The following is a 49,096-nucleotide window of genomic DNA, read 5'->3' on the forward strand; positions in this document are numbered from 1 at the left end:
GTTGATTGACCGGATCCGTGAGGAGCATCAGCAGGATTTCTCCGGGTTTCACATCCGCTTCGATAATTATTACACCACGCATTCGGAAGAGAACCGGTATTTCTCTGAGTACATCTACCGTCAATTGCAGAAAAACGGCAAGATCGCGACGCGCAATATCACCCAGTTCTTCGATCCTGAGAAAAACATGTTTCTTGCGGACCGCTTTATCAAGGGCACGTGTCCGAAGTGTAAAACTGACGATCAGTATGGCGATAACTGCGAGGCTTGCGGCGCAACCTATACGCCTGCAGAACTGATTAACCCGCGTTCAGCGGTCTCCGGCGCAACACCCATTGAGAAAGAGTCGGAGCACTACTTCTTCAAACTGCCGGAGTTTACCGAATTCCTTACCCAATGGACCCGCAGCGGTGCCTTGCAGCCTCAAGTGGCCAACAAGCTCGCTGAGTGGCTTGATGCCGGGTTACAGGAGTGGGATATAAGCCGTGATGCGCCTTACTTCGGTTTTGAGATTCCCGATGCCCCCGGCAAGTTTTTCTATGTTTGGATGGATGCTCCTATTGGCTATCTCGCAAGCTTCAAGGACTTCTGCAACCGGGAAGATGTCGATTTCGAACACTTCTGGAAAGTGGATTCCACCGCCGAGGTTTATCACTTTATCGGCAAGGACATCATTAATTTCCACGCGCTATTCTGGCCGGCAATGCTGCACGATGCAGGCTTCCGTACGCCAACTGCAGTCTGGGCCCACGGGTTTGTAACGGTTAATGGCAAGAAGATGTCCAAGTCCCGGGGCACCTTCATTATGGCCCGCACGTATCTGGACCACTTGAACCCGGAATATCTGCGCTATTACTTCGCGGCCAAGCTGACCGGCGGCGTGGATGATATGGACCTGAACCTTGAGGATTTCGCGGCCAGAGTGAATTCCGACCTGGTGGGCAAGGTGGTCAACATTGCCAGCCGCAGTGCCGGTTTTATTACCAAGCGTTTTGATGGAAAGCTTGGTGAAGTGACTGAGCACGAAAAGCTGAAGGACTTCATCGAAGCCGGCAGGGAATTGGAAACCTTCTACGAGGCCCGGGAGTTTGGCCGTGCCATGCGCCGCATCATGGAACTGGCCGACATTGCCAACCAATACGTGAACGATGAGCAACCCTGGGTCATTGCCAAACAGGAAGGTCAGGATGAAAAGCTGCAGGCCATCTGCACCAATGCCCTGAACATGTTCCATCTGCTGATGACCTACCTGGCTCCGGTACTGCCAGAGACAGCAAAAGCGTCTGAGCAGTTCCTGAACGCAAAGCTGGATTGGAACAGCCGCAGTGAGCGGCTGGAAAACCACGGCATCAATAAGTTCAAACCCTTAATGAGCCGGGTAGACATGGCGCAAATCGAAAAAATGCTGGATGCATCAAAAGAAGAGATGCCAGCAGCCATTGGCAAGCCTGCCGCGCCTGCCAAGCAGGACAATAATGACGCCATCGCCGATGAGATCGAGTTTGACGATTTTGCCAAAGTGGATCTGCGGGTCGTTAAGATTGTCAAAGCGGAGCATGTGGAAGGTGCAGACAAGCTACTTCGCCTGACGCTTGATTTGGGGCAAGGCGAGCGCAACGTGTTTGCTGGTATCAAGTCTGCTTATAACCCCGAAGATCTTGAGGGTCGCCTTACGGTCATGGTTGCCAACCTCAAACCCCGAAAAATGAAGTTCGGTATGTCTGAAGGTATGGTTCTGGCAGCAGGCCCGGGCGGCAAGGATATCTTCATCCTGTCTCCGGATTCCGGCGCAGTGCCCGGCATGCGGGTAATGTAAACAGAAATCGAGGCAGAGCAGAGCGCCACGGCGAAATAATGATGACGCAACCATGACAGAGTATTTACTGATATTGGTCAGCACCATTCTGGTGAACAATTTCGTGCTGGTTCAGTTTCTGGGCCTGTGCCCGTTCATGGGGGTTTCCGGCAAGCTGGAAACCGCCATGGGTATGTCACTGGCCACCACGTTTGTACTGACCTTGTCGTCAGTGTGCAGCTACCTTGCCTATACTTACCTGCTGGCACCTCTGGACCTGGTATTTCTGAAGACCATCACGTTCATTTTAGTGATTGCAGTGGTGGTTCAGTTCACTGAAATGGTGGTGCGCAAAACCAGCCCCCTGCTCTATCGCGTGCTGGGCATTTTCCTGCCGCTGATTACCACCAACTGCGCTGTGTTGGGCGTAGCGCTTCTGAACCTGAACAAGAACAACAACTTCGTTGAATCAGTCCTCTACGGTTTCGGCGCTGCCGCCGGTTTTTCGCTGGTGCTGGTGCTTTTCGCCGCAATGCGCGAGCGTATTGCCGTGGCCGATGTGCCCGTATCCTTTCGGGGTGCGGCCATCGGTATGGTTACCGCAGGTTTGATGTCACTGGCGTTTCTGGGCTTCACCGGCCTGGTCAGCGTTTAACGGAGACACGTTTGTATGTGGACAGGCATCCTTATCGCTGTTCTGGTTTTGCTTGGCCTTGCTGTGGCATTTGGCGCTTTGCTGGGTTTCGCGTCAGAGCGCTTCAAAGTTGAAGGTAACCCGCTGGTGGACCAGGTTGATGCATTACTGCCACAAACCCAGTGCGGACAATGCGGCTTTCCTGGTTGCCGCCCTTATGCCGAATCCATCGTTGACGGCGGAGCCATCAACAAATGCCCCCCCGGCGGCGAATCCACCATCAACGCACTTGCCGATCTCCTGGATGTGGAACCCCAGCCCCTGGATGCCGAACACGGAATAGAACAAGCCAGAACGGTGGCAGTTATCCGGGAAGATGAATGCATAGGCTGCACCAAGTGTATTCAGGCCTGCCCGGTGGACGCCATTCTCGGGGCTGCCAAACACATGCACACAGTTATTGAAAGTGAATGTACCGGCTGCGACCTGTGTGTGGAGCCCTGCCCCGTTGACTGTATTGACATGATCACCATTGAACCGGATATACGGGGCTGGACATGGTCTCAACCTCGTATTATCGCAACAGACCAGCAGGAGATTAACTCCTGATGACCAAGCTTTGGGATTTTAACGGCGGCATCCACCCCGCAGAGAACAAAGAGATTTCGACCGGCCGCTCTATTCAGGTTGCCGGCATTCCCGCACAATTGGTTCTGCCCCTGCAACAGCATCTTGGTGCACCGGCAGAGCCCAGCGTGAACGTTGGCGACAGAGTACTGAAAGGCCAAAAAATAGCCGATGTAAGCCATGGTAAGTGTGTTCCTGTGCATGCACCGACATCCGGCGTCATTGAAAGCATCGGCGACTATCCTGTACCTCACCCATCCGGCATGGCAGACCGATGCATCGTTCTAAAGCCTGATGGCAAGGATGAATGGTGCGAGCGTTTCCCGATCAGCGACTACCGCAGCCTTGAGCGGGACCAGGTACTTGGCATTATTCACTCAGCAGGCATCGCCGGCATGGGCGGCGCCGGCTTCCCCACAGATATAAAACTGAAACCGCCCCGGGATCGCAAAGTCGATACGCTGATCCTGAATGGGGCTGAATGCGAGCCCTACATAACCGCCGACGACATGACCATGCGTGAGCGCGCTGACAAAGTTGTGGCCGGATTAAAGATAATGGCGTGGATCCTGCGACCCGAGCGTTGCGTAATTGGCATTGAAGACAACAAGCCCGAAGCCGCCGTAGCACTGCGCGAGGCGATTCAGGGCACGCAAATTGAAATCGCTGTTATCCCCACCAAATACCCCTCCGGTGGTGAAAAACAGCTGATCCAGATCCTCACCGGCATGGAAGTGCCCAGCGGCGGCATTCCAGCCGATATAGGTGTTATCTGCCAAAACATTGGAACCGCCGTAGCCGTGGCTCAGGCGGTCTTTGAAGGTTCGCCACTTATCAGTCGCGTTGTAACCGTTACTGGCGAGGCTTTGGAAAGGCCAGGCAACTTTGATGTTTTGCTGGGCACACCCATGACCTACTTATTAGAGCAGGCAGGTTTGCAGCCAGATCGTGTTAGCCGCTTGGTACTCGGCGGGCCCATGATGGGATACACCCTGAACACCACAGCGGTGCCTGTGATCAAAACGAGCAACTGCATTATTGCGGCAACCGCCAGCGAACTGCCTGCACCACCGCCGGAACAAGCCTGCATTCGCTGTGGCCAATGTGCAGAAGTGTGCCCTATGGAATTGCTGCCACAACAGTTGTTCTGGCACGCCAAGGCCACCGAGTTTGAGAAAGCAGAGCATCTGAACCTGTTCGACTGCATTGAGTGCGGAGCCTGCTCCTACGTTTGCCCCAGCTCCATCCCGCTGGTGCAGTACTACCGCTACGCCAAGGGTGAAATCCGCGTGCAGCGGGCGGAACAACTCAAGGCAGACCGGGCACGGGAACGTTTTGAAGCGCGCCAGGAAAGGCTTGAGCGCGAGCAACAAGAGAAAGAACTACGCCGCAAAGAGCGCGCCAAAGCAGCTGCAGAAGCCCAAGCCAAAAAGAAAGCGGAAGCTGAAAAGGCTGCAGACAGCGGAGAAGCGGTGGACGAGCGGGCAGCCAAGTCGGCATTGGTAGAGCAAGCCCTGGCTCGAAAGAAAGCCAGCACCGAAGCCAGCACTGCAAAAGCAACCGCGACCGCTGAGCCAGAGCTGGAGTTGCCCGATCTAGAGACGCTGGAAAAGCAGTTCACCCAGGCCCAGTCCAAACTGGAATCCATGCAGGCCATGCTTGAAGATGCAAAAGCACAGCAAGCAGATAACGTGGATAAGCTCGAACGTGCGGTCGCCAAGAACCACGACCGGGTTAAGCGGGCGGAAGAAGCCCTTGCGGATGCACGCAAAACGCTGGCAGCCCAAACCGAACCACAATCTATTAAATAATCCGAATCAGGCCCGATTTTCATGGCGTTTGTTCAACAGTCTTCACCTCATGCTCACAAGGCTCGCCCAACTTCAAAGGTGATGCTTTGGGTCATACTCGCGGCATTGCCCGGATTGCTGGCACAAACCCTGTTTTTTGGTTGGGGCAATCTCATCAACGTTGTCTGGTGCATCGCTATCGCCTTGGCTTCGGAAGCAGCTGTTCTCAAATTGCGCAGCAAACCGATTGCATTTGTTCTCAAGGACAACACCGCCGCAGTAACCGGGCTGCTACTTGGCCTGTCCATGCCACAGTTTGCACCCTGGTGGGTATCCGCAGTGGCGGTCATTTCCGCAATAGTGATTGCCAAACAGCTTTATGGCGGGCTAGGCTCCAACCCCTTCAACCCCGCCATGGTGGGCTACGCGCTGGTGCTGATCTCTTTCCCGGTAGCCATGACCACCAACTGGGCAGAGCCGGCGCTGCTTTGGGAAGGCGCACCAAGCTTTGGGGATACATTGGCCGCCATTGCCTCAGGACAACAAACAGCGGTTGATGGCTGGACCATGGCCACCCCCCTGGATGAATACAAACACAAGATTGGATCCCATACCGCATCTGAAGTCCTTGCTCACCCTACGTTCGGCGAGGGGGTTGCCAGGGGCTGGGAATGGGTCAACGCAGCCTTCCTGCTGGGCGGGCTTGTACTGATAGGCCTGCGAATTATCACCTGGCACATCCCCGCCGCATTTCTGGGCGCACTGATTGTCATGAGCCTGGCCTTTGGCAGCAACGCGGATCAGTTCGCACCACTGTCACTGCATCTCCTGGCCGGGGGAACCATGCTGGGTGCGTTTTTCATCGCCACCGACCCGGTATCTGCAGCAACCAGCCATCAGGGCAAACTGATTTATGGCGCGGGTATTGGCGTGCTCATTTACCTGATAAGGAGCTGGGGTAACTATCCCGATGCCGTTGCATTCAGCGTGCTGCTTATGAACTTTGCGGTGCCCTTTATCGACCATTACACGCCGCCACGTACCTACGGCCATCACAAACCTCGCCGGGGCTTTTCTGGCGGGGGCAGGAGCTGATCATGGCAACCATGATTCAATCCATTCGACGCAGCGCCATTGGCCTTGGTATCTTTGCGGTAGTGACTGGCGGCACCATTGCGTTTACGCAAGCACTGACCAACGATCGCATCATGGAACAGGCGGCCAGAGCAGAAGCCAAAGCACTGTTCGAGATTATTCCAGAGAAGGATCACAACAACGATCTGCTCAGGGATACTCTGGTACTGCCTGCCAGTGATCGTTTGGCAACCGAGGGGCCGGTCACAGTGTGGGTGGCCCGGCAAGACGGTGAGCCAGTTGGCATGATCATGCCAGCGGTTGCACCAGACGGTTATTCAGGCACGATCAAGCTGCTGGTAGGCATTGATCCTGAGGGGACGGTTCTGGGTGTTCGTGTGATCGCACACAAGGAAACCCCGGGGCTGGGTGATCGGATAGAAACCCGGAAATCCGACTGGGTTAAAGACTTCGAGGGACGCTCTATCGGGAACCCTGCACCAAAGCAATGGAACGTAAAAAAGAACGGCGGTGTTTTTGACCAGTTCACCGGTGCTACCATCACGCCCAGAGCCGTGGTGAAAGCGGTACAAAAATCATTGATCTATTTCCGACAGAACCAACAGACTATTCGGGCCCAACTGAACAGCACTCCGTCAGGGCAAGGCCCTGTTGTTACACCCGGCGACCTGACAGACGAATCCCTGAATGTGGAGCAGCCCTGACCATGACAACCAAAACCTCTGCTGAAATCATTCGTGACGGGCTCTGGGACAACAACCCGGCTCTGGTTCAGGTGCTGGGGCTATGCCCTCTTCTGGCGGTTACCAGCACGGTGGTCAATGCGATTGGCTTGGGCCTGGCCACCCTGATGGTTCTTATGGGCTCCAACCTCGCCGTCTCATTGATTCGGAACTTCGTTGGTGAATCTGTACGGCTACCCGCGTTCGTGATGATAATTGCATCATTCGTAACCTGTGCCGAATTGCTGATGCAGGCCTATACCTATGAGTTGTATCAGATTCTGGGTATTTTTATCCCCCTCATCGTCACCAACTGCGCCATTCTGGGCCGGGCTGATGCCTTTGCCTCACGAAACGCCCCGGGCCCCGCCCTGCTGGACGGCGCCATGATGGGCGCAGGCTTTCTTGCAGTTCTCATCATTCTTGGCGGCATGCGAGAACTGATCGGCCAGGGCACGCTGTTTGTGGACATGCATCTTCTGTTCGGCCCCATGGCTTCAGACTGGGTTATCGAGCCCTTTGCAAACTACCCGGATATGCTGTTCATGGTATTGCCCCCCGGCGCTTTCGTCGGTCTCGGCTTGTTAATAGCGCTGAAAAACGGAATTGACCACCATCTCAAGGAGCGTAAGAAGACGCTCCAGCCAGTAACAACTCCCGGTAGCAAACGCGTGCGCGTGACCGGCAACGTCTCATGATTTTCCATCGGAGTCGTAACGACACACCATGAACAAAGAAAAACGTATAGAAATCTTCTCCCGCTTTCGGGAGGCCAATCCCAAGCCGGAAACCGAGCTTAACTACAGCAACCCCTTTGAATTACTCATTGCCGTTATTCTCTCCGCCCAGGCGACGGATGTAGGGGTCAATAAAGCCACCGACAAACTCTACCCGGTCGCGAATACCCCTGAAGCCATACTTGCGCTTGGCGTGGATGGCCTGAAGGAATACATAAAGACCATAGGGTTGTTCAACACAAAAGCGGAAAACGTGATCAAGACGTGCCGCATGCTGGTGGAAAAGCACGACAGCGTGGTACCTGATAACCGGGAGGATCTTGAAGCCCTCCCCGGGGTTGGCCGGAAAACCGCAAATGTGGTTCTCAATACAGCCTTCGGAAAGCCAGCCATGGCTGTGGATACCCATATTTTCCGGGTATCCAATCGCACGGGCATTGCTCCGGGGAAAAACGTGCTGGAAGTAGAAAAGCGCCTGATGCGCCTGGTACCCAAAGAGTTTCTATTGGATGCCCACCACTGGCTTATTCTGCACGGGCGCTACACCTGCGTCGCCCGAAAGCCCAGGTGCGGAGCCTGTATTATTGAGGATCTTTGCGAGTTCAAGGATAAAAACGATTATCAGTAAATAAACCGTTCTCCACTAAAAAGCCGGCGATTGCCGGCTTTTTAGTGGAATGCTGAAGTGGCTCCTTTATTACTTGCCCAGCATGCCTTTCTTCAGGCTCTTCTGGGCAGGATCATCCGATAGCCAGATACCAAACAGCGCCTTTTTGAATGCAAGGTCACCCACCGTATCCTTTTTCTCGCCGTTTTTCAGCACGTTTACACCTTCGCCGGGCACATAAACAAGATCAAACACATCGCCTTCTTTGATCTCTTCTTTGAACACAGACATAAACTGGTCGATATCAGCCTTAACCGAAGACATATCACCATCTGTTGAGGCCTCAAAGCCTTCCATGGTGGCTTCAGTCATGCGATCACTGGTGATCATGCCAGAGGTAATATGCAGCGTGATCGCCTGGGGCTCATCAGCCTCAACAACGGCAGTGCCATTGTTTTGTGCTTGGGGCACATAAAGACTGCCAACATACAGATCCATGAAAAACTTGGACCGGGTACCCGCACCGTTCAACTGAAGCTCTGTGCTGCCCGCAGTATAAGTATCCGGAACATCAACACCACCAACCGTCAGGGCCGAAGCAGGCGTTGAGAGTGTGGCTGCTAACATAAGAGATGCAAAGCCCGTCAAAAATGCTTTCTTCATAGTCCTTTCCTTTTCAGTCATTATTATGAGAATTCATTCGTCACCAAGTACAGATCCATAGCCCCCGGCGCTGCTATTCTAACAACGTCTTGGCCATAGGAATCGCCACTTGGTTCTCATTTGCGGATTACATTGCAGACTAACTTTTGCAGGGTTACTTTTTCAGGACCAGTAAAACACAAAACGCCGACCATGAGGTATGGTCGGCGTTCAGGGTGCTGCGTCAGAAAAGCTATTTAAATAACAGGTTTCCTGTGAGCCCTTCTTTTTCCAGGATTTCACGCAGGCGTCGCAACGCCTCTACCTGGATCTGGCGAACCCGCTCACGGGTCAGGCCAATCTCCTGCCCAACCTCTTCGAGGGTACTAACCGGATAGCCGCGAAGTCCAAACCGTCGGGACAAAACTTCCTGCTGTTTTTCACTGAGCTGATCTATCCATTTTCCAATACAGGCGCTCATATTGTTCTCCTGCAACACATCAGCAGGATCTGCCGCGCCTTCATCTGCCACTGTATCAAGCAGCGATTTCTCGCCGCCGGGGCCAATGGGCGTATCCATGGACGCAACACGCTCATTCAGCCCAAGCATTCGTTTTACATCATTGACCGGTTTGCCGACCAACTGTGCAATTTCTTCAGCCGAAGGTTCATGATCGAGCTTTTGAGTCAGTTCACGAGCCGCCCGAAGGTATAAATTAAGCTCTTTAACTACGTGAATTGGAAGCCGAATGGTACGGGTCTGGTTCATAATAGCCCGCTCTATTGTCTGGCGGATCCACCATGTCGCATAGGTAGAAAAGCGAAAGCCACGCTCCGGGTCGAACTTCTCAACAGCACGGATCAGGCCCAGATTCCCTTCCTCGATCAAATCCAGAAGGGTAAGCCCGCGATTCACATAGCGTCGTGCTATCTTCACGACTAGCCGAAGGTTACTTTCAATCATCCGCTTGCGGCCTGACTCCTCACCCTTGCGCGCAAGGCGTGCAAAATAGACCTCTTCTTCCGGCGTCAGGAGTGGAGAAAAACCAATTTCGTTAAGGTATAGCTGTGTAGGATCCAACTGCTTGGACGCACTGCTATAATAGCGCCCCTTGGTAGAAAACTTTCCCTCGACTTCAGTAGCTTCTGGAGCAGCCTTGTCGGATTTTTCTTCTGCGAGGAGTTGCTCCTCAGAGTCTTCAACGTTTGTAGAGCCATCAACATCTGCTATGCGATCAACAATCATATCTTCTTGTTCTGCTGACATTTCTCTTACCCCGCCTTTCAATAATCCTGGTTTTTCGCCCGATACTTCTTTTTATTGCGGGCATTGGATACTTCGCTTTTTATTCAGGACTTCTTCAATGGCCTGCACTAGCGCTTCGGCCACCCTTTCTTCTTATTTTTCAGCACCGAGCTCATCATTAACGAGGCGGCAAATAGTGCGTTGGATCAACCGGATTTCCATTTTTTCGAATCTCAAAATGTAACTTCGGCTTCTCCGTCCCACTATTGCCAAGCTCTGCTATGACCTGCCCGGCTTTTACGCCTTCTCCTTCTCTGACCAGAATCTTTCGGTTATGAGCGTAGGCGCTCAGATAACGTTCAGTATGATTCACAATAATCAGGTTACCGTAACCGAGCAACCCATTGCCTGCGTAGACTACATTTCCGTCTGCAGCTGCTCTTACAGCATCCCCGGGTTTTCCGGCAATATCAACGCCTTTATTGACTTTTCCGGATGCTGAATAGCCTGCAATTACAGTGCCAGAATGCGGCCATCGCCATGAGACACTTGCTACCGTTTGGGTACGCGAAGCCAAAGGCGCAGAGGTATCAGGTTTACGTGTAACAGCAGGCCTCTTGGTATTTGCAGGAGATGGCGCCGGAGGCTTTACACGTGGCGCTCGGGCAGCTGTGTTCGCAGCCGGCGTGGATTTTTGCGTTGGTGCACGCGCTTTGCCGCCTGCCTGAACCGTTCCGCGAACATCCAAGCGAAGCACCTGCCCCGCACGAATAGTCCATGGAGGACCCATTCCATTAGCACTGCCTAACTCCCGGTAATCGCGACCATAAGACCAGGCAATGCCGTACAGGGTCTCGCCTGGACGCACAACGTGACGCCCCCAGTACACCGGCGGATTATAAATATCATCCTGATGAAGCGCCTGAGTATTACAACCACTCATGGCACCGGAGAGAAAGGTAAATACGAGCAGGAAAAGCCAGGTCTTTCTATTTTCAGAAACCCATAAGGGGAACCGGGCACCCAAGAGGAACCGCGGGGAAGCCGACTGCGCGGCTAAAGCTGACCCACGAAATAATCTCACAAGAATAGCACCGGCCCGGTTATGAGCAATCAGTAAAGGCTCTCATTTTGACCAAAGGAGATCCTGAAGTTTCAAAAGTAACTCGCTAATTTATTACACATTTTAAAATAAAATCCAAGTTACTCACCGCCCGTTTCTGTTACCCGAGCGACCCTTTGTTACGGGCGGGAACAGCCGCTTGCCTAAAAAGGTAACACGGCCTTCTGGGCCTTATCGGCGACCTGCTACCTCTTTTCGGAGGCTCGCATCCCAAACCACTCAACCAGCAATACAAGCACAATGCCTGCCACAGCCATAGCTACAGCCATAGGAATCTGCGGGTCTGCCGCGGTGTGATTGGCAAAGGCCCAAGGGCTGATACTAACTTCAGTCAGGGGCACTTGCTCTCCTGAGCTGTTGATTCGCCAACTAAGCGCTTCCTTCCATGGCCACACCTTGTTAAGTGCACCAATCATGAAACCGGTAAGCAATGCCAAAACATGGTCATGGTACTTATGGAAAGCCCAGGTAATAAGCCTTGCAACAGACAAGAGCCCCACCAGGCAGCCGACCATAAACAACAACAGCACAGTGACATCCAGGGTTTTAATGGCCCCCAAAACCGGAGCGTACATGCCAATAATAACCAGAATAAAACTTCCGGATATACCGGGCAGGATCATTGCACATATTGCCACTGCACCGGCCGCAAAAAACGCAACAGCCGAGGGCTCAACCTGGTTTACAGACAGGGTTGTGATCCACCAGGCAACACCGACACCAAAAACAAGAGGAACAAGCAGGGCCGAACGATAGTGTCTTGCCTGTCGCCCTACATGCCAAACAGACGCAAGAATCAACCCAAAGAAAAAGCTCCAGATCAGGATCGGATACTCAGCCAACAGATAGGTGATCCCGGAGGCCAGGGTCAGGATACTAACGAGAATGCCCAGCAGGAGTGTACCGAGAAAAGTGCCATCACAGGCCTGCCAGAAAGCTTTAAGGTTGCCTCGGAACAGCTCTTTGAACAAAGCCCCCGGGACTGCATTGATGGCCTGCAGCAACCGAAAGTAAATGCCCGTAATAAAAGCAATGGTGCCCCCGGAAACGCCAGGAACAATATCCGCCGCGCCCATGGCCATCCCCCTCAAAAACACCGATGCGGGATGTTGTGTGCGGGCCGAGCTGTCCATCGCGACTTCCTGCTGCTCACTGCTCAACGGACAACCCCGCCCAGCAGAGGCACAAAGCGAACGGGCTCAAGCTCTGCCCATTCAAACTGGTCACCGTTGCGTATGACCTCAACCAGTACCTGGTTCTCTTCACCAACCGGTGCCACCAACACACCTCCGTCAGCCAGCTGATCCAAGAGTTCCGTTGGGACTTCCATAGGGGCTGCAGTAACAATGATGCCATCAAACGGACCTCTCTCTGGCCAGCCCATGCCTCCGTCTGCATGCTTGAGCATCACATTCCTGATGTTGAGTTGCCGCAAGCGATCGCGGGCACGGTCTTGCAGCGGCTTAATCCGCTCAACGCTGTATATCTGCTCAAACAGCTGTGACAGCACCGCCGTCTGATAACCGGACCCAGTCCCCAGCTCCAGCACCCTGGCAGGCTCGTACTTGAGAAGCAGCTCGGTCATTCGGGCCACAATGTATGGCTGTGACAGGGTCTGCCCATAACCGATAGGTAAGGCGGTATCTTCGTAAGCCCGGTGGGATAAAGCCTCATCCAGAAAAATATGGCGCGGAACCTGGCCCATTACCTCCAGTACACGATCAGATTCAATTCCGGACTCTTTCAGGCGCTGTACAAGACGCAAGCGTGTGCGGCGGGATGTCATCCCTATACCCTGAAGCTCACCACTCACACACCATCCCCCACGGAAACCTGAAGAGAGTCAACCCAGGTTCTGAGAGACACCAGCGCTTCATGGCGGGTCATATCAATGTGCACCGGCGTAAGGGATACGTAACCTTGGGCAATCGCATAAAAGTCGGTTCCCGGGCCGGCATCACCACCTTTGCCCGCTGCACCAATCCAGTAACGTTCTTTGCCGCGCGGGCAGGTCATAGGCACGGCGCCTTCGGCTCGCTCACGATCGCCCAGCCGGGTGACGCGAAAGCCTGCAATTTCGTCCCAGGGCAAATCCGGCACATTCACATTCAGGATAGAGCGTGGCCCTAAGACAAATGGACGTTCGCTTTCGAGCAGCATACGCACCACTCTGGCAGCTGTTTCGAAATGATTGCGCCCTTCACCCACCAGAGAGACAGCAATGGCTGGCAGCCCAAGATGGCGGCCTTCTGTTGCAGCAGCCACGGTGCCGGAGTAGATAATATCGTCACCCAGGTTGGCATGGGTATTAATTCCTGAAACCACTCGATCGAAGGGCTCATCAAACAGCCCATTGACGGCCAGATGCACGCAATCGGTAGGTGTACCATCAACAGAACGGAATCCATTTGGGTGTTGCTCAACCGTGAGGGGGCGGTTAAGTGTCAGGGCATTGCTCGCCCCACTGTGATCCCTGTCCGGTGCTACTACCGCAAGGTCACCCAAGCCTTTCAGTCCCTCATGCAGGGCGACAAGCCCCGGTGAATGAACACCGTCATCGTTTGACAACAGAATGCGCACATTAGTCTCCAGACATTAATAACCAGCCACACAATGACACTCCAACGTAGCTAGCCATGTTGTTATTTATGTTTGCCGAGGCTCATGTCCTCAAGCTCAAAAATATCACCCAAAACCGTGGTGGCGTACTGGCCGGGCTCAAGGAAAAATTCCAACTCCAACACATCACTATTCAACCACAACCAATTCAGGCCCTTTGGCATGGAAACCAGGGGGCGGCGCTCAGGCTTCATTCGAGTTGCCCGAAACAATGAAGCCAGCATCGGAGCCTGATCCACAATGCCACGCTCGCGTTGCGCCACTTCACCGCTGGCACAGGTCCCGCCATCACCCCATAAAGGGCCCGTCGTAATCTCACCCGGCTCACCTGGCAGCAGCGCACACCAGCTACCGTCCACTACCCGCGACGCAAGCACTTCATTAAATAGCCAAGAGCGGGCAGCCGAAAAGTACAATACGTTTTTCCGATCATCTCTGCCACCGCCAGACCTACCGCGGCCCCTGCGGCCCCCCTTCCCACCCCGACGGTTCAATGTGGAAGGATCAATACGAATTGCCTTGTCCAGATTGCCACCGGCAAAGCCAAAACGCTGGGGGCCAAAGTAATTGGGAGCACCTTGTGTTTTCAAGCGCTCAAGCGCACGATCAACAAACTCGCGCTCGGCGCTCACCTGCCGTAGCCTGATCAAAAATTGGTTGCCCTGATGATCACCTCTACGCAATTTGCGCGCACTACGACGGGCTGACTTAACCGGCCAGCGTTCGGACACCTGCTCAATCAAAGCCATATCGTCATCCATCATACCGGGACGATAAAGGCTGAACCATTGACGGGTAACCGCATGGCGATCCTTTAGCCCACAAAACCCAACATCAAAAGGCCGACAACCCGCCAGAGCAGCAAGCTCTCCCGAAACAAACTCCGTATTATCCCCGGTTTTCTCGAGGTACAAGCACAAGTGCTCACCCTCGCCGCTCACACTGAGCGCATCAAGCGACGTTGTTGGAACCGGGAACGCCTCAAGCACCTCACTTACCCGAAAGTCTTCTGGTGCAGTTTTCAACTGCGCACAACCTACCCGCTCACCCCCGGATACCGGCCAGTCCAGCCGCCAATTACCTGCGCTAATTCCGGCATCACTCACAATGTCACCGGCTCGAGCAGACACACCGCTTGGCAGGCAATTCCCTCACCACGCCCGGTGAAACCCAGCTTCTCACTGGTGGTTGCCTTGACGCTTACACGACTCGCCGGGATACCCAGGTCCTCCGCAATATTCAGGCGCATGAGTTCAATATGTGGAGCCATTTTAGGGGCCTGTGCAATAATCGTTGTATCAACATTGAGGACACCAAACCCCTCCTCCGCAACACGGGCCATAACCTGACGCAACAGATCACGACTGTCAGCACCTGCCCACTCGGCACTGGTATCCGGGAAAAAATGACCGATATCACCCAGCGCAACCGCGCCCAACAAGGCATCCGCCAAAGCATGCAGCAATACATCACCATCAGAATGGGCTTTCAAACCCTGACTGAAAGGGATGGACACACCGCCAATAATAACTGCGTCGCCTTCGCCGAAGGCATGTACATCAAAGCCCTGACCAATTCGCATAATCAACTCCGGGAAAATCCAGACATTCAGAACCGGCTGAGAATAAAGCCGGCAAGATCCAGGTCAGCGGGCACGGTAATCTTGATATTGTCCGGCCGACCTTCCACTAGAACCGGCATATTACCGGAAAACTCCATAGCAGAGGACTCATCCGTAACCGGCTGTTTATCGTTCAGCGCCGTCTCCAATGCCGAAACCAGCATGGAATAACGGAACATTTGAGGCGTCAACGCCCGCCAAAGCTGGCTGCGATCTACGGTCTCGACAACCTCAGGAACATCGCCTGACGCCGTCTTCTTAAGCGTATCTGCAACCGGCGCCGCCAGCAGGCCGCCTACCGGATGATCCTCCAGGGTTGAAACCAGGTTCGCCAGATCCTCCGGGTGCACGCAAGGACGCGCCGCATCGTGAACCAGCACCCAGTCATCCGCAGCCACTTGCTCTTTGAGTGCATGCAGTGCCGAAAGAACAGAATCCGCCCGTTCCGCGCCACCGCTACAGGTCTGAATACGATCATCATCACTGGCATCTGATTCTGGCCACCAATGATCGGCAGCATTCAACGGAACCATACAACCAGTAAAAAGACCGGAGTCCAGCAGGCGCGACAGCGTGATATCCAGAATAAAGCGATTATTAATACGGAGGTACTGCTTGGGGCATTCAGCCCGCATGCGCTGGCCGATACCTGCGGCGGGGACAATCAACCAGAGTTTAGAGTCACTCATGAACGATTCGCACATAGCTGAGAGAGTGGCAGGGGCGTCCTTTTCAGGACTGTCGGTGGCCAAGGATGGCCACCGTCAAGCGCACAGGGAAGTGTTCATAGCGTGTCCTGAAAAGGACGCCCCTGCCGCTCTGTACTCCAATGTTTCAGACCAAAAGAAATTACTGCTCAACAACAAGAAAAAAGGTCTCATCATCACGAATCAACCCAAGGTTCATCCGGGCCCGCTCTTCAACAGCGCCTTGCTCATTACGAAGGTTGCGCACCTCCGCATACAAACGCTCATTGCGAGTAGCCAATGCAGCATTCTCCTCACGCTGCTCGGCAATCGACCTCTCCAGCGCCCAGACCTGCGCAAAGCTGCCTTCCCCGATCCACAAGCGCACCTGCAGCAGGAGTATAAGAACAACCATGAAAGCCCAGAGCAACTTCATCAATACCGATACCGTTCAGGAGTTAGCTGATCAAAAATCCAACATCAGATGGTGATTATAGACCTTAGAGTAGATTAGCAACAAATTCTTCTAACTGATTGGACAAAAAGGCCATCGTGACTGAATTTTCATCCAAAACACGACGGCCTTAACATTTTGTTACCTGCGATTCAGAGAATCAAAGGCCAAAACGGACGCTGATAACCTCAGCCTTGCCCTTTGATTTCACTCAGCCCCAGATAAGGTGCCTTGCCTTCCAGCGCTTCTTCAATACGCAGCAGTTGATTGTATTTGGCAACCCGATCAGAACGGCATAGAGAGCCAGTTTTGATCTGCCCTGCACAGGTAGCAACCGCAAGATCCGCAATCGTCGTATCTTCCGTTTCGCCGGAACGGTGAGAAATCACCGCAGTGAAGCCAGCATCCTGAGCCATTTTGATGGCATCCAAGGTTTCGCTCAAGCTACCAATCTGGTTGAACTTGATCAGAATGGAATTGCCCACACCCGTTTCAATACCACGCTTCAGGATCTTGGTATTGGTGACAAAAAGATCATCCCCAACCAGCTGAACCTTATTGCCAACCTTGTCCGTCAGAACCTTCCAGCCGTCCCAGTCGCTCTCGTCCATACCATCTTCGATGGACACAATCGGAAAGCGCTCAGCCAGACCTGCCAGGTAATCAGCAAAGCCTTCAGAGTCAAAACTCTTGCCCTCACCGGCCAGAACATACTGACCATCCTTGTAAAATTCAGAAGCGGCGCAGTCCAGAGCAAGAGTAATATCCGTACCCAACTTGTAACCCGCCTTTTCAACGGCTTCCTGAATCACCGCCAAAGCTGCTTCATTCGACGGCAGGTTCGGCGCAAAACCACCCTCGTCGCCCACCGCAGTGTTCAGGCCTTGGGCTTGCAACACTTTTTTCAAGCTATGGAAAATCTCGGCACCGATGCGCAGAGCTTCTGCAAAGTTCCTGGCAGCAACCGGCTGCACCATGAACTCCTGGATATCAACGTTGTTATCCGCGTGCTCACCGCCGTTGAGGATATTCATCATCGGCACTGGCATGCTGAACTTGCCGGAGGTGCCGTTAATATCCGCAATGTGCTCATAAAGCGGCTTGCCCAAAGACGCCGCAGCGGCTTTAGCAGCTGCCAGAGACACCGCCAGAATAGCGTTAGCGCCCAGGTTGGCTTTATTTTCCGTGCCATCCAATTCCAGCATGATGTTGTCGAGACCACGCTGGTCTGCAGCATCTTTGCCTTTCAGAGCATCGTTGATCTTGCCGTTAATTGCCGCAACTGCCTTCAATACGCCCTTACCCAAATAACGGGATGCATCGCCATCGCGCAATTCCAGCGCTTCGCGAGAACCGGTGGAAGCGCCCGAGGGTGCGCAAGCGCGGCCAAGGGAACCGTCTTCCAGGATCACATCTGCTTCTACCGTGGGGTTACCACGAGAATCCATAACCTCACGGGCTTTAATGTTGGCAATCTTGGTCATTCAAGGAGTCTCCAGGTTTTCAATTCAAAGGTCATTAACAGAAGTCTGATCAAGAGCGAGCTGGTAGGGCCTTACGAAACTGTGCGAAGCCATGGATGGCGTAGCCAAGCGTACATGGACGTATTCACAGCGTGTTTCGTAAGGCCCTACCAGCTTGCTCGTGCCACCAAGGCTAAAACACGAACACCGCCATTCAGGCGGTGTCGATAGGTTTAAAACTCTTCACAAGGTCGTCTACAGCCTTAACTCGCTGCAGAAATGGCTCTAGCTGGCTGAGTCGCAAGGCGCAGGGCCCATCGCATTTGGCTTCATCCGGGTTTGGATGGGCTTCAAGAAACAGCCCGGCCAAGCCTTGGGACATGCCTGCCAAGGCCAGGTCTGTCACCTGAGCACGGCGACCACCGGCAGAATCGGAACGGCCACCCGGCATCTGTAGCGAGTGAGTGACATCAAACATAACCGGCACATTCATGGCCTTCATGATGCCAAAGCCAAGCATATCGACCACAAGGTTGTTGTAACCGAAGCTGCTGCCCCGCTCGCACAAAATTACGCGATCGTTTCCGGCTTCCGCGCATTTGGTGATGATGTGCTTCATCTCCTGCGGCGCCAAAAACTGGGCTTTCTTGACGTTAATCGCAGCGCCGGTTTTTGCCATGGCGACAACCAAATCAGTCTGCCGGCTCAAAAAAGCGGGTAACTGAATGATGTCACACACCTCAGCGGCAGGCGCGGCTTGCTCCGGCTCGTGCACATCAGAAATTATCGGAACACCGTATTTGCTTTTGATATCCGCCAGAATCTGCAAACCCTTATCAAGACCCGGCCCCCGGAAGGAGTTGACCGAAGAGCGATTGGCCTTGTCAAAAGACGCCTTGAAAACGTAAGGAATACCCAGCTTGCTGCAAACCTCCACATACTTCGCGGCAACCTCAAGCGCCAAGTCGCGGGACTCCAGCACATTCATGCCACCAAACAAGACAAAAGGCTTGTCGTTGGCAATGTCTATATCAGCAACAGTAACGGTGCTCTGGGCCATGTTCAGGATTCCTTACGCTTCGCCAACGCGGCTTCCACAAAACCCTTGAACAGTGGATGGCCGTCCCGTGGCGTGGAGGTAAATTCGGGGTGGAACTGACAGGCAACAAACCAGGGGTGCTGAGGATCTTCAACCACCTCTACCAGTTTGCCATCTGTGGAGCGCCCGGAAACCAACAGCCCTGCATCTTCCAACTGGGGCAGAAAGTGGTTATTCACCTCATAGCGGTGGCGATGACGCTCGCGGATAGTTTTTCTGCCGTAGCAGTTGGCAATTGTGGAGCCTTCAGTCAGTACGCAATCCTGAGCGCCCAGACGCATAGTGCCACCAAGATCCGAATCATCTGAACGCTCTTCGCGCTCGCCGGTCGCATCCAGCCACTCGGTGATCAAGCCAATAACTGGCTCCGGGGTGTGCTCTCGGAACTCGGTGCTGTGCGCATCTGTGAGCCCGGCTTTATTGCGTGCGTACTCGATCACGGCAACCTGCATACCCAGACAAATTCCCAGATAAGGAACTTTATTCTCACGGGCATATTGAACAGTAAGAATCTTGCCTTCTACGCCACGCTCACCAAAGCCACCGGGAACCAGGATAGCATCGGCGCTCTCAAGTACCTGAGTACCATCGCGCTCGATGTCTTCGGAATCTATGTAATTGATCTTCACCTTGGTGCGGGTCTTGATACCGGCATGTAGCAAGGACTCGATCAATGATTTGTATGCCTCTAGCAGTTCCATGTACTTGCCAACCATGGCAATGGTCACTTCCTGCTCGGGATTCATCAGTGATTCGACTACAGCATCCCATTCGCTCAGATCGGCATCGCGCGCATCAAGATTAAAACGCTCGATGACCAGTTGATCCAGCCCGTGTTCATGCAGCATCCGGGGGATGGCATAAATGGATTTGGCATCACGCATCGGGATGACCGCCCGCTCTTCCACGTTCGTAAACAGAGCAATTTTTCGACGTGAACTTGCGTCCACTTCGTGCTCGGAGCGGCACAGCAAGATATCAGGCTGCAACCCTATAGACCGCATTTCCTTCACGGAATGCTGGGTTGGCTTGGTTTTGATTTCGCCCGCTGTTGCTATGTATGGCACCAGTGTCAGGTGCATGAACAGCGAACGTGAGGAACCCACTTCAACCTTCAGTTGACGGCAGGCTTCAAGGAACGGCAGGGATTCAATATCACCCACGGTGCCACCCACTTCAACCAGAGCTACATCTGCACCGGCTGCGCCTTCGATCACTCGACGCTTGATCTCGTCGGTGATATGGGGAATAACCTGAACCGTACCGCCAAGATAATCGCCGCGACGCTCTTTGCGTATAACCTCTTCATACACCCGACCGGCCGTGAAGTTATTACGACGACTCATCGGCGTACGAATGAAACGCTCGTAGTGGCCAAGATCCAGGTCGGTTTCAGCGCCGTCTTCGGTGACATAGACTTCACCGTGCTGGAACGGGCTCATGGTGCCTGGGTCCACGTTAATGTACGGGTCCAGCTTGAGGATAGTGACCTTCAGGCCGCGTGCCTCAAGTATCGCAGCCAAGGAGGCCGATGCGATACCTTTCCCCAGTGAGGACACAACACCGCCGGTGACGAAAATATAACGCGTCATGCAGATTCCATGATTATCAGGTTCTGTTAAGGAGGGAGATTGTCATCTCAAGATGGGACGCCAGACTACCAGAAAGCCCTCAACGACTCAATCACAATCCCGCTCTACAATCAGCTGCAAGCCTGCCGCAGGGGCCTTTCCGCAGTATTGTTCAGAACACCATAAATCGCCAATGGCAATCAGTTCTTCTTCATTCCCCACACCCCCGAAAATCAAGGGCAGGCGCGGCCTTTCCCAAGGCGGCACAGCCTGTTCCTGGAGCCATTTTTTTAGTGATTTCGAGGGCCCTCCGGCACGCAAACGAATGCGTTCCCCACCCTGCCTCGTACATATTCGTATTGGCAGCACATCGCTACCCGAAGTAGATATCCGATCAAGCTGAACAGTCCACTCCCCCCACCTTACCGGGCAACCAGGTTCAAGATCGACGGGCCCCGCGGGCAAATCCGGAGCTTCAGACACCAAATACAACTCCCCTTGAAAACGTCGAAGGCTGTAATTACCTGCCCGCAACTCGGGAGATCGATCCTCGGCAGCCTGAAGCAAGTCATGCAGTATCTGCGACCAGTCAGCAATTGAGGGAGGGCGGTAGCCAGCATGGCGAATCCACCAGTGCAAAAGGTTTTTTTGCTCTACAAGACTTAGTGTTTCCAACCCTGCGACAGGAAGGCGATGTTTACGCCCTCCCATGGCTTGCCATTGCAACTCTGCCAGCCGCTTGTTCAGAAAGCTGCTCTCGGAACATGCACTGGCACTGTGCTGCAAGCGCTGATTCAGGCCTGGCCAACGCTTTTTTAAAGCCGGCAGGATACTAAGGCGAAGAAAGTTCCGATCGTATTTCTGATCTGTGTTGCTAGGGTCATCCACCCAGGAGAGCCCAGCCAGACGGGCATAGAGTTCAAGCTCTGTCCGCTCAATACCCAGCAACGGTCGAGCAAGGCGACCAACCCCAAGGGGACGGCTTTCCGGCATTCCAGCAAGGCCAGCCACACCACTGCCGCGGAACATCCGGAACAATACGGTTTCGGCCTGATCATCGCCGTGATGGGCCATCAACAGCACGTCACCCGCTTCAAGAAGCGCCTCAAAAGCACCATAACGTAGCTTGCGCGCAGCTTCTTCAAGACCTTCAGCCCGGCCTGCACCCAGACCGACTGTCACCGCTTCGACCGTAAGAGGCACGTTCAGCCCGACACACAAATCCCGGCAAAAGGCTTCAGTTTCGCCTGCATTGGCCTGCAACTGGTGATTTATATGCACCGCCCGCACGCCTGAGTGACAGAGTGCGGTAAGGTGTAAAAGGAGGGTGGAATCAAGGCCGCCGCTGAGGGCGACCCAAAGACGCCGGTAGCCGGTAACAGCCCTCACCGGCGCAAGCAATGCCTCCGGAAAAGCGTACCCGGCTGCGGGCTTAGCGCCCAGTGTCATAGCGGGTTAACCGCTCATACCGCCGGGAGACTAACTCATCCAAAGGTAGACGGCTTAGCTCTGCAATCCCGCTTGCAAGGGTTTCGCGCAGGGATTCAGCCATTTCTTCCGGGCTGCGGTGAGCGCCACCCAGAGGCTCAGGGATCACATTGTCCGCCAGCCCAAGGTCTTTCAAGCGTCCCGCCGTCACACCCATGGCTTCTGCTGCCAGAGAGGCATACTCAGCGCTTTTCCACAGAATCGAAGCGCAGCCTTCCGGAGATATCACCGCATAGGTAGAGTACTGCAACATATTCAGCTGGTCACAAACACCGATGGCCAGTGCGCCGCCGGAGCCACCCTCACCAATCACGGTGGAAATAACAGGAGTTTTAAGCCGGGACATGACGGCCAGGTTAAACGCAATGGCTTCGCTCTGGCCACGCTCTTCAGCGCCAATCCCCGGATAGGCACCCGGTGTATCTATAAACGTAAGAACGGGCATTCTGAAGCGTTCGGCCATTTCCATCAGACGCAAGGCTTTGCGATAACCTTCCGGGCGTGGCATGCCAAAGTTGCGCTTTACCTTATCCCGCACTTCCCGCCCCTTCTGGTGACCAATCACCATCACGGGCTTGTCGTTCAGCCGAGCTGTACCTCCCACAATGGCAAGGTCATCTGCATAACGGCGATCACCATGAAGCTCATCGAAATCTTCAAAGATCAAATCGATATAGTCCAAGGTATAGGGCCGACGAGGGTGTCGTGCCAAGCGGGCAACGTCCCAGGGGTGCAGATCAGAGAATATGCTCTCCGTCAGGCTGACGCTTTTCTTTTTCAACCGTGTAATTTCGTCGGAGATATTGATGTCGGTGTCGTTGCCCACCATACGAAGCTCTTCAATCTTGGCTTCAAGGTCGGCAATCGGCTGTTCAAAATCCAGATAGTTAGGGTTCATGATTTTCCGTCAATTTATCGCCAGGCGGGGTAGCGCGCCGCCTATTCAGAATTTGGTACAAAGATAGCAGTGCCCGGGTCTTGGCTAAAGCGGACATTGGTATGAGCCCGCAACCTGACAGATATTTAACTTTCCGTGCTGCTCTTTGCTTTACAGATCAATCATAGACCAGTTCTACGCACTGGTCGCCCACCAGATATCTTAGCTCCAGCAACAGGTTGTCGTCTGGCTGCACACGCCAGGACTCTCCCAGCTCTATTCGAGTGCTGGCGTCAGGGCTGCTGTACTCAATCCACACCGGGCTCCCCTCGCAACGAAACGGCCTTAACGTGCTGTCGATTTTATCCAAAAATCCATTTTCAAGCTGGCCAGCGTGCAGGTTCAGCTTCAAGCCTTTACTGAACTGCTTCCGGGCGCTGGGTACATCCATTACCGAACTGACGCGCATTTTCATCTGGCCGGAATAATCATCGTGGCTCACCTGCCCCTCAACCACAATCACCTGGTCGGATTGCAGCAATTCCCGATGCTCAAAAAAGGCCTCGGAAAACAAGGTGGCTTCGATGCGTGCACTGCGGTCATCCAGCGTGATAAAGCACATGGTAGAACCGGTTCGGGTTTTCATGGTTCGCTGTGCAATTACTAGCCCCGCTACCCGCTGAGGTGACTTGTTGGGCTTCAGGTCCGAGATGGAAGAACGCACAAAGCGGCGAACCTCTCGCTCATACTCATCGAATGGATGCCCCGTCAGATAAAGCCCCAAGGTATCTTTCTCACCTTTCAGGCGCTGTTTCTCTGGCCATTCCCGCACGTCCGCCACATCGGCATAAGGATCGCCGCCATCACCGGCTTCGAGCATATCGCCAAACATGTCGATCATGCCTACGGATTCGTTGCGCGACTGTTGATCCGCCTGCTGAACCGCTTTGGGGATGCTGGCCATCAACTGAGCCCTGCTGGCACCGAGTTTGTCCATGGCGCCTGAGCGTATCAGGGCCTCCATGGCCCGTTTGTTGATCTTTTTCAGGTCAACCCTGCGGCAGAAATCAAATAAATCCTGATAAGGTTCACCACTGGCCCGCCCTTCCACAATGGCCTGAATCGGGCCTTCGCCTAGCCCTTTAATAGCACCTAGACCATACACAACCTGACCTTCATCATTCACTGTGAAGGTGTATTCCGAGCGACTGACGTCTGGCAGCACCAGGTCCAGCTTCAGGTTACGGCACTCTTCAACCAGCGTGACGACTTTGTCCGTGTTTTGCATATCTGCGGTCAGTACCGCAGCCATGAACTCGGCAGTGTAATGGGCCTTCAGCCAGAGTGTCTGATAAGACACCAGGGCATATGCAGCAGAGTGGGATTTGTTAAAACCGTAGCCAGCAAACTTTTCCACCAGGTCGAAGATGTTTTCGGCAAGGTTTTTGTCAATGCCGTTGCCTTCGCAGCCATCAAGGAAAAACTGTTTTTGCTTGGCCATTTCCTCGGGTTTTTTCTTACCCATCGCGCGGCGCAGCATGTCCGCGTTACCAAGAGAGTATCCTCCCATCACCTGAGCAATCTGCATAACCTGCTCCTGGTAAAGGATAACCCCATAGGTGGGTTCCAGTACCGGCTTCAGGCCATCGTATTGATAGTCCGGGTGAGGGTAAGACAAGGGTTGCTTGCCGTGCTTTCGGTCAATAAAGTCATCAACCATGCCTGACTGCAGCGGCCCTGGACGAAACAGCGCCACAAGGGCAATCATATCTTCCAGGGAGTCCGGCTGCAGGCGGCGGATCAGATCCTTCATACCACGGGATTCCAGCTGGAACACCGCAGTGGTTTCCGCCTTCTTCAGCATTACGAATGAGGCCGGGTCATCCAGCGGAATTTCGTTGATATCCAGAGGAGGAAGGCCACGGCTAGCACGCCGCGGATTGATCATTTTCAGGGCCCAGTCGATGATGGTCAGCGTTCGCAAGCCGAGGAAGTCGAACTTCACCAGCCCAGCATCTTCCACATCGTTCTTGTCAAACTGGGTTACCAGGCTGCCGCCGTCATCATCGCAATACAGTGGCGAGAAATCGGTAATCTTGGTGGGTGCGATCACAACACCACCGGCGTGTTTACCGGCGTTGCGGCACACCCCCTCAAGCTTGAGTGCCATTTCCCAGATTTCCTGGGCTTCTTCATCCTGGTCCAGAAATTCCTTGAGAGTTGGCTCCTGCTCTATCGCCTTTTCCAGCGTCATCCCGACTTCGAAGGGAATCATTTTGGACAGTTTATCGGCCAGGCCATAGGACTTGCCTTGCACCCGGGCAACGTCTCGTACTACTGCCTTCGCCGCCATGGTTCCGAAGGTAATAATCTGGGAAACCGCTTCCCGGCCGTATTTTTCAGCCACGTAGGCAATAACCCGATCCCGACCTTCCATGCAGAAGTCGACGTCAAAGTCGGGCATGGACACCCGTTCCGGGTTAAGGAAGCGCTCAAACAGCAAATCATATTCCAAGGGGTCCAGGTCGGTAATCAACTGTGCATAAGCTACCAGCGAACCGGCACCTGAACCTCGGCCTGGGCCTACAGGTACGCCATTATTTTTGGCCCACTTTATGAAGTCCATCACGATCAGAAAGTAGCCTGGAAATCCCATCTGGATAATGATGTCCAGCTCAAAATTCAGCCGCTTGTAATAGGCTTCGCGCTTGCTGTCGTAGTCGGGGTCGTCCTTGGGAAGGGTTTTGGCCAGACGCTCTTCCAGGCCGTCCTCAGACACCTTGCGGAAGTATTCGTCCATAGTCATGCCTTCAGGCACAGGATAATTGGGCAGGAAGTACTCACCCATACGCACGGTTACCGAGCAGCGCCTGGCTATCTCCAAGGTGTTCTGAATGGCTTCGGGGACATCGCTGAATAATTCAATCATCTCCTCCGGGCTGCGGAGGTATTGCTGGTCGCTGAAGCGACGGTCGCGGCGAGGATCGTCCAGCGCCCGGCTTTCACCTATGCACACCCGGGCCTCATGAGCTTCAAAGTCTTCGGCCTTCAAAAAGTGTACGTCGTTAGTCGCAACAACGGGCAGGCCCAGCTGCTCAGCCAAGCCAACACTCAGGTGCAGGCAATCCTCATCACCGGGTCTGCCAGTTCTCTGCAGCTCCAGGTAATAGGAGCCCGGGTACAGTTTCATCCAGTACTCAGCCCGGGCTTTTGCCAGGGCAGGCTTGTCCGCCAGCAAAGCCTTGCCCACATCGCCCATTTTGGCGCCAGACAAAGCAATCAAACCTTCAGATCTACTCTCCAGCCATGCGTTCTGAATAATCGGCTTACCGAATCGCTGCCCTTCGGTATACCCTAGCGAAATGATTTCTGTGAGATTGAGATAGCCTTTGTTATCCCGGGCAAGCAGTGTGATGCGAAATGGGATTTCCGGCTCGTCCGGATTTTCCAGCCACAAATCCGCCCCTATGATTGGCTTAACGCCGGCACCAGTCGTCGTTTTGTAAAATCGAACCAACGAGCACATGTTGGACTGTTCAGTAAGGCCCACAGCCGGCATGCCCAGTTCCACCACTCGGTTGACCAGAGGCTTAACACGAACAAGGCCATCCACCATGGAATGTTCGGAATGCACGCGAAGGTGTACAAAAGTCTGCGACATAAGGTCAGCTGGTTCCTGCATGTGTAGTTATTTAAAGGTCTGAAAAAAACTTGAGGCAACAAACATCCTGAATGGCTACTCCAAGCTCTCAGCCGCCAATCAGAGCGCGTATATCGTCTTCCGTCTGGGGGCCAAAGCGTGCTTCGAGGAGGTCACCGTCGGGGTTCACCACAAATGTTGCTGGCAAGGCTACCGGGCGCTGCCAGTCAAATTCAGGGCCGGGGTCCTGCACAAGCATGGGGTAATCAATGCCCATACGCTTACCAAGAGCCACCAGAGACTCCCCTTTCACTTCATCAAAATTAACCCCGAGTACAGTAATATTCGGCGCCTTGTTCAGCTGGTTTAATTCCGGGATTTCTTCCAGGCAGGGCTTGCACCATTCAGCCCAGTAGTTAACCAATACCCACTGGCCACGCAAGTCATCCCAAGCCAACTTCGTGCCCTCGGCTTTTTCCAACTCAATTTTTTGACAGCCCGCCAGCAAAGCTATTAAAAACAAAGCAGTTGTCACGACTGCCCTGCGAGATAACCAGTGGATGACAGGGTTCTGCAAGGGAAAGCCTCCTGTTAGACTGCTCGCTACAAAAATTGCAGCTCCATTTCAACAAACAGGCACGAACATGACAGAACCGATCCGAATTTTCCACAACCCCCGCTGTTCAAAATCACGCCAGACTCTCGAACTGCTTACAGACCGGGGCATAGAGCCGGAAATTATACGCTACCTGGAAACTCCGCCGACAGAGCAGGAACTTTCAGATATTCTTGAAGCACTTGGCCGCCAGCCCCGCGAGCTTATGCGTACCGGCGAAAGTGAATTCAAGGAACTTGGCCTGAACAACCCGGACCTGAGCCGTGAGCAGCTGATTGCTGCTATGGTAGCAAGCCCGAAACTCATTGAGCGGCCAATTGTGCTGGCCAACGGTAAAGCCGCTGTGGGCCGTCCACCTGAAAACGTACTCACAATTCTCTGATTGTACGACCGCCGACAAAAGGAAGCCAAAGTGCCCGAGCAACTGCCTTATATTCTGATTCTCTATTACAGCCGCACAGGGCAGACTGCGGAACTGGCAAGCCAGATAGGCCGGGGTGTCGCGAGAGTGCCCGGCATCGAGGCAAAATTACGCTCCGTTCCCATGGTCTCACCAGATACAGAGGCTTCCCTGCCAGCGGTTCCTGACACGGGGGCGCCCTACGCCAGCAAGTCCGACCTTGCCAACTGTGCCGGTCTGGCCATCGGTAGCCCCACACGCTTCGGCAACATGGCCGCGCCACTCAAACACTTCCTGGATACGACCGGTGACCTCTGGTTAAACGGTGCTCTCGCCGGCAAGCCCGCCGGGGCGTTTACCTCGACCGGGAGCCTGCATGGCGGCCAGGAGACTACGCTCTTAACCATGATGATACCTCTGCTTCATCACGGCATGGTGTTGTGTGGCCTGCCCTACACAGACGAAAACCTGAGCAAGACCACAACCGGGGGCACACCCTACGGCCCTTCCCACTGGGCCGGCACCGATGAGCAGCAACCCTTGAGCAACCATGAGAAGGCTCTTTGCCAACTCTTTGGCGAACGCCTCGCAAGGCTGGCGCTCAAACTGGCAGACTAACTCATGTACAGTTTTGCTACACAACCCCCCTTTAATACTTTATCTGGAACCTGAGAATGCTCCATAACCCCAAAGCGCGGCAAACCGCAAAAGCAACCCAGCTTCTCTATCTGGCGGTGTTGGCTACTCTTTTGATTACAACGTTTTATCCTGCTCCGGTTGCAGGGGTTTCCATTGCTCTGATTCTATCGGTCAAACTGATCCCGCTGTTGGCACTGATAGTGCCCGTATTTCGTGGCAACAATCGCGGCTATATCTGGCTGGCCTTCGTGGTGATTTTTTACTTCACCCAGGCAGTAGTTTCATCATGGCTAAGCCAGGGGGCACCTGCCCCGGTTGTTCTTATGATACTCACGCTCCTGTTGTTCATCATGGCGATGGTTCATTTGAAAGTGAACCGACCGGTTACAGGCTGACATGCTCCAGCAGCGGAAAGCGACACTTCATGCCCGATTCCACTAAACCAGCACCTTCAGCACCGGCTTCATCATCAAGGCCACCTGCACCACCACGCAGCATCCTGACTTTGCGGGATGTATGCACTGCGCTGGTCAGTGATGGTGAAATCAGCCAGGAGAACGCCGAGCGTGTTCTTTCTGCCAATCTAGGCTCTGCTGGCAGCCACACAGCAAAGCGCCATCCGTTGGAGCTTGTGGCAATTGCCGCGCTCACCAGCGAGAAAAGCAGCAAGACTCTTGATCTTGAGCGGCTGACAAAGTGGCTGGCAGATTGGGCGGGGCAGCCCTACTACCACATTGACCCTTTAAAAATAGACACGCCTGCCATTGCACGAGTGATGTCTTATGCATTCGCCCAGCGCCACGGCATTCTCGCAGTTGAGATTGGCAATGACGAAATATTGGTGGCCAGCGCCGAACCCTTCAAAGTTGACTGGGAAGGCAATCTGCGCCAGGCCGTAAGAAAGGATATCCGCCGGGTTGTGGCGAATCCTGATGACATTCGCCGTTACTCCATCGAATTCTACCAGCTCGCAAACTCCGTCAATAAGGCAAGTGGCGGCCAGGCTCCTGGCAATAAAGCCGGACAACAGAACCTCGAGCAACTACTGGATCTGGGAGCCAGTGACAGCGCAGATGCTAACGACCAACACGTTGTGCGAATTGTTGACTGGCTTCTGCAGTATGCGTTTGATCAACGCGCGTCAGACATCCACATTGAGCCCCGCCGAACTTTGACTCATATACGCTTTCGAATTGACGGTGTGTTGCACAGCGTTTACGAGTTCCCTGAGCATGTCGGCATGGCCATTACAAGCCGGCTCAAGATACTGGGGCGCTTGAATGTTGCAGAAAAGCGCCGCCCCCAGGATGGCCGCCTGAAAACCCGCAAACCCGATAACAGTGAAGTGGAGCTACGTCTGGCCACAATGCCAACGGCGTTCGGGGAAAAAATGGTGATGCGGATCTTTGACCCTGATGTTCTTCTGAAATCTTACGAACAACTGGGGTTCAATCGCGAAGATCGGGAGCGCTGGCAGGAAGTCACCACGAAACCCCACGGAATTGTTCTTGTTACGGGCCCCACAGGCTCGGGCAAGACCACCACTCTGTACTCCACACTGAAACAGATCGCCTCTGCCGAACTGAACGTCTGCACCATAGAAGATCCCATCGAGATGGTTGAACCGGCATTCAACCAGATGCAGGTTCAAACCAATATTGACCTTACTTTTGCTTCTGGCGTCCGGGCATTGCTAAGACAAGATCCCGACATCATTATGATCGGAGAAATCCGTGATCTGGAGACCGCCGAAATGGCGGTGCAGGCAGCATTGACCGGACATCTGGTACTTTCCACCCTGCACACCAACGATGCTCCGAGCGCCCTGACCCGAATGATGGAACTGGGCATACCGCCCTATCTGATTCGCGCAACCGTGTTAGGTGTTATGGCGCAACGGCTGGTTCGAACACTGTGCCCACACTGCAAAGCCTCTGCTCCCGTTGATGCAGAAGCCTGGCAGACCCTTACCAAGCCTTGGAAAGCGCCAGTGCCAAAGGAGTTTCACATTCCCGTTGGTTGTCTTGAATGCCGCAACACCGGTTATCTTGGTCGTGCTGGAGTCTATGAAATCATGGCACTGTCTGGCGCGCTGACAAGCCAGATAACAGATCACTGCGAGCTGGAGCAACTGCGGCTGGACGCGTATCGCGAGGGCATGAAATCACTGCGTTTGAGCGGCGCCCAGAAAGTAGCCAGTGGGCTGACCACCGTTGAAGAAATACTCAGGGTAACGCCAGCAAGCCAGCGCTGATGCAGAGGTAAGCATACGGGCAAGTGGCGGGAGGTGCAGCACCTATGCGCCGGGTCTTAGCCCGCACTGCTCCAGCAACGCCTGCCAGGCTTTGGTATGTTGCTCCACAGCGCGATCCAGGTTGGCCCAAACGCTTTCAGCACCTTGAAGGACAAGCACTGAGCCACGCCACTCACGAAAATCTGCTGGCATGACATCTGCCTGCATATCCGCCAACTCAGATAAAGGCTCTACCAAATCCGTGCGAGCCCGTCGCAAGTCAGCGAGGTAGGGTTGAACCTTTCCGATGTAGATACTGAAAAACATACCCTGAACAATGGCCGACTGACTATTGGGCTTGCCGTTGAAGCACAGTGGCCGACCACCCAGCCGCTGACGAATAAGGTAGGTGGCATCTCCGAGGCGCGTAGCAACCAGTTGGCTGCTATTGATGAGTTGGCCAGCCCGGTATTCAGCCTGCCAGCGCTGATGCACTTTGCCCCAAAAAGCCAGATCCACCTCAAGATCCTGTTCAAGAAGTGCCACCACTGCTTTATTTAACTGGCGGGCTTCTCGGGCAAGATCGGAAACTGAATCAGCACTCTCAACCGGATACTCCCCTTTTGCGAGAGTGAACAGGGTTTCCACCTCTTCCACACCCCAAGTCGCGTTCCAAATCGCGATAGGCAATGACTCACGCTTGCTTACAATGGCTTGTTTTAAAATCTCCCGAAGCTCTTCGTTCCCTTCCGTTTCCAGGCACTCGCCAGCAGCACGAATAAAACGCACTTCGTACCGCAGCCGGTTCAGTGGCTGCATTACCTTGCCCATGACGGAGTTTTTCTCCCCCACCACATACTGCAGTTCGCAACCATATAACGAAAGGAAATCCAGCATGCCCAGCTCAAGCTCAGGCATTGGTAGCACCCGATTGCGGCGTCTCGGTATTTGCACAGCCGCAGGAATCTCCGAAAACTCCGGTTCTGTGCCCAGCACCCGCCCTACCCGCTCCACGTATTCATCCATCATGGGCCGGGCATCTGAGAAAGGATCACAGCCCGCCAGCAACGGGAGCGCCACTGCGAAAGCAAGCAGTCTGACAGCTCGGATTGCTGGCATGTTTACCTCCTGGCACAGAACCCGCTGGCTGGAAAGCGATTACCTTTTTTGCAGCAGCGCAGCGTCCACCTCAGCGAAGTTACGGGCGACAAAACGCTCGCTTTTAGGCAGATCGCCGTCCCGAACAAGCCAAGCGGTTTTCATACCAGCGGCCTCTGCGGCCTCGAGTTCAGCTTCCACATCCGAGAGGAACAGGATTGTTGCGGCTTCAACACCAAGCTCAGCAAGAATGTTCCGGTAGGCTTCCGGCTCTCTCTTACCACCTATCCGGGTGTCGAAATAGCCAGAGAAGAACGGCGTGAAATCGCCTGCGGTGGTAAAGCCATAAATCAGCTTCTGGGCTTTCACCGAACCAGACGAGTAAACATACAAACGCAGGCCACGATCATGCCAGTGCTGCAGGTATTGGGCGGCGTCCTCATAGATATGGCCTTTGAGTTCACCTTGCTGATATCCCTGCTCCCAAACCATGCCCTGAAGTGCCTTGAGCGATGTAGCTTTGCGGTCTTCGCGAATCCATCCTTGCAGTGCGTCGATCAGCGCCCCGGCATCCTCACGGTCTGCACCGGACTCTGCTGCCACTTCATCCAGCAGCTCCGACACTTCGGGGCTATCCCAGTGTTCGCGGACAAACTCCGGCAGGTGCTCTGCGGCATAGGGAAACAGCACATCGTGCACAAAAGATATTGAACTGGTAGTGCCTTCAATATCTGTAAGAATCACGCGAATCATAGCGCTTCTCCTTCCAGTGTTTCATAGCGCGGTAATTGCCCGGCAATATCATCGCCGGTGAACTCCGCAACCCAGCCTTCCGGATTGGTGAACAGGCGAATACAGGTAAACTCCGGCTCCGGCCCCATATCAAACCAGTGCCTGGTGCCTTCCGGTACGCTGATCAGGTCGTTTTTCTGACACTGAACCGCAAATACCTGATCGCCAAGATGCAAATAGAATATGCCCTGCCCGCGCACGAAAAATCGCACTTCATCTTCGCTATGGGTGTGCTCTTCCAGAAATTTCTTACGAAACGCGTCCTTCTGGGGATTATCCGGGTTCAGGCTCACCACATCGGCGGTCTGAAAACCGCTTTCGGCCTTCAGCTTCGCAATCTCGGCGCTGTAGGCTTGCAGAATCTGCTCCGGTGCGGCATCCGCTGGCAAATCCTGGGTTGGCCAGCGCTCAAACCGAACACCCTTGCTTTTCAGCAGGGCACCTATCTCACCAGAGTCATGGGTAACTGTCGGCGCAGCTTCCGGGTTGTGTGCGTCAAAAATACTCAATATCGTCATGGGCGAACCCTCATGGTTGCGAGCTCACACTCGAATAAAAATTCAAAGGCCTCAACATGCCGCAGGCAATCCGCCATGGTTCTACCCCAGGTATATAGCCCGTGCCCGCGAATCAGGTAACCGGGTTGCTCAGGGTGTTTGCAGAACCACTCCTGGGTGTCCCTGGCCAGAGCTTCAATATCCTGAGTGTTATCAAAAATCGGAACCGTCACCGCTGTCTCGTGGGTGTCCACGCCATCAAAGGCTTTTTGCAGTTCGTAGCCTTCAAAGGTTAAACATTCCCCGGCAGGTACCAGCCTGCTTAGCACGGTTGCATTCACAGAATGGGTGTGAAGAACCGCGCCCGCATCCGGAAACACCTGATACAAGCCTGCGTGCAGCAAAGTTTCTGCAGAGGCGCGGGGGTTACTCTGTACCGGCCTGCCCTGAAGATCCACCACCATGACATCGCCTGCACCCAATCGCCCTTTGTGGCGGCCAGACACAGTAATGGCAATATGATCCTGATCCACGCGGGCAGAATAGTTGCTACTTGTAGCGGGCGACCAGCCACGGTCGTACAGAAAACGCCCAGCATCCACTATGGATTCGGCGACAACAGCGTATTGGGTTACATCAAACACGGCTTTACTTTCCAAATGGCGAAGCGCATGGCTCATGAGTTATACGCAAATGATGCCGTGCTGCAATCAGATCAGCAACAACAGAAATGGCAATTTCTGCGGGGGTTTTGCTGGGGATGTTAATACCGATCGGCGCCCTCAGTTTCCACAATAGTGCAGAGCCACACCCGCCTGCCTTGCTCAAGCCATGACAAAACATCGTTGATTACCGACTCATGGCCACCGGTCATCTGTGGTGCCGGGGTGTCAGGCATCTGCTTTCAAAGGCAGAGTGCGCTGGCGTTTGCCGGTCAATGCGAACAGTGCGTTGCCCAGCGCAGGAATAACCGGCGGCACCCCGGGCTCGCCAACGCCGGTTGGCGATTCGGTACTGGGCACTATATCGACCGTTACATCTGGCCGCTCATACTGTCGCATCAACTGAACATCGTGGAAGTTGCTCTGCCGCACCCTGCCACCCTCGAAGCTTATCTCGCCATAGAGGGCGGCAGTCAGGCCAAAGATAATCCCGCCTTCAATCTGGTCTTCCACAATGCGCGGGTTCACCACTTGGCCGCAGTCCACGGCACAGGCCACCTTGTATACCTTGATGGCTCCCTTCTCGATACCAGCTTCAACCACCTGCGCCACAAAGGTTCCAAAGCTCTTGAACAGCGCTATGCCTCGCCCGCGACCTTCCGGTACGGGGGTATCCCAGCCAGCCATTCCCACGGCCCTGTCGAGCACGTCCAGATGCCGGGGCTGCCCTGCCAACAGTTTGCGGCGGAACTGGTAAGGGTCTTCGCCGGTTTCGTGTGCCAGCTCATCCATAAAGGTTTCAACGGCAAACCCATTGTGGGAATAACCCACGGACCGCCAAAACGTGACGGGAACGCCGGGGTCGGTATGGGTGTGTCGAATATCAATATTCTCCACGTTGTAGGGGTATTCAATAGCTCCTTCAATCGCAGACATATCCTTGGGGGTCGCAACACCTTCGGCAAGCAACCCAACCTTGCCCAGAGTGTCGTACATAAACTTGGGTGCCCAGGGATATTGTGCCGGTGCAGCATTACGCACATACCAATCCAGCAACTGGGGGCCAACAATCTGGTGATGCCAGCCAGTCAGCTGACCAGCGTCAATACCCGCCTGCATCCGGTGCAGCATGGCAGGGCGATACAGGTCGTGTTGCGTATCCTCTTCCCGCGACCAGATAAGCTTCACCGGCTTCTTCACCCGATAGGCCACGGCTGCCGCTTCTTCAATAAAATCCTGAGTCAGGCGACGACCAAACCCACCACCCAGAAACGTGGTGTGAATCGTGACATCGCTCGGCGAAAGGTCGGTCACTCGCGCAGCCCCGATTCGGCCAAGATCCGGAGCCTGTGTCGGCGCCCATACTTCGATGCTGTCACCTTTGTACCACGCGGTGGCATTCATCGGCTCCAGTGTTGAGTGGGCCAGATAGGGCTGGCTGTACTCTGCCTCAAACACCTTCCCTGCTTTTTCTAGAGCGTCTTCATAGTCGCCTTCACTGCGCTCTGACTCGCCACGATCTTCGTCTGCCGCCTTGCGATAGGAGGTAAACACCTCGCTGGTGGAAAGTGAGAAGGCATCGGAGTTGTCCCATTCTACTTTCAACGCATTCTGGGCCTTGCGGGCACGCCAGTACTTGTCAGCCACAATGGCCACGCCGCGCTCAATTTCAAACACGTCAAGAACACCCGGCATGGCGCGGACGTCACTTTCATTGAAGGAGGTCACCCGCCCGCCGTATTGCGGTGGACGGCTTACCACGGTGTAAACCATGCCCGGGAGTTCAACATCTATGCCGTAAACCGCAGTACCTGTGGATTTGGCACGGGCATCAAGCCTGCCCTGCTGCTTGCCAATGTACTTCCACTCGCTGGCTGGCTTGAGCGCGACATCACCGCGAATAACCTCTTTGGATGCAAGCTCTACCAACTGCCCGTAGCGCATGGAATCCAGACCATTAGGATGAAGCACCCGACCCTGGCTGGCGGTGCATTTTTCTGCATCCACATTCCATACCCTGGCGGCAGCCATAATGAGCATTTGCCGCGCCGAAGCACCCGCCGTGCGCAGCGGCTCCCAGCTGGTGGAAATACTGGTACTGCCACCTGTGAGTTGTAACTTATACAAGGGGTTGCGATATTCCCGCGCCACTTGCGCGAACCTGGGGGTGATCGCCTCGGGGTCGACTTCCAGCTCTTCTGCAATCAGGGTGGTCAGACCGGTATAGGTACCCTGCCCCATTTCAACCCGGGCCAGAGTAAAATGAATCTCGTCCCTATTTGTAATCTCCAGCCAGGCATCCGGCTTCCACTCACCGGTCTCTTCTTTGTAGCCTGTCGGCATGCTCGAACAACCCGGGAGAGAGAGGGACAGCATCAGCGACCCGGATGCGCCTGCACCCACTTTCAGAAAATCACGTCGATTCATCGCCATATCAGCTTTCCTCTCCCGCAACAGAGGCATCGTATGCCAAAGAACTTCCTGCCACTGATTCAACCGCGGCAATGATTCGGGAGTATGTGCCACAACGGCAAAGGTTGCCGGTCATAGCCGCCACAATGTCGTCCCGGGCAGGAGCCGCGTTGGTTGCCAGAAGATGGGCTGCACTCATTATCTGGCCCGACTGGCAGTAGCCACACTGGGGCACGCCTTCTGCAATCCAGGCTTTTTGCAGGGCGTGCAATTGGCCGTCTTCAGCCAGGCCTTCAATGGTAGTTACCTCACCACCGACAACCGACTCTACCGGCGTTGAACAGGAACGCACTGGTTGCCCATTCAGGTGCACCGTGCAAGCACCGCAAAGGCCCACACCACAGCCAAACTTGGTGCCCTTGAGCCCCAGCTCATCACGTAACACCCACAACAAGGGGGTATCACCCTCAATATCCAGCGACTGCTGTACGCCGTTAACTGTAAGGCTTAGTGCCATGCTTGCTCTCTCCCACTGACTTTCCCGGCGTACTATTCAGATGCACTACCCAGGCTCTTTATTTTAGGTACCAGAAAGCTGTTTGCCGCCTTAGGCATAGGCATTACTTCACAACTTTCTCACCATCTTTATTAACCCAGATTTCACGCTCATCTGTGTTCATTTTTCCTTTGGAATCCCAGATTTCACGATTCTGCGTTTTTTCTTCGATCTTGCCTTTGTCATCCCAGATCACACGGTCTTTGCATCCCGCCAGCGCCAGAACAACAAACGCAATCAGTGCGACTTTTTTCATCGTCAGTTCCTCAATTCAGTTTGGAGTACAGGCTTGTTTCGAGCCCTGGCGCATAAACGAGAGACCCGCACTAGCCCGCTCCGTAGAGTTCCCGGTTGTGCTGCTTTTCTCTTTCACTTTTACGCACCATGACATATACCGCACCGGTTCCACCATGGCGCTTCTGAGCTGAATGGAACGCCATTACAGCCAGGAGTTCAGGCAACCACTTGGCGAGATAACTTTTGAGCTGAGCAATGCCATCAGGATTCCTCTCTCCCTTGCCGTGAAGAATTATGACGGATCGCAGGCCGTACCGGACACAATCTTCGATAAACTGGAAAACCTCTTTGCGGGCCTGCTCAACAGTCATACGATGAAGATCCAGCCTGGCCTCGATGGGATACTGGCCAAGCCTGAGCTTGCGGAAGACGCCATTCTGTATGCCAGGGCGCTGCCAACTGAGAATATCGTGGGCTGTTAAGGGCTCAACAATGTCAGAAGTCAGTGGGTTAGCATCTTTGAAAGGGCTTTCCACAGCAGCACGTTGACGCTCCAGGTGGCCCGGCGTCAGTTCACGTGGTGTGGTTAGCTCAGCGCGATTGGTTTTTCGGATGCGCCGAACGTCCTTCATTTCCTCAAGAAAACTGAGGCGTTCATCTTTAGTAGCCATGGCCGTGTTTTCAATAACCTCCTGAATACCGGAACCTTACCACTAGGCACACTTTCCATAAAGAAAGCCGGCGAATTGCACTAACTTACTGCGCAAACCCAACTCGCAGTTAACGCGCAGTTACAGCTGCGACCAATATCGTAGAGTGAACCACCGCCCTAGTGTTCTACACTGTAGCCTGACAATAATAACGCATGAGCGGAATAGTTATGGCACCAGCAAACAAGGACACTACCCGCCCGCAGAATACCCGCTCTATAATGGTCTTCCTGCAAGCACACGCCCCTTTTTCCAATATGGATGATGACCATCTTGCCCACTTTGCAGAACACGCCACACTGCGGTTCTACGCCGATGGCGATGTGGTTCTGTCCGCAGAGGACGGTTTGGTTGACAGGTTTTACGTTGTTAAGCAGGGACGGATTCGTGGAGAGCGCCACAACGAACAGGCTGACAAAATGGAAACCACATTTGAGATCAGTGTCGGCGAATGCTTCCCACTTGCCGCGATTGTCGGCGAACGACCCACTCGAACACTCCACCGCGCCGCTGGCGACACCTTTTGCCTAAGCATTGAGCAGGATGCCTTTGTCAGCCTGTTCTCCGAAAGCGAACCCTTTCGAGATTTTTGCTTACGGGGTGTCAGCAGCCTGCTAGATCAAGTGAACCAACGCATACAAACTGGCGCCATGGCTTCCATGGGCTCGAGCATTTCCCTAAACACGCCACTTGAGCGTTATTCGCTTCGCAAGCCTATTACATGCCTCGCTGAATTAACTGTTCGAAAAGCCGTCGCTCACATGCATGAAAACAACGTTGGCAGCATTGTTATTATCGACGACAACGAGCGACCCACTGGGATTTTCACCCTCCGCGACCTACGCACCATGATTGCAGAAGACCGCTGTACACTGGACTCCCCGGTGCACGAAATCATGACCAGAAACCCATGCAGCCTGCCTGCGGAGGCAGATGCATTTGATGCTGCCATGCTGATGGCCGAACACCATTTTTCACATCTCTGCCTGGTGGACAAAGACGGTCGCCTCATTGGAATGGTGTCTGAACGAGACCTGTTTTCACTGCAACGGGTCGACTTGGTAAATCTCGCCCGCACTATTGGTACTGCAACCCAATTGAGCACGCTGGTCGGCCTTCGCGCAGACGTTTCCGGTCTGGTTGACGCCATGCTGGCTCACGGAGCGGACTCTGGCCAGGTTGTGAAAATCATCACCACTCTTAACGACGTCACGGTGCGACGGGTTCTTGAACTGAACATCCAGAAGAATGACCCTGGTATTCCGTTTACCTGGCTCACATTTGGTAGCGAGGGGCGGCAAGAGCAAACGTTGTTGACTGACCAGGATAATGGCATTCTTTTCCAGACTCCTGATGGTATGACGGAAGATCAGGTGCGGGAAAAGCTGCTACCTTTTGCCCGAGTCGTCAATGATGAACTTGCAGAGTGTGGCTTTACCCTATGCAAAGGCAACATCATGGCCAGTAACCCGAAGCTATGCCTGAGCGACCGAGAGTGGGATGACTGGTTCATTCGGTTTATAGATGCATCTACCCCGCAGAATCTGGTTTACTCCTCCATATTTCTCGATATGAGAGCAATATTTGGCCCCACCGACTCTTTGGAAGGACTTCTTGAGCGAGTGCTCACAAGAATTCGTAACAACGCACTGTTCCAAAAAATGCTTGCAGGCAATGCACTTCAAAGAAAACCACCCCTGACCATGTTCAGAAATTTCCGCTATGTAACCGATGGCAACAAACGCAGCCTGGATTTAAAACGTCAGGGCCTTGCACCTTTTGTTGAATCGATACGTGTATTTGCACTCGCTAACGGAGTAAGAAGCGCAAACACGCTTGAGAGGATGGATGAGCTAGTCAAAACCGGCGTTTTTGACTCCAAAGATGCCGATGCCTGGAAAGATGCCTACAGCCTTATCCAGGTCATTCGCATGAGAGCTCACCAGGAAATGCTCGACAAAGACGAAGAGCTTACGAATTACATCGACCCAGACGACCTGAACCCTCTGGACAGGCGCATTCTGCGTGAATCATTCCGGCAGGCACAGCGCCTGCAGCAAAAACTCGAACTTACCTACCAACTCTGAACCCAGGCAGCCGCCCCATGTTGGAACAGATCAAACTATGGATTGAACGCTGCAGAAGAGGCCGAACAGGCAGCATTGCCCCTGAAATGCTACCCACTCCCAAAAAACCGGGTGACCAACTGCTTTCTGATTGCAGATTGATCGTGCTGGACCTCGAGACAACCGGCTTGAACGTGGGAAAGGATGAAGTCATTGCGATAGGCGCAGTTGCTATCAATAAAGGAGCTATTGATCTTAGCGACCAGTTCGATCTGATTTTAAAGCGCCCGGAGCTGGATATCACCGAAACGGTTTTGATTCACGGGATTGGACCCGAAGCACTCACCCACGGTCATGAAATCGAAGAGGCACTGCTATTTTTGCTGGAGTGGATGAATGGGGATCCCGTGCTCGCGTATCACTCTGCTTTTGACCAGGCATTTTTGGAAAAAACCCTGAAAGCACAACTCGGTTATACGCGGAATCACACATGGATGGACGTAGCCGACATGTTGCCCGCATTTTTCCCCAACACCCCAACGGGCGGCAAGGGTCTTGACTACTGGGCAGACTATTTTGGCCTTGAAGTAAGCGCACGACATCATGCAGCTTCTGATGCACTGGCAACCGCTGAGTTGACATTGATTGCACTGAACAGAGCCCACAAAATCGGTCTGAAAACCCTCAAGGAACTACAGGGTAAGTTACGCTACCACAGGCGCTTGCAAAGCATGCATGGCGCTTGATCAAACAGCCGACTCTCCCCTGAAAAGTAGCGTTTTTTGAACACCCTTCCCAGAATTAGACTTATTGCCAATATCCATAAACCACCGGTTCAGTAAAGTCGCTAGTAAGGGCAAGTAGGGGAAATACTAATATGAATAATAAATTCTCCGATACCTTTAACTCACCGAATACCTAATGCAGACAAACAACAACAAGACAGGAGTAATCCTATGTCAGGTCATAGCTACGATGCTGAAAAGTACTGGAAGGCGAACCTTCGCCTTATATTCGGGAGTCTGATTGTCTGGGCTCTGGTCTCTTATGGCTTTGGAATCGTTCTCCGCCCCATGCTTTCGGGTATCCCTATCGGCGGTACCGATCTAGGCTTCTGGTTCGCGCAACAAGGCTCCATTCTCACGTTCATTGCACTGATCTTCCACTACGCGTGGCGCATGAACAGACTCGACAAACAATTCGGCGTGGACGAGGAGTAAGCGTATGAGCCAATTTGCGATCAACATCATGTTCGTAGGTGGGTCCTTCCTCATCTACATACTCATCGCTGTCTGGGCCAAGGCAGGAAGCACTAAAGACTTCTACGTCGCCGGCGGCGGGGTTCACCCCATCACAAACGGCATGGCAATCGGTGCCGACTGGATGTCTGCAGCATCCTTTATTTCCATGGCAGGTATTATTGCCGCCAGTGGCTACGCAAGCTCCGCCTACCTGATGGGCTGGACGGGCGGATACGTTCTGCTAGCGATGCTACTTGCACCTTACTTGCGTAAATTCGGCAAGTTTACAGTGCCCGAATTTATCGGTGACCGCTTCTACAGCAAGCAAGCGCGGCTCGTGGCAGTCATCTGCCTGATCGTTGCGTCGCTGACTTACGTTATCGGCCAGATGGCCGGTGCCGGTGTAGCCTTCTCCCGCTTCCTGGAAGTTGATTCCACCATGGGCCTGATAATCGCCGCCGTGGTCATCTTCATCTATTCTGTACTGGGTGGCATGAAAGGCATTACCTACACACAGGTTGCCCAGTACTGTGTACTGATTCTTGCCTACACTATTCCGGCTGTTTTCATTTCGCTTCAACTAACCGGTAACCCGATTCCGGCGCTCGGTCTGTTCTCCACCCACCTTGATTCAGGAATGCCGATTCTCGACAAGCTCAACCAGGTTATTACCGATGTGGGCTTCAGCGAATACTCTGCAGACGTTGACAGCCACCTGAACATGGTTCTGTTTACCCTGACGTTAATGATCGGTACTGCCGGCCTGCCCCACGTTATCATTCGCTTCTTCACGGTTCCAAAGGTTGCTGATGCGCGCTGGTCTGCTGGCTGGGCTCTGGTGTTCATCGCCCTGCTATACCTGACTGCGCCTGCTGTTGCGTCCATGGCTCGCCTGAACTTGATGACAACCGTTTACCCGGATGGCACTGCCGCTGAGCCAATTCGATATGAGGATCGCCCACAGTGGGTTAAAGAGTGGGAAGTCACTGGCCTGATCAAGTACGTGGACAAAAACGAAGATGGCCGCATCCAGATGTACAATGACGCATCCGACGAACCCGGCACAGCGTTCCAAGCTGAAGCGGAAGCTCGTGGCTGGAAAGGCAATGAACTGGACGTAAACCGTGACATTATCGTACTGGCCAACCCCGAGATCGCTAATCTTCCTGGCTGGGTTATCGGTTTGATTGCTGCGGGCGGCCTTGCTGCTGCACTATCGACAGCGGCAGGCCTCCTGTTAGCCATATCTTCGGCCATCAGCCATGACTTGATTAAAGGCTCAATCAATCCGGGCATCACTGACAGGGGCGAATTGCTGGCAGCCCGTATCTCCATGGCCGTTGCGATTGTTGTTGCAACCTATCTCGGCGCTAATCCCCCAGGGTTTGCTGCACAGGTTGTAGCGCTGGCTTTCGGTATCGCGGCAGCCTCACTGTTCCCGGCCCTGATGATGGGCATATTCTCCAAGCGCATTAACAACATCGGCGCTATTGCGGGTATGTTGAGCGGTCTGGTATTCACTCTTTCGTACATTTTTGTGTACAAAGGATGGTTCTTCATTCCGGGCACAGCTAACCTTGCAGACACTCCAGCAAACTGGGTACTTGGTATCTCTCCACTGTCGATCGGTGCCATTGGTGCGCTGGTCAACTTTGCGGTAGCCTTCGTTGTAGCTAATGCGACTGATGAGCCGCCCGTTGAGATTCAGGAACTGGTTGAAAGCGTTCGTTACCCACGCGGTGCCGGACAAGCTCAAGACCACTAAGCAGCACTCTTACCTGATTAACTCATCGAGTTGACGGGTTGTTCTGGACGGGCTTCCTCTATGAGGGAGCCCGTTCTTTTTTAAGGGAAATTTTTATGTTCTGGACTCTTGTCGCCACCGTTTTCTGCGGACTGGGTGCCGCCGGTATAGCCTTGGGCATCCGCGCCGCCACCCGAAACATGGCGCCCAAATGGATTATTCCGGTATTTGCCGGTGCCGGCATGCTTGGGTATCTGATCTACGGAGAATACACCTGGTTTGACCACAAACAGTCACGCCTGCCTGGTGAGGCCGTGATTGTAAGCACAGAACGCACAGGCATTTTCTGGCGCCCCTGGTCTTTGGTCTACCCGTACGTAACCGCGTTCTCCACCGTGGATACAGACAGCATCGGGCGGGAAGATACCAGCAACCCTGATATCGTGCGATTTACATTGTATCGCTTCGAACAAAAGATAACGGATGCAGTATCTCACAGAGTGCATATTATTAACTGTGCAACCCGTGAGCTTGTCCCCATCGGCTCGGACGGAACACCAAGGATAGACAACCTCAAGGTTCTGGAGCGCAGCGACATGCTTTATTCGACGGTATGCATCTACTGACATTCTGCTAATAAGACACGGCAACCCGCCCAACCTGACGGAAGTGCAGAAAAATGATTAGTGTCTGGCTGCTGGTTTTAATTTCCATCACCTACATATCAATCCTGTTTATCATCGCTTGGGCGGGTGACAAGCACCCCGGCCTCTATCGCAGGCGCTTGGCCAGAACACATGTTTACTCACTGTCTCTGGCAGTCTACTTCACTTCCTGGACATTCTACGGCGCCGTAGGCCGAGCCACGCAGGAAGGCTTGGGCTTTTTACCCATCTATCTCGGTCCCTTACTGGTCTTTGTCTTCGGTGCGCCTCTGTTACGGCGCATCATCTATATAAGTAAGCGTAACAACAGCACCTCTATCGCAGACTTCATTGCCTCTCGGTATGGCAAGTCCCAGCTACTGGCCGCGATGATCGCAACCTTTGCACTGATTGGTAGCGTGCCCTATATCGCCTTGCAGTTGAAAGCCATCGCTATGGGTTTCAGTGTGTTATCCAACACCGGAAATGGAACGCAGGAGCTTAGCACTGCAGCCTGGAGTGACGCAGCCTGGTACATCACTCTGGCACTCACTGCTTTCACTGTGCTCTTTGGCACCCGCCATCTTGAATCCACTGAGCACCACCGAGGGATGATTCAGGCGGTGGCCTTTGAATCGCTGATCAAGCTGGTTGCCTTTGTTGCCGTTGGACTGTTTGTCGGATACGGGCTCTATAATGGATTTGGCGATTTGGCGGGGAATATAAAACAAGCTGGCTTAACCGGCATTCTTACAACCGATGGTCTTGAGGCACCCGCTTTCATCACCCAGACTCTCGTCGCCATGCTTGCCATCATCTGCCTGCCAAGGCAGTTCCACGTTATGGTGGTAGAGAATGCTGACCACAGAGACTTTGAGGTGGCACGCTGGGCGATGCCCGTGTATCTCATTGTGGCCAGTGCATTCGTGCTCCCAATCGCAGCCGCTGGTCTTCTGGCACCGGAAGTTATAGCGGATAACCCCGACATCCTCATCCTGCAGCTACCAATTATGGCCGGCAAGGAGTGGCTGGCGATTCTCGCGTTTCTTGGCGGTGGCTCCGCAGCCGCCGCCATGGTTATCGTGTGCTCCGTCGCCATTGCCACCATGGTAAGCAATGAAATCATCATGCCGGCTCTTCTTAAGTTCTTCAGGCCTCGAATGAATCGGCAGGCCGATCTGAGCTCCCTGCTACTGGGCATTCGCAGGGTCGCAATATTTGTCGTGCTGCTAACAGCTTACGGCTTTTACCGGATGGCGGGGAAAGACTATAGCTTGACGTCATTTGGGCTGCTGTCTTTTGCAGCTGCCGCACAGTTCGGGCCAGCACTGGTAGGAGGCATTCTATGGCGCCGCGGGAACGCTACTGGCGCAGCTTGGGGGCTGGGCCTCGGCTTTCTGATCTGGTGCTATACCCTGTTACTTCCAGCCCTGGCATCAACAGGCTGGTTCAGCGACTCACTTATTAACCAAGGTATGTGGGGCCTTAGCTGGACCAGACCGACCGCTCTTTTCGGACTGGATCTCGACCAGACCAGCCACGGCATTATCTGGAGCCTGGGTATTAACACCTTGGTGTACGTTCTGCTTTCACTAGTGACCCGCCAGAGGGTGCGCGAGAAAATCCAGATTGCCTCCTTCTTTCAGGACCCTCATCCGAAAGGTGATTCCGTTCAACATCAAAGCTGGCAGAGGGAGATTCTAACATCCGATCTCCAAGCCCTTAGCGACAGATTTATGGGCGAAGAACGCTCTGAGGCCATTTTCCGTAATTATGGACGCCGTAATGCGGTAAGACTTTATCCCCAGCGCCCCGCATCAACGCATCTGATGAAATATGTAGAGCGCCAACTTGCTTCAGTGATAGGTGCATCTACCGCCCGCGTGGTTCTCGAATCAACCCTTACGGGTCGAGATATGCAGATCGAAGATGTCGTCAGCATTGTTGATGAAGCATCGCAAGCCATGACTTTCAGTCGGGAGCTCCTGCAATCGGCTATCGAAAACATCAGCCTTGGGGTATCCGTGGTCAACCAGCAACAACAGGTGGTGGTTTGGAACCAGCGATACCTCGAGCTATTCAGCTATCCGAAAGGCTTTGTGAAAGCCGGCAGGCCCGCTGAAGACCTAATGCGCTACAACCTGACCAATGCCCATTTGCCCGCCCGGCGCATCGACGACATCATTTCTGACCACTACGCCAGCATGCGGGAAGGCAAGCTTATATCCTATGAACGCCAAAGACCGGACGGGACTGTCATAAAAATAGATGGCAGCCCAATCCCCGGTGGCGGTTACGTGACAACCTTTCAGGATATTACGGCGATGCGTCGCACTGAGCAGGCGCTAAAAGAAACCAATACTTATCTGGAGCAGCGAGTTAAAGAAAGAACTCTGGAATTGCAGGCAATAAACGAGCAGATGCTCAAAGCCAAGTCCGTTGCAGAACAGGCTAACCAAAGTAAAACCCGCTTTCTGGCCGCTGCCAGTCATGACTTGTTGCAGCCCCTTAATGCTGCCCGCCTGTTTACCTCAGCTCTGGCAGGTAAAGCCAGCAGTGATGAAACCAAAGACCTTGTTGACCATATAGACAGTTCACTCGGTGCAGCAGAAGAAATCATCAGTACTCTTCTGGATATTTCGAAACTTGATGCAGGGGCACTGGAGCCAGACCTTGGCGTGTTTCCCGTAAATGATATTATGCGTCACCTGGCTACCGACTTTACTGCCATCGCAGAAGACCAAGGCCTCAAGCTACATGTGGTGCCCAGCAGTGCTTGGGTTTATTCCGACTCCAAGCTGCTCAGGCGAGTGATACAAAACTTCCTGTCTAACGCAATACGCTACACGACAAAAGGTAGAATCCTTCTGGGATGTCGACGCCTTAAGGGTTACCTGCGCATCGAGGTATGGGACACCGGCCCAGGTATCCCGGGAGATCAGTTAACCTTGATTTTTGAAGAGTTCCGCCGCTTTCAGCAAGGCAAGGACAAGAAGGGATTAGGCCTCGGCCTCGCAATAGTCGACCGTATCAGCGATATGCTGAATTATCCTGTTAGCGTTCAGTCTGTCCAGGGAAAAGGCAGCGTCTTTGGTGTCACTGTTCCCCTCGCACCCGAGGGCCAATCCCGGACAGACACCGTGGAAACAGCTACGACAAGCTCCCGGCGCGTTTCCACTCTTGGCGGTCTTAAAGTGCTCTGTATCGACAACGATCCGGCAATACTGCAGGGAATGGTCGCACTGTTAAGTAACTGGAAATGCGATATAACGGCAGCAGAAAGTCTTGAGCACGCATTAGAGCAGCTTGGAAGAACGCAGCCCGACATCATACTTGCCGATTATCAGCTTGATGACGACAAAAATGGACTGGACGCAATGGATGCCATACGTGCCTCATTCGAACAAGACATACCGGGCATTCTGATAACCGGGTATATGGCTCCAGAAGTCCGCGACGATGCTATTGAGCGTGGGTATCAGGTTCTCTATAAACCCGTTAAGCCTGCAGCTTTGAGAGCTATGGTGAACAAACTTTTGAAACATAAGCGATCATGAGCATCCCGATAAAAAAGGACATAAGCGCCTTTGGTAAACTCACCTACCTGGTGATTGACGACTTTGAGAACTTCAGAATCTCAATGCGTCATATGCTTCGAAGTTGCGGTGCCCAAAACATTGAACTTGTCGCCAATGCCAGGCCCGCAATACAGTACTGCACATACAATCATGTTGATGTCGTGCTCTGCGACTATAACCTCGGGAAAGGAAAAAACGGGCAACACATTCTTGAAGAACTTCGCCATAAAAAGCTGCTGAAACGAACGTCCCTATTTCTTATGGTCACTTCAGAAACGTCCAGGCAAATGGTTTTGGGCGCGCGTGAATACCAGCCAGATGCATATCTGACCAAACCCATTAATCGTACCATGCTGGAAAAGCGCCTCGGTAGCCTGATCGAACAACGTAACGCATTACTCACAATAAACCGGGCAATAGATCAGGAAAACTATCCAGAAGCCATTTCGCTCTGCATCGCAGCCGTTAAACGGCTACCACGGTATAAAACCTGGCTGATGAAAACCTTGGGGGAACTCTATTTTTTGCTCGGAGACCTTTCCCATGCGCTTAAAGTGTACGACGACGTTCTTTCCCAGCGTGAGTTGACTTGGGCCAGAGTCGGTCGAAGCAAAATTCTCTTAGCCAATCATCGCTATAATGAGGCAGTCGAAAGCCTGAATGAGTTGGTTAAAGCCCACCCTGACCATATGGAAGCCTACGACCTCCTGGCACTTGGCCTTGAACGCCAAAATCGCTCCATGCGGGCTCAGAAGGTACTTGAACAAGCAACTCAGCATTCTCCCAATGCTCTTCTCAGGCAAAAGCATCTGGCAGAACTTGCCGAATCAAACCAGGACATGACAACAGCCGCAAAGGCTTGGCGAAGCACAGTGATCCTTGGTACTTATTCAATCCATGATAACCCAGACCATTACATCTCCCTCAGTCATGCATTATGCGAGCTCAGCGAAGGCGACAAAGATACGGTGGGAGAAGAGCTCGCGAACGAAGCTCTTTCAATACTTGATACCATGTTAAAACGATTTCCAGATAATCAGGCCCTTGAACTTCGTAGCCAGATCATCAAATGCCGGATTTATTCAGTTATGGGGCAGACCAATAAAGCTAATTCAATACTGGTAAGCGTCGATGGAAGGTTCCCGGATACAGGCTGTATACCTTTGGAAACAGGGCTGGACTACGCTAAAACATTATTCCAGCTTGGCCATGAAAGTGAAGCAAAAAAACTGCTCGACGATTTGGCTACGAGTCTTAATGATGACGCTTACGCAGTTAAAAAAATTGAAAACCTTCTGGACGAGCCTGTCAGCTTCCGCCTGAAGATTAACGCCCGCAGCTTAAATCGGGAAGGAATTTCAGCCTTCGAGTCTGGTGATCTTAATGCGGCTGAAGATATCTTTACCAAAGCGCTTGAGATAATTCCGGATCATCCGGCGCTGAACCTCAACCAAGTTCAGGTTCTTATCAAAAAACATGCAAGCGGCAACAGCAGTGAGAAACTTATAGAACGCTGTAAGCAGCACCTTGATCGCTTGTCCGACCTTCCAGAAAGGCATAGGCAATACAGGCGCTACGTTGCTCTAAAGCGAAAACTGCAGGCACTGACTCTATGAAAAACCGGAATATCGACTTTTCTATGGTACTGGCTCTGACGGTACATGATATGAAGAACTCTCTAGGGATGCTGCTCAACTCCCTGGATGAGCTGCGAACCGAGAACTATGACAACCTTAACGATTCCTCAAAGCTTAATACCCTTCAGTACGAAGCTGAACGGATACACAACGATCTTGTGCAGTTGCTCGGAATATACAGGCTTGGTGAAAATAACCTTTCCGCACATATAGAAGAGCATTCCGTTCCTGAATTTCTGTCTGAGCACTTGGCCAGACACACGCCACTCCTGGAAGGCCTCGGGATTGAGTGCACCATCGAAGTCGAGGCTATAAGCGGTTATTTCGATGCCGATCTGCTTACAGGCGCCCTGAACAACATAATCAACAATGCAATTCGCTATACCGAATCTCGTATAAGGTTAACAGCCAATGAACGAGACGGCTATCTGGTGATAGGGATAGAGGATGATGGCGAGGGATACCCCGAAAGCATGCAGCATACGGGAACCTTGAGCTTCAAATCCTTGGACTTCAATACAGGAAGCACCAGCCTTGGTCTTTACTTTGTATCTGCTATTGCCAATCTTCATTCCGAAGGCGAACGAACAGGTTACCTCAAGATCCGCAATGGTGGAGAAATCGGCGGAGGCGTTTTTGAAATCTGGCTTCCATAGCCGACACCAATGATAGCTCCTCTCAAACCTAAATTCCGGGCATAAAAAAACCCCAGCTTCTTTGGAAGCTGGGGTTTTGGGTATTAAGAGTCTGACGATGACCTACTCTCACATGGGCAAATGCCACACTACCATCGGCGCA

At 53.4% G+C, this 49,096-nt stretch carries 46 protein-coding genes (1 of these 46 cut by a window edge); 20 read left to right on the forward strand and 26 right to left on the reverse strand.

Features of this window, described 5'->3' with window-relative positions; genetic code table 11:
• The 8 genes in view from metG to nth are tightly spaced (at most 52 nt apart) and all read left to right on the forward strand, a layout consistent with a single transcriptional unit that may run on beyond the window.
• A protein-coding gene (metG, locus tag CDH47_RS13585) for a methionine--tRNA ligase (RefSeq protein WP_100640490.1) crosses the window boundary here: on the forward strand, positions 1-1,816 show its 3' portion. The gene continues 227 nt to the left of window position 1, outside the view; 1,816 of the gene's 2,043 nt are visible here — the last part of the coding sequence; the start codon falls outside the window, past its left edge; it ends in the stop codon at positions 1,814-1,816.
• A 52-nt stretch (positions 1,817-1,868) separates the two neighbouring features.
• A complete protein-coding gene (gene rsxA / locus CDH47_RS13590; RefSeq protein WP_100640432.1) occupies positions 1,869-2,450 on the forward strand; it encodes an electron transport complex subunit RsxA in 582 nt (193 codons plus the stop codon).
• Between the two features lie 15 nt (positions 2,451-2,465).
• Entirely contained in the window at positions 2,466-3,038 is a 573-nt protein-coding gene (rsxB, locus tag CDH47_RS13595) for an electron transport complex subunit RsxB (protein WP_100640433.1), read from the forward strand.
• On the forward strand, positions 3,038-4,867 hold the full coding sequence (gene rsxC / locus CDH47_RS13600) for an electron transport complex subunit RsxC (protein WP_100640434.1): 1,830 nt from the start codon (positions 3,038-3,040) through the stop codon (positions 4,865-4,867). Before rsxB ends, rsxC begins: the two co-directional genes overlap by 1 nt.
• A 21-nt stretch (positions 4,868-4,888) precedes the next feature.
• On the forward strand, positions 4,889-5,941 hold the full coding sequence (gene rsxD, locus CDH47_RS13605) for an electron transport complex subunit RsxD (protein ID WP_100640435.1): 1,053 nt from the start codon (positions 4,889-4,891) through the stop codon (positions 5,939-5,941).
• 2 nt (positions 5,942-5,943) lie between these two features.
• Entirely contained in the window at positions 5,944-6,645 is a 702-nt protein-coding gene (gene rsxG, locus CDH47_RS13610; RefSeq protein ID WP_100640436.1) for an electron transport complex subunit RsxG, read from the forward strand.
• 2 nt (positions 6,646-6,647) lie between these two features.
• Positions 6,648-7,361, forward strand: a complete 714-nt coding sequence (locus CDH47_RS13615; RefSeq protein WP_100640437.1) for an electron transport complex subunit E — start codon at positions 6,648-6,650, stop codon at positions 7,359-7,361.
• Between the two features lie 28 nt (positions 7,362-7,389).
• Complete coding sequence (gene nth, locus CDH47_RS13620; RefSeq protein WP_100640438.1) at positions 7,390-8,028, forward strand: endonuclease III; 639 nt, start codon at positions 7,390-7,392, stop codon at positions 8,026-8,028.
• Between the two features lie 69 nt (positions 8,029-8,097).
• Here the strand turns inward: nth and CDH47_RS13625 are convergent, their stop codons facing one another.
• From CDH47_RS13625 to CDH47_RS13705, 17 genes are all read right to left on the reverse strand, one after another.
• The gene (locus CDH47_RS13625) at positions 8,098-8,670 is read right to left on the reverse strand and encodes a chalcone isomerase family protein (protein ID WP_100640439.1); all 573 of its coding nucleotides are present in this window, start codon (positions 8,668-8,670) and stop codon (positions 8,098-8,100) included.
• Positions 8,671-8,902: 232 nt separating this feature from the next.
• On the reverse strand, positions 8,903-9,895 hold the full coding sequence (gene rpoS, locus CDH47_RS13630; RefSeq protein WP_239985790.1) for an RNA polymerase sigma factor RpoS: 993 nt from the start codon (positions 9,893-9,895) through the stop codon (positions 8,903-8,905).
• 178 nt (positions 9,896-10,073) lie between these two features.
• On the reverse strand, positions 10,074-10,838 hold the full coding sequence (locus CDH47_RS13635) for a peptidoglycan DD-metalloendopeptidase family protein (RefSeq protein ID WP_100640441.1): 765 nt from the start codon (positions 10,836-10,838) through the stop codon (positions 10,074-10,076).
• Between the two features lie 365 nt (positions 10,839-11,203).
• Positions 11,204-12,151, reverse strand: coding sequence for a polyprenyl-phosphate transporter (locus CDH47_RS13640; RefSeq protein ID WP_239985784.1), 948 nt, complete (start codon positions 12,149-12,151; stop codon positions 11,204-11,206).
• Between the two features lie 23 nt (positions 12,152-12,174).
• Complete coding sequence (locus tag CDH47_RS13645) at positions 12,175-12,804, reverse strand: protein-L-isoaspartate(D-aspartate) O-methyltransferase (RefSeq protein WP_420843685.1); 630 nt, start codon at positions 12,802-12,804, stop codon at positions 12,175-12,177.
• Between the two features lie 23 nt (positions 12,805-12,827).
• Positions 12,828-13,598 (reverse strand): 5'/3'-nucleotidase SurE, encoded by a 771-nt coding sequence (gene surE / locus CDH47_RS13650; protein ID WP_100640443.1) that lies wholly within the window; start codon positions 13,596-13,598, stop codon positions 12,828-12,830.
• A gap of 62 nt (positions 13,599-13,660) precedes the next feature.
• Entirely contained in the window at positions 13,661-14,743 is a 1,083-nt protein-coding gene (gene truD, locus CDH47_RS13655) for a tRNA pseudouridine(13) synthase TruD (RefSeq protein ID WP_100640444.1), read from the reverse strand.
• Positions 14,740-15,219, reverse strand: coding sequence for a 2-C-methyl-D-erythritol 2,4-cyclodiphosphate synthase (gene ispF, locus CDH47_RS13660; protein WP_100640445.1), 480 nt, complete (start codon positions 15,217-15,219; stop codon positions 14,740-14,742). The genes truD and ispF overlap by 4 nt, the downstream gene beginning before the upstream one ends.
• A 26-nt stretch (positions 15,220-15,245) precedes the next feature.
• Positions 15,246-15,947, reverse strand: coding sequence for a 2-C-methyl-D-erythritol 4-phosphate cytidylyltransferase (gene ispD, locus CDH47_RS13665; protein WP_100640492.1), 702 nt, complete (start codon positions 15,945-15,947; stop codon positions 15,246-15,248).
• A 160-nt stretch (positions 15,948-16,107) separates the two neighbouring features.
• Positions 16,108-16,380 (reverse strand): septum formation initiator family protein, encoded by a 273-nt coding sequence (locus CDH47_RS13670; protein WP_100640446.1) that lies wholly within the window; start codon positions 16,378-16,380, stop codon positions 16,108-16,110.
• Positions 16,381-16,586: 206 nt separating this feature from the next.
• Entirely contained in the window at positions 16,587-17,882 is a 1,296-nt protein-coding gene (gene eno, locus CDH47_RS13675; protein ID WP_100640447.1) for a phosphopyruvate hydratase, read from the reverse strand.
• A 193-nt stretch (positions 17,883-18,075) separates the two neighbouring features.
• Positions 18,076-18,921, reverse strand: coding sequence for a 3-deoxy-8-phosphooctulonate synthase (kdsA, locus tag CDH47_RS13680; protein ID WP_100640448.1), 846 nt, complete (start codon positions 18,919-18,921; stop codon positions 18,076-18,078).
• Between the two features lie 2 nt (positions 18,922-18,923).
• Positions 18,924-20,552 carry a CTP synthase gene (locus tag CDH47_RS13685; RefSeq protein ID WP_100640449.1) on the reverse strand — a complete coding sequence of 543 codons (1,629 nt, stop codon included), beginning with the start codon at positions 20,550-20,552 and terminating at the stop codon, positions 18,924-18,926.
• An 87-nt stretch (positions 20,553-20,639) separates the two neighbouring features.
• The gene (gene tilS, locus CDH47_RS13690; RefSeq protein ID WP_100640450.1) at positions 20,640-21,980 is read right to left on the reverse strand and encodes a tRNA lysidine(34) synthetase TilS; all 1,341 of its coding nucleotides are present in this window, start codon (positions 21,978-21,980) and stop codon (positions 20,640-20,642) included.
• Positions 21,964-22,917: an acetyl-CoA carboxylase carboxyl transferase subunit alpha gene (accA, locus tag CDH47_RS13695; protein WP_100640451.1), complete on the reverse strand. Its 954-nt coding sequence runs from the start codon at positions 22,915-22,917 to the stop codon at positions 21,964-21,966. The genes tilS and accA overlap by 17 nt, the downstream gene beginning before the upstream one ends.
• Before the next feature lie 157 nt (positions 22,918-23,074).
• Positions 23,075-26,557, reverse strand: a complete 3,483-nt coding sequence (dnaE, locus tag CDH47_RS13700; RefSeq protein WP_100640452.1) for a DNA polymerase III subunit alpha — start codon at positions 26,555-26,557, stop codon at positions 23,075-23,077.
• An 88-nt stretch (positions 26,558-26,645) separates the two neighbouring features.
• Positions 26,646-27,098 carry a TlpA family protein disulfide reductase gene (locus CDH47_RS13705; protein WP_420843686.1) on the reverse strand — a complete coding sequence of 151 codons (453 nt, stop codon included), beginning with the start codon at positions 27,096-27,098 and terminating at the stop codon, positions 26,646-26,648.
• Between the two features lie 82 nt (positions 27,099-27,180).
• On the opposite strand from CDH47_RS13705, the gene arsC reads away from it, so the two are divergent.
• The 4 genes from arsC to tfpB are packed head-to-tail and all read left to right on the forward strand — an operon-like array spanning position 27,181 to position 30,445.
• Positions 27,181-27,534 carry an arsenate reductase (glutaredoxin) gene (gene arsC / locus CDH47_RS13710; protein WP_100640454.1) on the forward strand — a complete coding sequence of 118 codons (354 nt, stop codon included), beginning with the start codon at positions 27,181-27,183 and terminating at the stop codon, positions 27,532-27,534.
• A 30-nt stretch (positions 27,535-27,564) separates the two neighbouring features.
• Complete coding sequence (gene wrbA, locus CDH47_RS13715; RefSeq protein WP_100640455.1) at positions 27,565-28,170, forward strand: NAD(P)H:quinone oxidoreductase; 606 nt, start codon at positions 27,565-27,567, stop codon at positions 28,168-28,170.
• A gap of 56 nt (positions 28,171-28,226) precedes the next feature.
• Entirely contained in the window at positions 28,227-28,586 is a 360-nt protein-coding gene (locus CDH47_RS13720; RefSeq protein WP_100640456.1) for a DUF2069 domain-containing protein, read from the forward strand.
• Between the two features lie 29 nt (positions 28,587-28,615).
• A complete protein-coding gene (gene tfpB, locus CDH47_RS13725) occupies positions 28,616-30,445 on the forward strand; it encodes a type IV pilus assembly ATPase TfpB (protein ID WP_100640457.1) in 1,830 nt (609 codons plus the stop codon).
• Between the two features lie 42 nt (positions 30,446-30,487).
• On the opposite strand, the gene CDH47_RS13730 is transcribed toward tfpB, so the two are convergent.
• The 9 genes from CDH47_RS13730 to smrA all read right to left on the reverse strand — a co-directional run bounded on the left by CDH47_RS13730 (position 30,488) and on the right by smrA (position 37,349).
• Positions 30,488-31,543, reverse strand: coding sequence for a DUF3080 domain-containing protein (locus tag CDH47_RS13730; RefSeq protein ID WP_100640458.1), 1,056 nt, complete (start codon positions 31,541-31,543; stop codon positions 30,488-30,490).
• 39 nt (positions 31,544-31,582) lie between these two features.
• On the reverse strand, positions 31,583-32,275 hold the full coding sequence (mtnC, locus tag CDH47_RS13735; RefSeq protein ID WP_100640459.1) for an acireductone synthase: 693 nt from the start codon (positions 32,273-32,275) through the stop codon (positions 31,583-31,585).
• Positions 32,272-32,832: a 1,2-dihydroxy-3-keto-5-methylthiopentene dioxygenase gene (locus CDH47_RS13740; RefSeq protein WP_100640460.1), complete on the reverse strand. Its 561-nt coding sequence runs from the start codon at positions 32,830-32,832 to the stop codon at positions 32,272-32,274. The genes mtnC and CDH47_RS13740 overlap by 4 nt, the downstream gene beginning before the upstream one ends.
• Positions 32,829-33,455: a methylthioribulose 1-phosphate dehydratase gene (locus CDH47_RS13745; RefSeq protein WP_100640493.1), complete on the reverse strand. Its 627-nt coding sequence runs from the start codon at positions 33,453-33,455 to the stop codon at positions 32,829-32,831. The genes CDH47_RS13740 and CDH47_RS13745 overlap by 4 nt, the downstream gene beginning before the upstream one ends.
• A gap of 4 nt (positions 33,456-33,459) precedes the next feature.
• Positions 33,460-33,654, reverse strand: a complete 195-nt coding sequence (locus CDH47_RS13750; protein WP_153045483.1) for an XdhC family protein — start codon at positions 33,652-33,654, stop codon at positions 33,460-33,462.
• A gap of 47 nt (positions 33,655-33,701) precedes the next feature.
• Complete coding sequence (locus CDH47_RS13755) at positions 33,702-35,906, reverse strand: xanthine dehydrogenase family protein molybdopterin-binding subunit (protein WP_100640461.1); 2,205 nt, start codon at positions 35,904-35,906, stop codon at positions 33,702-33,704.
• 1 nt (position 35,907) lies between these two features.
• Positions 35,908-36,402 (reverse strand): (2Fe-2S)-binding protein, encoded by a 495-nt coding sequence (locus tag CDH47_RS13760; RefSeq protein ID WP_100640462.1) that lies wholly within the window; start codon positions 36,400-36,402, stop codon positions 35,908-35,910.
• A 103-nt stretch (positions 36,403-36,505) separates the two neighbouring features.
• A complete protein-coding gene (locus CDH47_RS13765; protein WP_100640463.1) occupies positions 36,506-36,697 on the reverse strand; it encodes a hypothetical protein in 192 nt (63 codons plus the stop codon).
• Between the two features lie 70 nt (positions 36,698-36,767).
• Complete coding sequence (gene smrA / locus CDH47_RS13770) at positions 36,768-37,349, reverse strand: DNA endonuclease SmrA (RefSeq protein WP_100640464.1); 582 nt, start codon at positions 37,347-37,349, stop codon at positions 36,768-36,770.
• 209 nt (positions 37,350-37,558) lie between these two features.
• Here smrA and CDH47_RS13775 point away from each other — a divergent pair, with 209 nt between their 5' ends.
• The 8 genes from CDH47_RS13775 (at position 37,559) to CDH47_RS13810 (ending at position 48,954) form a co-directional block, all read left to right on the forward strand.
• Positions 37,559-39,475 carry a putative nucleotidyltransferase substrate binding domain-containing protein gene (locus tag CDH47_RS13775; RefSeq protein WP_100640465.1) on the forward strand — a complete coding sequence of 639 codons (1,917 nt, stop codon included), beginning with the start codon at positions 37,559-37,561 and terminating at the stop codon, positions 39,473-39,475.
• Positions 39,476-39,492: 17 nt separating this feature from the next.
• Positions 39,493-40,200 carry a 3'-5' exonuclease gene (locus CDH47_RS13780; protein WP_100640466.1) on the forward strand — a complete coding sequence of 236 codons (708 nt, stop codon included), beginning with the start codon at positions 39,493-39,495 and terminating at the stop codon, positions 40,198-40,200.
• 210 nt (positions 40,201-40,410) lie between these two features.
• Positions 40,411-40,674, forward strand: a complete 264-nt coding sequence (locus CDH47_RS13785; protein WP_071268071.1) for a DUF4212 domain-containing protein — start codon at positions 40,411-40,413, stop codon at positions 40,672-40,674.
• Between the two features lie 4 nt (positions 40,675-40,678).
• Positions 40,679-42,460, forward strand: a complete 1,782-nt coding sequence (locus CDH47_RS13790) for a sodium:solute symporter family protein (RefSeq protein WP_100640467.1) — start codon at positions 40,679-40,681, stop codon at positions 42,458-42,460.
• Between the two features lie 95 nt (positions 42,461-42,555).
• Positions 42,556-43,065 carry a hypothetical protein gene (locus CDH47_RS13795; protein ID WP_100640468.1) on the forward strand — a complete coding sequence of 170 codons (510 nt, stop codon included), beginning with the start codon at positions 42,556-42,558 and terminating at the stop codon, positions 43,063-43,065.
• A 53-nt stretch (positions 43,066-43,118) separates the two neighbouring features.
• Entirely contained in the window at positions 43,119-46,640 is a 3,522-nt protein-coding gene (locus CDH47_RS13800; RefSeq protein WP_100640469.1) for a hybrid sensor histidine kinase/response regulator, read from the forward strand.
• On the forward strand, positions 46,637-48,277 hold the full coding sequence (locus tag CDH47_RS13805; protein ID WP_100640470.1) for a tetratricopeptide repeat-containing response regulator: 1,641 nt from the start codon (positions 46,637-46,639) through the stop codon (positions 48,275-48,277). The genes CDH47_RS13800 and CDH47_RS13805 overlap by 4 nt, the downstream gene beginning before the upstream one ends.
• Positions 48,274-48,954, forward strand: coding sequence for a sensor histidine kinase (locus tag CDH47_RS13810; protein ID WP_100640471.1), 681 nt, complete (start codon positions 48,274-48,276; stop codon positions 48,952-48,954). Before CDH47_RS13805 ends, CDH47_RS13810 begins: the two co-directional genes overlap by 4 nt.
• Positions 48,955-49,096 lie beyond the last annotated feature (142 nt).

The sequence above is a fragment of the Marinobacter salexigens genome, from assembly GCF_002806945.1.
GTDB classification, from domain to species: Bacteria; Pseudomonadota; Gammaproteobacteria; order Pseudomonadales; family Oleiphilaceae; genus Marinobacter; species Marinobacter salexigens.

Bases quoted from the DNA above. Each gene is read 5' to 3' on its own strand.
- CDH47_RS13760 (WP_100640462.1), bottom strand. From the start codon at position 36,402: ATGGCACTAAGCCTTACAGTTAACGGCGTACAGCAGTCGCTGGATATT.
- rpoS (WP_239985790.1), bottom strand. From the start codon at position 9,895: ATGATTGTTGATCGCATAGCAGATGTTGATGGCTCTACAAACGTTGAA.
- CDH47_RS13730 (WP_100640458.1), bottom strand. From the start codon at position 31,543: ATGCCAGCAATCCGAGCTGTCAGACTGCTTGCTTTCGCAGTGGCGCTC.
- dnaE (WP_100640452.1), bottom strand. From the start codon at position 26,557: ATGTCGCAGACTTTTGTACACCTTCGCGTGCATTCCGAACATTCCATG.
- CDH47_RS13635 (WP_100640441.1), bottom strand. From the start codon at position 10,838: ATGAGTGGTTGTAATACTCAGGCGCTTCATCAGGATGATATTTATAAT.
- accA (WP_100640451.1), bottom strand. From the start codon at position 22,917: ATGAACCCTAACTATCTGGATTTTGAACAGCCGATTGCCGACCTTGAA.
- smrA (WP_100640464.1), bottom strand. From the start codon at position 37,349: ATGGCTACTAAAGATGAACGCCTCAGTTTTCTTGAGGAAATGAAGGAC.
- tfpB (WP_100640457.1), top strand. From the start codon at position 28,616: ATGCCCGATTCCACTAAACCAGCACCTTCAGCACCGGCTTCATCATCA.
- rsxB (WP_100640433.1), top strand. From the start codon at position 2,466: ATGTGGACAGGCATCCTTATCGCTGTTCTGGTTTTGCTTGGCCTTGCT.
- nth (WP_100640438.1), top strand. From the start codon at position 7,390: ATGAACAAAGAAAAACGTATAGAAATCTTCTCCCGCTTTCGGGAGGCC.
- CDH47_RS13640 (WP_239985784.1), bottom strand. From the start codon at position 12,151: ATGGACAGCTCGGCCCGCACACAACATCCCGCATCGGTGTTTTTGAGG.
- rsxG (WP_100640436.1), top strand. From the start codon at position 5,944: ATGGCAACCATGATTCAATCCATTCGACGCAGCGCCATTGGCCTTGGT.
- rsxC (WP_100640434.1), top strand. From the start codon at position 3,038: ATGACCAAGCTTTGGGATTTTAACGGCGGCATCCACCCCGCAGAGAAC.
- CDH47_RS13775 (WP_100640465.1), top strand. From the start codon at position 37,559: ATGGCACCAGCAAACAAGGACACTACCCGCCCGCAGAATACCCGCTCT.
- ispD (WP_100640492.1), bottom strand. From the start codon at position 15,947: ATGAGTGACTCTAAACTCTGGTTGATTGTCCCCGCCGCAGGTATCGGC.
- CDH47_RS13780 (WP_100640466.1), top strand. From the start codon at position 39,493: ATGTTGGAACAGATCAAACTATGGATTGAACGCTGCAGAAGAGGCCGA.
- eno (WP_100640447.1), bottom strand. From the start codon at position 17,882: ATGACCAAGATTGCCAACATTAAAGCCCGTGAGGTTATGGATTCTCGT.
- CDH47_RS13805 (WP_100640470.1), top strand. From the start codon at position 46,637: ATGAGCATCCCGATAAAAAAGGACATAAGCGCCTTTGGTAAACTCACC.
- CDH47_RS13790 (WP_100640467.1), top strand. From the start codon at position 40,679: ATGAGCCAATTTGCGATCAACATCATGTTCGTAGGTGGGTCCTTCCTC.
- CDH47_RS13685 (WP_100640449.1), bottom strand. From the start codon at position 20,552: ATGACGCGTTATATTTTCGTCACCGGCGGTGTTGTGTCCTCACTGGGG.
- mtnC (WP_100640459.1), bottom strand. From the start codon at position 32,275: ATGATTCGCGTGATTCTTACAGATATTGAAGGCACTACCAGTTCAATA.
- CDH47_RS13785 (WP_071268071.1), top strand. From the start codon at position 40,411: ATGTCAGGTCATAGCTACGATGCTGAAAAGTACTGGAAGGCGAACCTT.
- CDH47_RS13645 (WP_420843685.1), bottom strand. From the start codon at position 12,804: ATGACATCCCGCCGCACACGCTTGCGTCTTGTACAGCGCCTGAAAGAG.
- CDH47_RS13755 (WP_100640461.1), bottom strand. From the start codon at position 35,906: ATGGCGATGAATCGACGTGATTTTCTGAAAGTGGGTGCAGGCGCATCC.
- rsxA (WP_100640432.1), top strand. From the start codon at position 1,869: ATGACAGAGTATTTACTGATATTGGTCAGCACCATTCTGGTGAACAAT.
- arsC (WP_100640454.1), top strand. From the start codon at position 27,181: ATGACAGAACCGATCCGAATTTTCCACAACCCCCGCTGTTCAAAATCA.
- CDH47_RS13625 (WP_100640439.1), bottom strand. From the start codon at position 8,670: ATGAAGAAAGCATTTTTGACGGGCTTTGCATCTCTTATGTTAGCAGCC.
- CDH47_RS13740 (WP_100640460.1), bottom strand. From the start codon at position 32,832: ATGACGATATTGAGTATTTTTGACGCACACAACCCGGAAGCTGCGCCG.
- tilS (WP_100640450.1), bottom strand. From the start codon at position 21,980: ATGACACTGGGCGCTAAGCCCGCAGCCGGGTACGCTTTTCCGGAGGCA.
- CDH47_RS13750 (WP_153045483.1), bottom strand. From the start codon at position 33,654: ATGTTTTGTCATGGCTTGAGCAAGGCAGGCGGGTGTGGCTCTGCACTA.
- ispF (WP_100640445.1), bottom strand. From the start codon at position 15,219: ATGCGAATTGGTCAGGGCTTTGATGTACATGCCTTCGGCGAAGGCGAC.
- CDH47_RS13765 (WP_100640463.1), bottom strand. From the start codon at position 36,697: ATGAAAAAAGTCGCACTGATTGCGTTTGTTGTTCTGGCGCTGGCGGGA.
- CDH47_RS13720 (WP_100640456.1), top strand. From the start codon at position 28,227: ATGCTCCATAACCCCAAAGCGCGGCAAACCGCAAAAGCAACCCAGCTT.
- CDH47_RS13800 (WP_100640469.1), top strand. From the start codon at position 43,119: ATGATTAGTGTCTGGCTGCTGGTTTTAATTTCCATCACCTACATATCA.
- rsxD (WP_100640435.1), top strand. From the start codon at position 4,889: ATGGCGTTTGTTCAACAGTCTTCACCTCATGCTCACAAGGCTCGCCCA.
- CDH47_RS13615 (WP_100640437.1), top strand. From the start codon at position 6,648: ATGACAACCAAAACCTCTGCTGAAATCATTCGTGACGGGCTCTGGGAC.
- CDH47_RS13670 (WP_100640446.1), bottom strand. From the start codon at position 16,380: ATGAAGTTGCTCTGGGCTTTCATGGTTGTTCTTATACTCCTGCTGCAG.
- kdsA (WP_100640448.1), bottom strand. From the start codon at position 18,921: ATGGCCCAGAGCACCGTTACTGTTGCTGATATAGACATTGCCAACGAC.
- CDH47_RS13810 (WP_100640471.1), top strand. From the start codon at position 48,274: ATGAAAAACCGGAATATCGACTTTTCTATGGTACTGGCTCTGACGGTA.
- CDH47_RS13795 (WP_100640468.1), top strand. From the start codon at position 42,556: ATGTTCTGGACTCTTGTCGCCACCGTTTTCTGCGGACTGGGTGCCGCC.